At 57.5% G+C, this 57,470-nt stretch carries 52 protein-coding genes, 1 tRNA gene and 1 pseudogene (1 of these 54 cut by a window edge); 37 read left to right on the top strand and 17 right to left on the bottom strand.

The window, feature by feature from the left end; all coding sequences use genetic code 11:
• Both lptC and K5845_RS00740 read right to left on the bottom strand, forming a co-directional pair.
• Nucleotides 1-544: the 5' end (the start) of an LPS export ABC transporter periplasmic protein LptC gene (gene lptC / locus K5845_RS00745; protein WP_082101063.1), read on the bottom strand. 1,466 nt of this gene lie to the left of the window's left edge; 544 of the gene's 2,010 nt are visible here — the first part of the coding sequence; its start codon is at nt 542-544; its stop codon lies off the left edge, out of view.
• Between the two features lie 328 nt (nt 545-872).
• Nucleotides 873-1,493, bottom strand: a complete 621-nt coding sequence (locus K5845_RS00740) for a ribonuclease D (protein WP_287958020.1) — start codon at nt 1,491-1,493, stop codon at nt 873-875.
• Between the two features lie 431 nt (nt 1,494-1,924).
• Between K5845_RS00740 and K5845_RS00735 the strand changes: the two genes are divergently transcribed.
• Entirely contained in the window at nt 1,925-2,662 is a 738-nt protein-coding gene (locus tag K5845_RS00735) for a WD40 repeat domain-containing protein (protein WP_287958018.1), read from the top strand.
• On the opposite strand, the gene K5845_RS00730 is transcribed toward K5845_RS00735, so the two are convergent.
• The 3 genes from K5845_RS00730 to K5845_RS00720 are packed head-to-tail and all read right to left on the bottom strand — an operon-like array spanning nt 2,651 to nt 5,262.
• Nucleotides 2,651-3,385, bottom strand: a complete 735-nt coding sequence (locus tag K5845_RS00730; protein ID WP_090226459.1) for a DJ-1/PfpI family protein — start codon at nt 3,383-3,385, stop codon at nt 2,651-2,653. The two genes, K5845_RS00735 and K5845_RS00730, sit on opposite strands and share 12 nt — an antisense overlap.
• Nucleotides 3,386-3,404: 19 nt before the next feature.
• Nucleotides 3,405-4,439: a carbon-nitrogen hydrolase family protein gene (locus K5845_RS00725; protein ID WP_046477767.1), complete on the bottom strand. Its 1,035-nt coding sequence runs from the start codon at nt 4,437-4,439 to the stop codon at nt 3,405-3,407.
• Nucleotides 4,440-4,461: 22 nt separating this feature from the next.
• Nucleotides 4,462-5,262, bottom strand: coding sequence for a TrmB family transcriptional regulator (locus tag K5845_RS00720; protein ID WP_046477769.1), 801 nt, complete (start codon nt 5,260-5,262; stop codon nt 4,462-4,464).
• A gap of 160 nt (nt 5,263-5,422) precedes the next feature.
• On the opposite strand from K5845_RS00720, the gene K5845_RS00715 reads away from it, so the two are divergent.
• The 17 genes and pseudogenes from K5845_RS00715 (at nt 5,423) to K5845_RS00635 (ending at nt 24,156) form a co-directional block, all read left to right on the top strand.
• On the top strand, nt 5,423-6,373 hold the full coding sequence (locus K5845_RS00715; protein ID WP_244512348.1) for a branched-chain amino acid ABC transporter permease: 951 nt from the start codon (nt 5,423-5,425) through the stop codon (nt 6,371-6,373).
• The gene (locus K5845_RS00710; RefSeq protein ID WP_287958014.1) at nt 6,370-7,407 is read left to right on the top strand and encodes a branched-chain amino acid ABC transporter permease; all 1,038 of its coding nucleotides are present in this window, start codon (nt 6,370-6,372) and stop codon (nt 7,405-7,407) included. The genes K5845_RS00715 and K5845_RS00710 overlap by 4 nt, the downstream gene beginning before the upstream one ends.
• A 1-nt stretch (nt 7,408) precedes the next feature.
• Entirely contained in the window at nt 7,409-8,182 is a 774-nt protein-coding gene (locus K5845_RS00705) for an ABC transporter ATP-binding protein (protein ID WP_244465037.1), read from the top strand.
• Nucleotides 8,179-8,883: an ABC transporter ATP-binding protein gene (locus tag K5845_RS00700; RefSeq protein WP_090226451.1), complete on the top strand. Its 705-nt coding sequence runs from the start codon at nt 8,179-8,181 to the stop codon at nt 8,881-8,883. Before K5845_RS00705 ends, K5845_RS00700 begins: the two co-directional genes overlap by 4 nt.
• A gap of 25 nt (nt 8,884-8,908) precedes the next feature.
• Nucleotides 8,909-10,243 carry an ABC transporter substrate-binding protein gene (locus K5845_RS00695; RefSeq protein WP_287958013.1) on the top strand — a complete coding sequence of 445 codons (1,335 nt, stop codon included), beginning with the start codon at nt 8,909-8,911 and terminating at the stop codon, nt 10,241-10,243.
• 216 nt (nt 10,244-10,459) lie between these two features.
• Nucleotides 10,460-10,924, top strand: a complete 465-nt coding sequence (locus K5845_RS00690; protein ID WP_287958012.1) for a hypothetical protein — start codon at nt 10,460-10,462, stop codon at nt 10,922-10,924.
• A 102-nt stretch (nt 10,925-11,026) separates the two neighbouring features.
• Nucleotides 11,027-12,778 (top strand): efflux RND transporter periplasmic adaptor subunit, encoded by a 1,752-nt coding sequence (locus K5845_RS00685; protein WP_287958010.1) that lies wholly within the window; start codon nt 11,027-11,029, stop codon nt 12,776-12,778.
• 29 nt (nt 12,779-12,807) lie between these two features.
• Nucleotides 12,808-16,017, top strand: coding sequence for an efflux RND transporter permease subunit (locus K5845_RS00680; RefSeq protein ID WP_287958008.1), 3,210 nt, complete (start codon nt 12,808-12,810; stop codon nt 16,015-16,017).
• A gap of 46 nt (nt 16,018-16,063) precedes the next feature.
• Entirely contained in the window at nt 16,064-16,414 is a 351-nt protein-coding gene (locus K5845_RS00675) for a copper-binding protein (protein ID WP_052743777.1), read from the top strand.
• A 204-nt stretch (nt 16,415-16,618) separates the two neighbouring features.
• Nucleotides 16,619-17,338, top strand: a complete 720-nt coding sequence (locus K5845_RS00670; protein ID WP_046477780.1) for a Crp/Fnr family transcriptional regulator — start codon at nt 16,619-16,621, stop codon at nt 17,336-17,338.
• A 138-nt stretch (nt 17,339-17,476) separates the two neighbouring features.
• Nucleotides 17,477-19,422: pseudogene (locus K5845_RS00665) on the top strand (TRAP transporter permease).
• 9 nt (nt 19,423-19,431) lie between these two features.
• Nucleotides 19,432-20,127 (top strand): haloacid dehalogenase type II, encoded by a 696-nt coding sequence (locus K5845_RS00660; protein ID WP_090226439.1) that lies wholly within the window; start codon nt 19,432-19,434, stop codon nt 20,125-20,127.
• 83 nt (nt 20,128-20,210) lie between these two features.
• Nucleotides 20,211-21,236, top strand: a complete 1,026-nt coding sequence (locus K5845_RS00655) for a TAXI family TRAP transporter solute-binding subunit (protein WP_287958005.1) — start codon at nt 20,211-20,213, stop codon at nt 21,234-21,236.
• Nucleotides 21,237-21,265: 29 nt separating this feature from the next.
• Nucleotides 21,266-21,589, top strand: coding sequence for a hypothetical protein (locus K5845_RS00650; RefSeq protein WP_287958004.1), 324 nt, complete (start codon nt 21,266-21,268; stop codon nt 21,587-21,589).
• Between the two features lie 14 nt (nt 21,590-21,603).
• The gene (locus tag K5845_RS00645; RefSeq protein ID WP_046477788.1) at nt 21,604-21,873 is read left to right on the top strand and encodes a DUF2849 domain-containing protein; all 270 of its coding nucleotides are present in this window, start codon (nt 21,604-21,606) and stop codon (nt 21,871-21,873) included.
• A gap of 158 nt (nt 21,874-22,031) precedes the next feature.
• Nucleotides 22,032-23,567, top strand: a complete 1,536-nt coding sequence (locus tag K5845_RS00640; protein ID WP_287958003.1) for an amidase — start codon at nt 22,032-22,034, stop codon at nt 23,565-23,567.
• Nucleotides 23,568-23,664: 97 nt separating this feature from the next.
• Nucleotides 23,665-24,156 (top strand): methylated-DNA--[protein]-cysteine S-methyltransferase, encoded by a 492-nt coding sequence (locus K5845_RS00635; protein ID WP_046477793.1) that lies wholly within the window; start codon nt 23,665-23,667, stop codon nt 24,154-24,156.
• A gap of 625 nt (nt 24,157-24,781) precedes the next feature.
• Here K5845_RS00635 and K5845_RS00630 read toward each other — a convergent pair.
• Nucleotides 24,782-24,866: transfer RNA gene (locus K5845_RS00630), tRNA-Leu, on the bottom strand.
• Nucleotides 24,867-25,044: 178 nt separating this feature from the next.
• Here K5845_RS00630 and K5845_RS00625 point away from each other — a divergent pair.
• Complete coding sequence (locus K5845_RS00625; protein WP_090226399.1) at nt 25,045-26,022, top strand: complex I NDUFA9 subunit family protein; 978 nt, start codon at nt 25,045-25,047, stop codon at nt 26,020-26,022.
• Between the two features lie 74 nt (nt 26,023-26,096).
• On the opposite strand, the gene K5845_RS00620 is transcribed toward K5845_RS00625, so the two are convergent.
• The 10 genes from K5845_RS00620 to K5845_RS00575 all read right to left on the bottom strand — a co-directional run bounded on the left by K5845_RS00620 (nt 26,097) and on the right by K5845_RS00575 (nt 37,783).
• Nucleotides 26,097-26,360 carry a BQ00720 family protein gene (locus K5845_RS00620; RefSeq protein WP_046477846.1) on the bottom strand — a complete coding sequence of 88 codons (264 nt, stop codon included), beginning with the start codon at nt 26,358-26,360 and terminating at the stop codon, nt 26,097-26,099.
• A gap of 183 nt (nt 26,361-26,543) precedes the next feature.
• Complete coding sequence (locus tag K5845_RS00615) at nt 26,544-26,978, bottom strand: Hsp20 family protein (protein WP_287958000.1); 435 nt, start codon at nt 26,976-26,978, stop codon at nt 26,544-26,546.
• A 494-nt stretch (nt 26,979-27,472) separates the two neighbouring features.
• Nucleotides 27,473-29,299, bottom strand: a complete 1,827-nt coding sequence (locus K5845_RS00610) for an ABC-F family ATP-binding cassette domain-containing protein (RefSeq protein WP_287957998.1) — start codon at nt 29,297-29,299, stop codon at nt 27,473-27,475.
• An 8-nt stretch (nt 29,300-29,307) separates the two neighbouring features.
• On the bottom strand, nt 29,308-30,501 hold the full coding sequence (locus K5845_RS00605) for a glycosyltransferase family 4 protein (protein ID WP_052743781.1): 1,194 nt from the start codon (nt 30,499-30,501) through the stop codon (nt 29,308-29,310).
• A gap of 129 nt (nt 30,502-30,630) precedes the next feature.
• The gene (locus tag K5845_RS00600; protein WP_046477853.1) at nt 30,631-31,368 is read right to left on the bottom strand and encodes a sulfite exporter TauE/SafE family protein; all 738 of its coding nucleotides are present in this window, start codon (nt 31,366-31,368) and stop codon (nt 30,631-30,633) included.
• A 122-nt stretch (nt 31,369-31,490) separates the two neighbouring features.
• On the bottom strand, nt 31,491-33,812 hold the full coding sequence (locus K5845_RS00595; RefSeq protein ID WP_082101065.1) for a DUF3604 domain-containing protein: 2,322 nt from the start codon (nt 33,810-33,812) through the stop codon (nt 31,491-31,493).
• Nucleotides 33,813-33,902: 90 nt separating this feature from the next.
• On the bottom strand, nt 33,903-35,174 hold the full coding sequence (locus K5845_RS00590; RefSeq protein ID WP_046477856.1) for a TRAP transporter large permease: 1,272 nt from the start codon (nt 35,172-35,174) through the stop codon (nt 33,903-33,905).
• 59 nt (nt 35,175-35,233) lie between these two features.
• On the bottom strand, nt 35,234-35,734 hold the full coding sequence (locus tag K5845_RS00585) for a TRAP transporter small permease (RefSeq protein WP_046477858.1): 501 nt from the start codon (nt 35,732-35,734) through the stop codon (nt 35,234-35,236).
• Between the two features lie 41 nt (nt 35,735-35,775).
• Nucleotides 35,776-36,813, bottom strand: coding sequence for a TRAP transporter substrate-binding protein (locus K5845_RS00580; protein WP_046477859.1), 1,038 nt, complete (start codon nt 36,811-36,813; stop codon nt 35,776-35,778).
• Nucleotides 36,814-36,991: 178 nt separating this feature from the next.
• Nucleotides 36,992-37,783 (bottom strand): GntR family transcriptional regulator, encoded by a 792-nt coding sequence (locus tag K5845_RS00575; RefSeq protein WP_046477861.1) that lies wholly within the window; start codon nt 37,781-37,783, stop codon nt 36,992-36,994.
• 222 nt (nt 37,784-38,005) lie between these two features.
• Between K5845_RS00575 and K5845_RS00570 the strand changes: the two genes are divergently transcribed.
• From K5845_RS00570 to K5845_RS00555, 4 genes are all read left to right on the top strand, one after another.
• Nucleotides 38,006-38,365 carry an ArsR/SmtB family transcription factor gene (locus K5845_RS00570; RefSeq protein WP_287957994.1) on the top strand — a complete coding sequence of 120 codons (360 nt, stop codon included), beginning with the start codon at nt 38,006-38,008 and terminating at the stop codon, nt 38,363-38,365.
• Nucleotides 38,355-38,849 carry an arsenate reductase ArsC gene (locus K5845_RS00565; protein WP_287957993.1) on the top strand — a complete coding sequence of 165 codons (495 nt, stop codon included), beginning with the start codon at nt 38,355-38,357 and terminating at the stop codon, nt 38,847-38,849. Before K5845_RS00570 ends, K5845_RS00565 begins: the two co-directional genes overlap by 11 nt.
• A gap of 25 nt (nt 38,850-38,874) precedes the next feature.
• Entirely contained in the window at nt 38,875-39,939 is a 1,065-nt protein-coding gene (arsB, locus tag K5845_RS00560) for an ACR3 family arsenite efflux transporter (RefSeq protein ID WP_287957992.1), read from the top strand.
• A gap of 303 nt (nt 39,940-40,242) precedes the next feature.
• Nucleotides 40,243-41,169 (top strand): linear amide C-N hydrolase, encoded by a 927-nt coding sequence (locus K5845_RS00555; RefSeq protein WP_502814114.1) that lies wholly within the window; start codon nt 40,243-40,245, stop codon nt 41,167-41,169.
• Nucleotides 41,170-41,171: 2 nt separating this feature from the next.
• Here K5845_RS00555 and K5845_RS00550 read toward each other — a convergent pair whose 3' ends face one another.
• Nucleotides 41,172-42,098 (bottom strand): LysR substrate-binding domain-containing protein, encoded by a 927-nt coding sequence (locus tag K5845_RS00550; RefSeq protein WP_287957989.1) that lies wholly within the window; start codon nt 42,096-42,098, stop codon nt 41,172-41,174.
• 169 nt (nt 42,099-42,267) lie between these two features.
• Between K5845_RS00550 and K5845_RS00545 the strand changes: the two genes are divergently transcribed.
• From K5845_RS00545 to ureG, 14 genes are all read left to right on the top strand, one after another.
• Nucleotides 42,268-43,080: an aldo/keto reductase gene (locus tag K5845_RS00545; RefSeq protein ID WP_287957988.1), complete on the top strand. Its 813-nt coding sequence runs from the start codon at nt 42,268-42,270 to the stop codon at nt 43,078-43,080.
• A gap of 232 nt (nt 43,081-43,312) precedes the next feature.
• Complete coding sequence (locus K5845_RS00540; RefSeq protein WP_046477872.1) at nt 43,313-43,777, top strand: (2Fe-2S)-binding protein; 465 nt, start codon at nt 43,313-43,315, stop codon at nt 43,775-43,777.
• Nucleotides 43,774-46,092: a xanthine dehydrogenase family protein molybdopterin-binding subunit gene (locus K5845_RS00535; RefSeq protein ID WP_287957987.1), complete on the top strand. Its 2,319-nt coding sequence runs from the start codon at nt 43,774-43,776 to the stop codon at nt 46,090-46,092. The genes K5845_RS00540 and K5845_RS00535 overlap by 4 nt, the downstream gene beginning before the upstream one ends.
• 745 nt (nt 46,093-46,837) lie before the next feature.
• Entirely contained in the window at nt 46,838-48,097 is a 1,260-nt protein-coding gene (urtA, locus tag K5845_RS00530; protein WP_197540911.1) for an urea ABC transporter substrate-binding protein, read from the top strand.
• Between the two features lie 60 nt (nt 48,098-48,157).
• Nucleotides 48,158-49,762, top strand: a complete 1,605-nt coding sequence (gene urtB, locus K5845_RS00525; RefSeq protein ID WP_502814113.1) for an urea ABC transporter permease subunit UrtB — start codon at nt 48,158-48,160, stop codon at nt 49,760-49,762.
• Nucleotides 49,759-50,892 (top strand): urea ABC transporter permease subunit UrtC, encoded by a 1,134-nt coding sequence (urtC, locus tag K5845_RS00520; RefSeq protein ID WP_046477878.1) that lies wholly within the window; start codon nt 49,759-49,761, stop codon nt 50,890-50,892. The genes urtB and urtC overlap by 4 nt, the downstream gene beginning before the upstream one ends.
• 12 nt (nt 50,893-50,904) lie before the next feature.
• Nucleotides 50,905-51,672, top strand: coding sequence for an urea ABC transporter ATP-binding protein UrtD (gene urtD / locus K5845_RS00515; protein WP_287957986.1), 768 nt, complete (start codon nt 50,905-50,907; stop codon nt 51,670-51,672).
• A gap of 22 nt (nt 51,673-51,694) precedes the next feature.
• Entirely contained in the window at nt 51,695-52,390 is a 696-nt protein-coding gene (gene urtE / locus K5845_RS00510; protein ID WP_046477884.1) for an urea ABC transporter ATP-binding subunit UrtE, read from the top strand.
• Entirely contained in the window at nt 52,365-53,219 is an 855-nt protein-coding gene (locus K5845_RS00505; RefSeq protein ID WP_090226368.1) for an urease accessory protein UreD, read from the top strand. The genes urtE and K5845_RS00505 overlap by 26 nt, the downstream gene beginning before the upstream one ends.
• A gap of 29 nt (nt 53,220-53,248) precedes the next feature.
• Nucleotides 53,249-53,875, top strand: coding sequence for an urease subunit gamma (locus K5845_RS00500; RefSeq protein WP_090226367.1), 627 nt, complete (start codon nt 53,249-53,251; stop codon nt 53,873-53,875).
• Complete coding sequence (ureC, locus tag K5845_RS00495) at nt 53,875-55,584, top strand: urease subunit alpha (RefSeq protein ID WP_046477886.1); 1,710 nt, start codon at nt 53,875-53,877, stop codon at nt 55,582-55,584. The genes K5845_RS00500 and ureC overlap by 1 nt, the downstream gene beginning before the upstream one ends.
• Nucleotides 55,585-55,591: 7 nt before the next feature.
• The gene (gene ureE, locus K5845_RS00490; RefSeq protein WP_090226360.1) at nt 55,592-56,080 is read left to right on the top strand and encodes an urease accessory protein UreE; all 489 of its coding nucleotides are present in this window, start codon (nt 55,592-55,594) and stop codon (nt 56,078-56,080) included.
• Nucleotides 56,028-56,834 (top strand): urease accessory protein UreF, encoded by an 807-nt coding sequence (locus tag K5845_RS00485; protein ID WP_287957983.1) that lies wholly within the window; start codon nt 56,028-56,030, stop codon nt 56,832-56,834. The genes ureE and K5845_RS00485 overlap by 53 nt, the downstream gene beginning before the upstream one ends.
• Nucleotides 56,831-57,454 (top strand): urease accessory protein UreG, encoded by a 624-nt coding sequence (gene ureG, locus K5845_RS00480; protein WP_287957981.1) that lies wholly within the window; start codon nt 56,831-56,833, stop codon nt 57,452-57,454. The genes K5845_RS00485 and ureG overlap by 4 nt, the downstream gene beginning before the upstream one ends.
• Nucleotides 57,455-57,470: the final 16 nt, after the last annotated feature.

Genomic DNA, 57,470 nt, shown 5'->3' with positions numbered 1-57,470 from the left:
CGCCGCGTTTCGCGAAAATGCTGGCACTCTTCAATTGAGCTGCCATGCCATCGGTCGAGTTGATCTTGATGCCGTCAAGGAGGTTCAATTCGTTGGTCTTGGTGTGGAAGATGCCGCGAGCGGCGGTCAGCTCTGTTTTCACCTTCTTGGCGCTGAGCATTTCGCCGGAAATTTCGTTGAGGTGGATCAGCTCAGTCTGCTTGAAGTCTTGTCGAGCGGTGCGGGCTTGTACGACATAGGACCCGCCGTCTTTTGTGAAACCCTCGTAACGTGGATTATCCATCGTCACGTTTTCGGCGGTTATCGTTGGCACGGGCAGCTGTGCCAGTTTCTCGACGAGATCGAGAGACGTCATGGCTGAGGCTACGTACAACCCAACGACGGCAACGGTGACCACAGGCAACATCACACGCAGCGTGCGCACCATCCAAGTGTGACGACGTGCACGCGCAAACTGCCGGCTGCTATCCACCGGTCCCGTGACCGGACGTTCCGATCGGCGCCGGGGCTTGGTAGTCGCGTCGAAGGGGTGGTCGAGTGACATTCGCTAAGAGGCCGCTAGAGCTTAGGACGGGTCCGCGCGCTTACGTGGGGTACGGGCAAAGAAAATCAATCTTCGGCATCATCGATTTCCCCGACGCAACCTGGGCGCCACAGAAGAAACCCAAACACCGAGGGTGAAGAGCGCCCTGACATGCGCCAGGATCCAGCCGGCATTCCGCCAGCCAGCCGCGCGAAAGTGTCAATGAATTGGGGTGATATTGGGACTGATCGAAGGACGCAAGGTGCCTGATTGGGTAGTTTTACTCAAAATTGTGCTTAACGCGCTGCGTTGCCAGGAGGGTGTTGCAACTTTACGCCGCGCGCGAGCGTCAATGTGAGAAGATATCCATCTCCCCATAACCAGCGAGGTCGAGCTGCGCCCGGATAGGAAGGAAGCCGAAGGCGGCCGACGCGAAGTGCGTGCGCCCTTCCCGTGCGAGCATCTCGTCAAGTCGCGACTTTAACGCATGCAGGTGCAGCACGTCGGAGGCTGCATAGGCCATCTGTTGCTGCGTGAGGGTTGGAGCTCCCCAATCTGAACTCTGCTGCTGTTTAGACAATTCAACGCCGAGAAGTTCTGAGGTGATGTCCTTGAGCCCATGGCGATCCGTATATGTCCGCACGAGCTTGGATGCGATTTTGGTGCAGTAGATGGGCGTCACCACCACGCCGAGATATTTGGCAAGCACAGCGACATCGAAGCGCGCGAAATGAAAGATTTTGAGGACGTTCTGGTCCGCGAGCAGCGCCTTGAGGTGTGGTGCCGAATAATCCTTGCCGTCAAACTGGACAAGATGCGCGGTGCCGTCGCCCGCCGAGAGCTGTACCACGCAGAGGCGGTCGCGATGAGGGTTGAGGCCGAGAGTTTCGGTATCGATCGCAACGCTTGAGCCGAAAGTCACACCCGCAGGCAGATCGCCTTTATGCAGTTTGATTTTGCTGTCAGCCATACCGCCACCCCGCCATGCTTCGCACTGCACATCCCAGATCAAACGTCCTTCTAACGAAGGAACGAGGGGTATGGGGTGGCAAGCTCTTGATTATCGAAGAAAATTTCGCGCAACGGCCACGTATGTATCACCCATGATATACAGTTTCAATGGCTTAGGCAGTACTCCGCAGTTAAGCGTGAGCTCAACGCATCAAGAGCCATTCAATCCTGCTCCACCCAAACCGTTTCGTTAAAAACGGACGTCAGATGAAGCCTTGGAAGATTGGCACAAGCTACGCCGTCGCCATTTCGCCAGATGGACAACGACTTTCGACGGTCGGGCGAGATGTGTCCATGTGGGATTTGCGGACGAGATCAAAGATATGGCGAGCCTCCCCGCTCGCCGATCCTGCTTGCACAGTCTTCTCTCCGGACGGGAGCACCTTGGCTGTGAAAGGTTCATCAGGACACATCATCGTCGCCGACGTGAAGTCGGGAAGACGTCTTGTCGATTTTAATAATATGACAGATGGCGAGGGATCGAACCTTCGCTATTCGACTTGCGGTGAATACATCGTGGACGCCACTTGGAATGGACGTCTGATGGTAAGAACTGCGAAATCGGGGTGTACCGAGTTTGCGCAGGATTTTCCCGATGAGATGATCCAGAGCATCCACCGATCTGCGGACGGGAAGATGTGGGTTATCGTACACGCTTGCAAGGCGATATCAGACGATGCGCCGCCGGCGCCCGACTATTTCTCCCTTTGGTCATGGCCGTTCCGCTCTGGAGAATTTCGAGTGCTGCCCGAGCGCGTAGCTTTCTCGCGCACGTCGTCCCTTTCGCCTGACGGATCATTATTAGCAGTCGTTCACGGTGCGCCACCTGAAAATCTCTCTGTATTTCAGTTAAGCGACGGTGCGTGTGTGGGAACGGTTGCCATTCAGAGCGGTGGTACGGGACACGCAATTGGATGGTCGGCCGATGGTCAGCTTATCGGATCTGTTCAGGACAATGTAGTTGTGTTCTACGCGTGGCCAAGCCTTGCGAAATGCCATGAGATTGAGTTGGCCTGTCCGAGCGATCTGGCATATTCGCTTCGCGGCGATGTATTAGTTCTCGGCTCTTGGGAAGAAGGCTGGGTGATGTCTCAGAAAGCACCAGACGCCATGAACCTACCTCGGTAGAGGTTGCTTGAACGAAGCCTGCTCCGATGCAGTCTCCTTAAGGCGTTGCGCGGCCTGCGCGACCGCCTCGCCCCTTCGCTTCAGCATGCCCTCGGCGTAGCTACGGAACTCACTAACGACGGCAGGCGGGGCTGTGTCTGGGGAGCCTGCAGTGAAGGGCGGCTCAGGGTTGTACTCCATATAGAGTTGAATCTTTTCGGCGGTCATGCGGTCGGAAAGCGCTTCCGCCAGGAGCAATCCAAAATCAATGCCTGCGGTAACTCCACCGCCCGTTATGCGGTTGCGATCGATGCAGACGCGCGTGTTGACTGGCGTGGCACCGAACGACTCAAGAAAATGCATGGATGCCCAGTGCGTCGCTGCCTTGTAGCCCTGAAGAAGACCAGCGGCTCCCAGTACTAACGCACCGGTGCATACTGAGGTGACAAAGCGCGCATTGGCTCCTTGACGGCGCACGAACGCAAGTACTTCCTCATCATTAAGCAGGTCATTCATTCCTGGACCGCCAGGAATGCAGATCACATCGAGATCCGGACAGTCCGTGAATGTCGTGGTCGGTAAGATCCGCAAGCCGACATCGCTCAGGACCGGATCTAGGTCCTTCCAGATGAGATGCACCTGGGCGTCGGGAAGCCGCGCCAGCACTTCGAAGGGACCCGTTAGGTCGAGTTGCGTCAGTTGCGGAAAGAGAATGAGGCCAATCTGGTGCTTGGTGTCATCCATGACATTTCCCTTACCCTAACTACGCTCTTTCTGAGGTCGGTTCGTCACCCTCAGCGGCGAGCGAAGGGGACGCTACCTCAATGTATCTCGCGGGCTCGCGCGGAGAGCGATCAATCTCGAGATCGAAGATGTCGAAGCGATTGTAATAACCGACGACGTCGTGAAATTGCTTCGGCTCGACGGAGAGCGCCGTATCGATGTCGGCATAAACGATGCCTTCCTCGTCACTGAGCACGGAACTGATGACCGAGCCCGTGGGATCAAGGCACATGGACACGCTCTTCGGAGACCGTTCGATAATCTCGCGGATTCGCTTGTCCTCCTTAGAGACCGCTGCGATCAATGCCTCGTCGGCAAAGGCTGATGAGACGATATTGAAGACTTTCGCCTCAAAAGCGTGCGCGCCCGCCCGGATTTCGATAGCGCGGCGCAGATCATATGCGCCATTGTCGGTTGGTGGGCGTGTCGGCCACACCGGCGGGTAAGTCGAAATATGAACCTGCTCACCTTCAGCCATGAGCGCGTAGCGCGAGAGCGGATTTGTGTTCTCACCGCAAATCAGCATGCCGATGCGGCCAATGTCAGTCGGGATAACCCGCAGGCCTCGAGCATCGCCGTTCGCCCAGACCAGCTTCTCATAGAACGTGGGAACAAGCTTGCGATGGTGATTAAGGATGCTGCCATCAGGACCAATCAACAGGTTCGCGTTCCACAGGCAGCCGACGCTTGCATCCGTGCCCTCACTGATGCCGACGGAGACGTATACGCCGTGATCGCGCGCCGCCGCCGCGAGCCGCGCGATCTCAGGGCCGTCTCGCCGTATGGACTGAGTGGCGAGCGCACGAAAGAAGTCATGGTTCTCGATCGGCGGGCGCAGCGCAGCCCACACCGGAAATCCCGGGATAAAGCTCTCGGGAAACGCAACCAGTGACGCGCCGTTACGGGCCGCCTCGCTGATATAGGAAATCCCCTTCTCCACAGTGGCCGTACTGTCGAGGAAGACGGGCGCGATGTGGCAGGCAGCAGCCTTAAAGCGCGGGTAACTTAGTGGCATACGCGTGTCCCAGTTGGTTAAGTTATTTCTTTCGTTGAAGGTCGATGATCTTGCCGCGGCCGGATCGCTTTCCCGCCGCTGCCGTTGGGCGGCTCGCCGCCCAGAGCGTTTCGAAAAGGCCCGTCTGCATGGCAGCGAACTCGGCGCTCTCGATGGTCATGGCGAAGTTCTCCTTGCGTGAGGAGATGAGCGCCACTTTGTCGTCGTAGATGTACGTCGTCATCGAGAAAGTGAAATCATCTGGAGCGTAGCGCACAATACGCAGGTCGGCTGGATTGTCCGCCCAGAAGGGATGCAAGTCTTTCGTCGGCGAGCGCACAACCCGCAGGGTAACGCCGGCTTCGATGCGGCGACGGACGTTGTCGTCCATCCACTCGCGTCCCGGCACCTCATAGAGATCGCTCATAGAGAGTATGCCAAGAAGCACCTTGCTGCGGCACGTCAGTGTCTCGTCAAGCACGGCCTTTATGCCATCCGGCCCCTGGAAATAGCGCACCTTGGGTTTGGCTGGCGTGCGATTGTGTAATGAGAGTAATTCCGGCATCACCGCGTCGAGCTTTTTCCGGCGCTCATCGACAATCTCCAGCACGCGCTCCGGTGACTCCGCCATGATCAGCATCGAACGATCTGTCGACTGTGGAATCTCGTTGACGAGCCGCTGCGCCAGCAGGCGTGAGAAGACGTCATAGGCATTCGTACGACTGATCCCGGCCTTGCGCGCGATGTCGCGCATGGGCGCCTGCCCGAGTTCGAGCGCCGCCAGATAAAAGCGCACTTCCGTCTCGTGCAGACCTATGTCCATCAAAACGCGATCAATAGCCATCGTGAGATTTTTCCGTATCGCAAGGCCCGCTTTTTTGGGCCGGGAACACCATGCCACAACCTAGTATGAGCTGTCGAATAAGATTGACAGCAATTCGATAATTGCCTCAAAAATTCGCTCATAATGCCGTTATTATCAGCAAAAACTCGTGTTGCATTGAGTGTCAATTCGTGTTGAACTTTATCGGCATCTGGCTGCAAAGCCTCTGTTAATTGTTCGCGGCGCGCTGCGATCGGTCGGGGGAGTTTCTGTTATCGAACTCGTGCTGGCACTTGCCGTGAACGGCCTAGTTTGGGGGTTGATTATTGCGCTGATTGCGCTTGGCCTCTCCATCATCTTTGGGCTTCTCGACATCATCAACGTTGCGCATGGCGACTTCTTCATGCTGGGCACCGTGGCGGCGCTCACGCTGACGGTGGCGAGCGGCTCGTACTGGATTGCCCTCTTACTTGTGCCGATTATTGGCTTTGCTGTCGGCATCGTGCTTGAGCGCCTGGTTATCCGACCGACGATCCGCCAGGCCTCGCTCACTATCGTCACGACGTTCGGCCTCTCGATGATGCTTCAGGAGGGTGTGCGTGCGATCTACGGAGCGCAGCCGCGGCGGATGGAGGCGCCGATCGAAGGCACCCTTCCGCTGTTCGGCATCGATTACGATGTCTACCGTCTGTTTGCCGCGGCATTCGCCGCACTGTGCCTGATCGCATTCTTCGCTTTTCTTACGCGCACGAAGCTCGGCACTTGGATCCGCGCCGTGCGTCATGATCCGGAGACGGCGACGGCGCTCGGTGTGCCTGTTGCGCGCATCTGCGCCATAACGTTCGGTCTGGGCACGGCTATGGCGTTTCTGGGCGGGGTGATCGCAGCGCCCATCACGACCGTCGAATTCCGCACGGGTGTCGACATCCTACCGTTCTGCTTCATGGCGGTGATCATCGGCGGACTGGGCAACTTGCAGGGCACCGTCGCCGCTGCCGTATTGCTTGCGGTTCTGGAAGGACTGGTCACAAGCGTCACCGATCCGACGATCGCTAGAATTATTTCGCTCGCGTTCATGAGCGTGGTGCTGCTCGTTCGACCCAACGGGCTCTTTTCGGGGGCGACGCGATGACAGCAACAAATATCTCTCGTGTTGCGCTCGTGGTCTTCGCCGGCCTCTTGTTGGCTGTTCCCGTCGTTATGCCGATGTTCGTCAGCCCGTTTTGGATCGACATTATTGCCGAGATCCTGATCTGGTCGCTGCTCGCCGCGAGTGTAAATCTTCTGCTTGGGTACGTCGGCCTGCTCTCTTTCGGACAAGCGCTTTTCTTCGGCGTCGGCATGTATGGAGCTGCGTTGTCAGTTATTCATTGGGGTGCTGACTTCTGGGGCGGACTTGCCGTCGGCATCGTTGCTGCAATGCTCATGGCCGCCATAGCAGGTAGCGTCGCCGTGCGCCTGACCTGGCACTACTTTGCAATTATCACCGTGGTCTTTTCGCTCATCCTGTACTTTGCGGCCATGAGCGCGAAGCCGATCACGGGTGGCGATGATGGTATTTCGTTCAGCACGCCCAAAGTCTTTTCCTTCGGCGACCTGGAACTCTCCCTCGCCGACCAGTCCGTCCAGTACTACACGATCCTGCTCGTCGTCGCTGCTTGCTACGGGCTTTTTGGCTTCATTGTCCGCAGCCCGTTGGGGGTGCGCTTCATGGCTGTGCGTGAGAACGACCGGCGTGCCGCGCTCGTCGGAATCAATGTCTACCTGACGCGCTATCTCGCATTCGTTCTCGCCGGTGGACTCGCCGGCGCTTCGGGCGCGCTCTTCGCCTTCTTCGGGCGCTATGCGTCGGCATCGTACATGTTCTACCACGTCTCCGGTGAGGCCGTGGTCTGGGCGATCGTTGGCGGTGCTGGAAGCCTGCTCGGTCCCCTGTTCGGCACCGGTTTGCTGATCATATTCCGGGAGCTCATCTCCACCGTCTGGGAGCATTACCTGTTTGTCGTCGGGGCCATCACTGTTCTCGTTGTCATGTTTGCGCCGCGCGGTCTCGCTGGTGCTTGGAGCGACTTCATGAAGGTGATCGGGCGTAACAAACGCGCCGAGACGCCAACTTCCAATCCGGGCCTGTCAAAGCCGGCCGCGGACACCAAGTTGGGGGGCTGACGTGCGCAGTGGGGGAGAAGACATCGTCGCCTTGAGCGTAGCAGGATTGACCCGGCGGTTCGGCGGACTCGTTGCCGTCGATAACGTGAGCTTCGAGCTGCCAGCGGGGCGTTTGAACGCGATTATCGGGCCGAATGGTGCTGGCAAGACCACGCTCTTCAATCTCATAACCGGCGAGATCAGACCAGACGCTGGCCGCGTACGCGTGCACGGCCGGGAGATCACGGGGCTCAAACCGCATCAGATCGTGCGTCGCGGTGTCTCGCGCACGCTTCAAATCAAAAGCGTGTTTTCTGGCCTCACCGTCGCGGAAAACATACGCACGGCGGTCATGGTTCATGAGGGCCTCGCTTCACCGTTCCGGCCCGCCTCCTCCTACGTCGCCGTCAATCGCCGCGTCGAAGAGCTCGCTGCGCAGGTCGGTCTTTCGGCGCATTTGCAGACATGTGCCTCGACGCTCTCATATGGTGATATCGCGCTTCTTGAGATCGCCCTGGCCCTCGCCAACGAGCCGCGGCTCCTCCTACTCGACGAGCCGGTTTGCGGGATGGGCCCGCGAGAGACCGAAGAGACCGTCGCCACCATCCGCAACATCGCGCGAACTGTCGATATCGTGCTCATCGAGCACGACATGGAGGTCGTATTCGCCATCGCGGACGAAATCATCGTCATGGCGCAGGGCGGTCTACTCGCCCGTGGGACGCCCGATGAAATTTGCAATTCGCCCGATGTTCAGGAAGCCTACCTCGGCGCGCCGGAGGAGGAGGACCTATGACGGCGCTCGCGATTGATGATCTCAAAGCCAACATTGGCAAGGTTCCGGTACTGCGCGGCGTCAGTCTCAGAGTCGAACCCGGCGAGACCGTAGCGCTGCTCGGGCGCAATGGCGTCGGCAAGACCTCGACACTTCGCGCAATTCTTGGCCTTTTGAAACGCACCGGCGGTACCGCCAGCTACAACGGGGTCAATCTCGAAAGCGTCGCGCCCCATAAACTGGCCGCGCTTGGTCTCGGGTATGTTCCCCAAGGGCGCGGCATGTTCCCGCTGCTCACGGTGAAGGAAAATCTCACACTCGGCCTGACCGGTACTCCAGATCCGGAAATCATTGCTGACGTATTCCGCCGCTTTCCCCGCCTCGAAGAACGTCTTTCTCAGCCGGCTGGCACACTCTCCGGCGGGGAGCAACAGATGCTTGCGCTCGCGCGCTGCCTCGTCATGAAACCCTCTCTCATTATGCTTGATGAGCCGACGGAAGGCATCATGCCTAAGCTCGTCTCCCAGATCCGTCACGAGATCGATGAGATCGCAAAGCGCGGTATCTCCGTGCTGCTTGTTGAACAGAACCTGCGTACGGCGCTGCGCCTTGCCAACCGCGTCTATCTCATGGAGCGCGGCACCATCGTACACGAAGCGACGCCGGCCGCGTTGCGTGCCGATCCTTCGACTATCCACCGCTACCTTGGCGTTTCTCTCTAGGTTCATCAGGAAGGAGTCTTCAGTTATGACTAAGCACCCCCCGAAGGTCCGCCCCAAGAAGACTGCTTCCGACAAAGGCACCACAAGCGGCGTGACACGTCGCAGTTTTCTGCAAGTCGCGCTAGCCGGCGGGACGGCTGCCGGTGCCTATATCAGCCTCGGCCGCGACATGTCGGCGTTCGCCCAGGCGAGCGGGCCGATCGTGATCGGGCATCACTGCGAACTGACGGGCGGCTTTGCGTCATGGGGATACTGGCACAACAAGTGCGCGCTCGCCGCGACGAAGGTGATCAACGAGGCAGGCGGTATCGCCGGCCGCAAGCTTGAGCTTGTGACCGAGGATACGGAATCCAATCCTGCTGCCGGTGCACGCAAGCTGCGTTCGCTCATTCAGCGTAGCCGCGCGTCGTTCATCACCGGCTCTGTGCATTCCGGCGTGATGCTCGCGTCGATTCCCGTCGCAAGTGAAATGAAGACAGTCTACTTCTCAACGGGCGAGGCGACCGAGGCGACCGGCGAGAAGGGGACGCGCTACAGCTTCCGTACCGGGACGGACACGTATGGTCTAGCTGCGGCCGGTGCGCCGTGGGCTTATGAGAACCTCGGCAAGACATGGACGATCATCTCGCCGGATTATGCCTGGGGTCATAGCCACTACAAAGAGCACAAAGCCGTCATCGAGAAGCTCGGCGGCAAAGTCCATGAGCCGATCTACGTCCCGCTCGATGCCAAGGATCTGGTTCCTTATCTTGCGCGCATCCCCGAAGACACGGAAGTGCTCTTCTCGGTGTTCTTCGGTGCGCTCTCGGTCGCCTTCTACACGCAGGCTAAGTCCATGGGTCTTGAGAAGACGATGAAGATGTACTCCGTCTCGGGCACCATCGAGGCGATTGCGCCAGCGGATCTGAAGGGCGCCGCTGAGGGTGTTTATATTGTCGAGAACTTCCCGCGCATGCTGAAGTACAAGGACGATGAATTCCATAAGGAGTTCATCAAGCAGATTGGCATCGACGGCGTAAACGCGCGCGAAGAAGGTTCTGACAAAGTCAATGCCAAGAGCCACTCATGGCAGAGCTGGGAAAATCTCTTCGCGCTGAAGCAAGCGATTGAAGAGAGCGGCTGGAAGCAGAAGAGCGATGACCAGGGTGTTATCGAAGCCCTTGAAGGCCTCCAGATGGCGAACTCGCTCGGCTTTCCGCAGGGCGCCAAGACACTCCGTAAGGAGGACCATAGCGGCATGATCGACTGCTACATCAGCCGCATCGAAAACGACGAATTCCACGTCAAGAAGACAGTTGCTAAGGAAGACATGGCTTCCATGCTGACCCCGCGCTACGACTTCTCCAAGCAGGAACTCTGATTTCGCGCCGCAGACAGCAGGCGCGGACTGCCTTGGTCCGCGCTGTCCCTATATTCGGATGAGCTTGAAGTCGCTTGTCGAAACCGGAAAAAGGACTTCCTCATCCCAACGACGTCCCGATCACCATTTCGTAATGACGCATCATACTTTGAGGCTTGACCGCACGCCACAGTCTGGATCAACTAGCGCCCGGTGAAACGGACTAGTCTTGCAACGATGCGCGGACGCAAAAAAATCCTGGGATGCGTGTGCTGTGCCATCCTGATTTGGATGAATGCCATCGCTGGGCTGTTCCCGGCGGTGACCGCGCACGCCGACCACACAGCGCACAACGCGGCGACCACCGCTGAAACGATCCATCACGCCCACGCGGGATCGGCTGGCCTACACGAACATAGCTACGTGGTGCAGGAGGTTTCCCACCACCAATCCGATAATGAGGCAGACTGCGTAGCGACATGCCTCGACCGGATCTCGGACAAACTCGTCCCTAAAATATCTGACACCGAACCGCGACTGGACTGGAAAGTGGTCGCAGTCCATCCGTTACGCATCCAGGCAGTGTGCGCGGACGGATGCCAGATCAACGCTTACTGGCCTGCCGGTCCGCCAAACTTCGGCGGCCTCACAAGAACCGGCACCGAGCGGCTTGTCGCGTTCAACGCCCGCCTGCGAATTTAAGAGCCTTTGAAGAGTTCATTGCGCCGCCCTCGATGAAGCGATGGGGCGGTCGAGCCTTGGCGTTTGCACGCCTGGGGCAGGACCCTCTTCAAGGAATTTCTCATGAAATACCATCGGCTTGTGATCGCAGCCTTTCTGGTCATGTTGCTCCCGCTCTCCAGCGGCTTACCAACGTACGCGACGGAAACCCCGGGTAGCCAACCGTCGGACGCAAAGAAGGGTGACGTCAAATGGACGTGCCCGATGCACCCCCACTACATCGCGTCCGAATTCGGTGCTTGTCCTATCTGCGGCATGGATCTGGTCAAACTTGAAAGTGATGGTGCAGCCGAAGCGGCTTCCGAAGGTCAGCAGCGGACGGCGATCGTGGTGGCTCCAGAGACACTTCAAACCATGGGTGTCCGGATAGCGAAGGCCGAGCAAACGAGCTTCGGACGAATCGTCCGGAGCTTCGGCCGCATCTCCGAGAATGAACGGCTGCAAACAGAAATGTCTGCGCGTACCGAGGCCTGGATAGAGGATCTGCGCATCCGGGCCATCGGCGATGCCGTGAGGAAAGGCGACCTTCTGTTTACGCTGTACGCACCGGAGTTCATCGTATCTCAGCGAGACTATCTCGAAGCCCTGAGCGGCCAAAGCCGCACGCGGATCCAATCTGTAGAGACCCGCCTTAAAGCGTTCGGCATGCAGGAGCGCACCATCGCCGAACTCAGACACAGCCGCGAGGTGATGGAGTTTGTGCCCTTTTATGCCGACCGTGACGGCACGGTGACAATGATCGATTTGCGCCCAGGAAGTTACGTGAAGCGCGGCACGATACTCACCAGAATTCAGGATTATTCGCAGGTCTGGCTAATGGTCAGCGTGTCGGAGAAAGACCTCTCCTTTATCGAGCCTGGCATTCCAGCGCGTGTGACCTTTCCCAACATTCCGGGGCGCGAAGTTTTCGCCAAAGTCGAGTACGTCTACCCGACGATTGATCCAGCGACCCGGACAGGGCAGGTGCGCCTCGTTCTTGATAACAAGGACGGGCAGTTACGGCCGGGAGCCTATGCCGATGTCGCCTTTGAAGTTGGAACTGAGCAGCGGCTCGCGGTTCCGTCGGAGGCCATTCTGAAGAGTGGCGGTGCACGATATGTCGTAGCGTCCCTTGGCGGAGGACGATTTGAACCGCGCACCGTGACGACGGGGCTCATTTCGGGACGTTGGACGGAGATCGGCGGCGAGATCGAAGCCGGCGACGATATCGTCGTATCAGGGCAATTCCTCATCGATTCCGAAAGTGCCCTGCGTGAAAGTTTCCGGAAACTTGAGCGGCTGCAACTGCCACTGTCCCTACTCAAGCTCGATTCAGCGCAATTTGCGATGGTCGATCATTTTGTCGATGCCGCGCTCTATCTCCATGAGACGCTAACGGATGGCTACCAGGTTGAGCCGAAGTTTCTAGATCCAGCGATCGAAGTGAAGACGCTTCTGTGGCCAGCTTTCCAGCACACGAGGCTCGCCTTCGTTATGGAAGATGCCGTGAAGGCGATCCGCGATGCGCAGGCAGCCAAAACAGACAGCGAGGTGAAAGCGGCGCTCGCAACGCTTGTCGACGCTGTTGCGCCCTGGATACGCGAAGGGGCGCCGGACCATTATCGCGAAAAGAAGATCGCGCTCTGGAAAGACGACGGATCTGCCCGCATGTGGCTTCAACTCGAAGGGCGCGAGTTGAACCCTTACGGCAAAGGTTCATCGTCAATGATTTCCTACTCTCAGCCTGCACCTGAAGAGGGAGCGGCATCGGCGAATGCCGCTGCGGAAGAAATGCCGTCCACCAAACCCAAGACCATGCCGGGTCATCAGCATTGATCGCGTCGACGCGAAATGGAGGCGCAGCAATGACCACGCGACCTGACGATTTTACAGGCCATGATCCGACGAAGTCTGCGGTCGCGCGGGTCATTGATTGGTCCGTCAATAACCAACTCCTCGTTCTGGTGGGGGCATTGGCGCTCATAATCATGGGATGGCTTGCAATAGAGAAATCGCCGCTCGATGCAATCCCCGACCTCACCGATACGCAAGTCATTATTCGCACGGAGTTTGCCGGCCAGTCGCCTCAAATCGTTGAGGATCTCGTTACATACCCACTCTCAACAACACTGCTCGGACTGCCGCGCACCAAGGCCGTACGTGGCTTCTCGCTGTTCGGAACAAGTTTTGTCTACGTCATTTTTGAAGACGATGTGGACCAGTACTGGGCGCGCTCCCGCGTCATCGAAGCCTTATCGTCGGTTCAAGGATCGCTCCCGGAAAACGCCAATCCACAACTCGGGCCCGACGCGACTGGCGTCGGCTGGATCTTTCAATATGCGCTTGTTGACCACACCGGCACGCGCGACCTGGCGCAGTTGCGCACACTTCAGGATTGGTTCTTGAAGTACGAATTGGCGACGGTCCCTGGCGTATCGGAAGTGGCGTCCGTCGGCGGGTTTGTGAAGGAATACCAAGTCCTTGTCGACCCCAACCGGCTCCGTGCTTACGACGTGCCTCTTTCCCGCATTCGGGAGGCGGTTAAAGCTGCATCCAGTGAGGTTGGCGGCCGGGTGATCGAGCAGGCGGAAACTGAGCTGATCATTCGTTCGACGGGCTACATCCAGAACCTCGATCAGTTGAAGGACGTGGTCGTTTATTCGGCAAGGGGCACGCCGGTTCTTCTGTCTGATATCGCCAACGTGGTGGAAGGTCCGGAACTTCGACGTGGTGTTGTTGAGCTTGGCGGTGACGGAGAAGTCGTCAGCGGTATCATCGTCATGCGCTCAGGTGAAAACGCCCTCGACGTGATTGAGGGGGTAAAGAAGAAGTTGGCCACCCTTCAGGCCGGCCTTCCAAAAGGCGTGGAGATTGTCACGGTCTACGACCGCGCACCGCTCATCCAAGGTGCCGTGAAATACCTGACGACGAAGTTGGTCGAAGAGGGCATCGTCGTCGCAATCGTCTGCTTCCTGTTCCTGCTTCACGTCCGCTCGGCGTTCGTCGCGATCATCACGCTGCCGCTCGGTGTACTTGCTGCATTCATCGTCATGGCAGAGCAGGGCATCACAGCGAACATCATGTCACTTGGGGGTATCGCGATTGCCATAGGTGCGATGGTTGATGCGTCTATCGTCATGGTGGAAAACGCCCACCGGAAACTGTCGGCACTCCCTCAAGAGACATCTGCGCGAGAACGCAGAGACGCTCTCGTTCTGGCGGCAAAGGAAGTGGGGCCGGGGCTGTTCTTCTCACTTCTGATCATCACCGTATCCTTCCTGCCTGTCTTCGCACTCACGGGGCAAAGCTATCGTCTCTTTGCACCCCTCGCCTACACCAAGACTTATGCCATGGCTTTTGCCGCGTTCCTCTCCGTGACGCTGGTCCCAGTGTTGATGTTGTGGCTCGTGCGCGGGCGCCTCCTTCCCGAGATGCGTAATCCGTTGAACTGGGTGTTCGTTTCAGCCTATCGGCCGCTCTTGTCGATTGCACTCAAAGCACGCTGGCTTGTGATCCTGCTTACGTTGGCGGCCACGGTGTCGATTGCGTATCCGATCTGGAACACAGGCAGCGAGTTCATGCCCGCGCTCTATGAGGGTGAGTTGCTTTATATGCCGACGACGCTTCCTGGCGTTTCAATCACAAAGGCGAAGGAGGTGCTGGCTCAGACCAACCGATTGATCAAAACGGTTCCTGAAGTGGAGCGTGTTTTCGGAAAACTCGGCCGCGCCGACACGGCAACTGATCCAGCGCCGATCTCCATGATCGAGACCTGGATCAAGCTCAAACCGCAGGACGAATGGCGGCCGGGCCTGACGAAGAACGATCTTATCGCTGAGCTTGATCAACGGACGAAACTTCCCGGCCTCGTCAATTCCTGGGGATACCCGATCAAGATCCGGATGGACATGATCTCAACCGGGATTCGTACACCGATTGGCATCAAAATCTCAGGCGACAATCTGCAGACGATTGAGCGTCTCGCCTTGGCAATTGAGAGTGCCGTCAAGGATGTGCCGGGCACGCGCTCCGCATTTGCTGATCGCGTGCAGGGTGGAAAGTACCTTGAGATCCGGCCGGACCGACGAGAACTCGCCCGCCGTAATATTGATCTTGCCGTCTTCCAATCCGTTATCCAGACGGCGCTGGGCGGGATGAAGCTCGCCGAAAGTGTCCAAGGACGTGAACGCTACGACATTATCCTTCGCTACGATCGCCCGTTCCGCGAGACGACTGAGCAGATTGGCGACATTCTCGTGCCCACACCTGCTGGACATCACATTCCACTCGCGGAAATCGCTGAAATTGCGTACGTCGACGGCCCGCCGCTCATCCGCTCCGAGAATGCGCGACTGACTGGCTGGGTCTTTGTCGACATCGCGGATCGCGATATCGGCGGATACGTAGCGGAAGCTCAAAGCATCATTGCGGGTTCGATCGATCTGCCGCCCGGCTATGCGATATCCTGGTCCGGTCAGTTTGAGCAAATGCAGGAGGCGCGTGAACGGCTGACGATCGCGATCCCGGCTGTGGTGCTCATTATCTTCGTCCTGCTGATGCTGCACTTCGGTAAGCTCGACCGGACGCTCATCATCATGCTGTCGTTGCCGTTCGGGCTGATCGGCGGCCTCTGGGCCGTTTATCTCGCAGGCTATAATTTCTCGGTCGCCGTTGCCGTCGGGTTCATCGCGCTTGGCGGGATCGCGGTCGAAACAGCCGTTGTGATGTTGCTGTACATTGATCAGCAGATGCGCGAGCGCCCACCGAAAAGCTTCGCTGAACTTCAGGACGCGGTCATTGCCGGTGCCGCCATGCGTGTGCGCCCCAAACTAATGACGGTCCTCACAATCGTGGCAGGTCTCGCGCCGATCTTTTTCACTGAGGGACTGGGCGCCGACCTTATGCGGCGCATCGCGTTGCCCATGCTCGGCGGCATGGCCTCCACCACGCTCCTCACGATGTTCGTCATACCCGTCGTCTATCTCATTTGGGAGGGGCGGCGTTTCAACACGAAACCCAACGACGTTCAGCGCGATAGCGCTGAGGTCCGTCCTCTCGCACATCCCGCTGAATAACACGGCGGATTTCCAGCTCGTCTCAATCCAAAAGGAGGAAGTTTAAATGGTTAGAACGTTCGTTTCCGCTGCGGTACTGGGCCTCTTCATCAGTACGAGCCCTGTCGCATCGCAAGACATGAAAATGGATCATTCCGGCCATGGTCAAATGGAGGTGAAGCCGGGCACGGAAGCTTCTGGCGTTGGTGTTATCAATTCGGTTGATGCTGACAAAGGCATCATCAACTTGACTCACGAACCGATGCCGGACGTAGGCTGGCCGACCATGACGATGGACCTACCTGTAACCAAGCATGTGGAACTCGGCGGCATCAAAGCGGGAGACAAGGTCGATTTCAAAGTAAAGCTCGGCCGGGACAAGCAATACCGCGTAATCGAGATTCTGCCCGCGAAGTAGCGCCAACAAGCGTCTGGACGCGCCAGGTGTCTGGACGCTTTCTTTAGGCCGAACAGTCATCCTATGTTACGGGCGATCAAGAAGCCCGCTTGAGAAAACTACGGAGCTGGAGAAGCTCTTTACAAGGGGGCTCCCCTCAAAGGCGATTTCTCACTAGATTAGGAACGCCTAGGCTTTGTCAGCAACTGGAATTGCAAACCCCAAATGTTGGATCGTGACGAGAAAACCATTTCGATCGATCCCCAGGACATTGCGGTTCTGCCTGACCTGAGCGTTGAGGCTCGGGAAGCGCTATTCCGCGCCGGAGAACTGCGCATCCTCCCTGCAGGAAGTCAGCTATTCGAGCAGGAATCTACCCATACCCATACCTCCTTGATCCTAGATGGGCTCGTGCGGGTCTACTACGTCTCCCCATCTGGGAAAGAATCGACGCTGTCCTATTGGAGCGCAGGAGATCTTGTCGGTGGGCCGGACCTATTCGAGAGGGCGGGGCACGTCTGGTCAGGAAAAACCCTCAGCCGCACGCGACTATTGTCGATCAGCGGTGAAAGGGCAGGGAGTGTGGCGCGGGCCCATCCGGAAGTTCTCTGGTGGTTTCATCGCAGCCTGACAGCAAAGCTGCGTTGGGTATCGATCCTGTATCAGCTACTCGGCACTGAAAACGTCCGAGAGCGGCTCGCGCGGTTGCTATTGCTCCTGTGTGAATCCTACGGCGAGCAATGCGGTCAAGGCACTCTCATCCGTTACTGGGTGAACCAAGGCGATATCGCGACGCTCATTGGGTCGTCACGTCAATGGACAAACCGGGGACTCCAGGATTTCCGGCGCGTGGGACTGATCGATATTCAGGATCGGCACATCATCGTGATCGATATCGAAGGTCTGCAAGACCTCATCGAGGCCGACGACGGCCCCTGCCTCTAGCGCGTTTCTTTTTCGACGAATTCATGCAGCTGTCATCCAATTGACAGGAGCATACCGCGCCATCTGCTAGCTTTTCTTTGCCAAAACATAAGCGCCGAAATGAGCGCATAGAGGAAACGCAAAGAGGAGCGAGTAACCGTGCTCGGCTATACGTCTATTCGACTGCTTCGAGACGCGACCATAGCCCTGGCAATAGCATATCAACTTGCTATTATTATATATCCAATCCATGGCGCCCTCGAATTTTACTACTTCCATCTCGGACTGGTGCTCGCAGTCGTGGGGCTATCGCTCCTGACGGAGTGGTCAGCTTCCGACGCTTCCCCCAAAGCACGCTTGGGGCGATGGCCGCTCATCGCTGTCCTTATCATTGGCTTGGCGGCCACGGCCTATCTTCACCTGATCGTTGGCGAGTTAGAACTGCGCCAGCCCTTCATCACCCAGACGGACTTCATTGCCGGCTTTTGCGTACTCGCAGCCGTTATTGTGTTGGTCTATCTCGTCTGGGGCAGTGTCCTGGCAGGTTTGATATTCCTGTCCACGCTCTATTTCGCATTCGGGGATCTGCTACCTGGTGCGTTCAACTACGAATCCCCCAGTAGCGACGTCATCATGAGCTACCTCGCTGGCATGGGCGGCGCGCGTGGCGTGCTCTGGGGGATTCCCGTTTCCGCCGATACGTTGTTCCTGATCATCCTCTTCGGTGGACTGCTGAAGGGAACGCGTATTCTCGACATGTTCAACGAGGTCGGGAAGCTGCTCCTCAGCGTAAGCCGCGGCGGGATTTGCTATTCGAGTATCCTGGCCAGTTCGGCTATCGGCATGGTCACGGGACAAGCAGTCGCCAATGTCGCCTTGTCAGGCCCGGTCACGATCACCTCGATGAAGCAACGAGGGCTAAGCGGGGCGCGGCGGGTGCAGTTGAAGTTGTCTCGTCGCTCGGCAGTCAGCTCATTCCACCCATCATGGGCTTGGGCGGATTTCTAATCGCCGTCAATCTTGGTGTTCCTTACGTCGAAGTCGCTGCAGCTGCGATCATACCCGCGTTCTTGTTCGTTCTGACGGTCTTCATCGCGGCCTATTTCCTGGCGGAAGCCACGCCAGGCCTCGAGCGCTCCAACGAGCCGGTCGATGTCGCAGGGATCTTGTGGACGCTGCCGTCATTCCTGATTTCGTTCGGCGTGCTCGTTACCCTTCTCTACCTGCGCTATTCGGCTGGTTATGCAGCGTTCTGGGCGCTCGGGCTATTGCTTACGCTCTCTTTCCTGCGGCCGGCGCAGTATCGCCCCAGTTGGACAGAGCTTTGGGCTGGCGCGACTTACGGTACGATTTCCGCTCTCCAGCTTGGTCTGATCATGGCAGGCATCGGTATTCTGGTGCAGGTCCTGATCACGACCGGAGCGGGCTTCGAGTTGGGCCGCACGATCATGGTCGCGGCGGGCGATAACGTGGCGCTCGGACTGCTTCTTGGCATGGTCTTGTCCATGCTTATCGGCCTCGGCCTGCCGACGCCCGCAGCCTATGCGCTGATCGCCATCGTGATGATCCCGTTTTTGATTGATCTCGGCGTCCCGGCAATGGCCGCGCACTTCTTCGGGTTCTACTTCGCTATCTTCTCCGCTGTTACACCGCCGGTCGCCGTCGGCGTTCTGGCGGCGACCCGGATTTCGGGAGCCGGGTTCTACGCCACCGTACGTGAAGCAGCCCGTATGTCGCTTGTCGCGATCCTGATCCCCTACACGTTCGTCGTCTTCCCCTCGATCCTGGCATTCCCCGATGTCGGACTGAGAGCCACGTTTGCCTGCCTGTCACTGATGGCAGCAATCGTGATGTGGGGCGCCGCGATTTATGGGGTCATGGGGCGGCCGTTGCGTCGGATCGAGCGTCTGGCTCTGCTCCTCGGCCCCGCGTTGCACTGCGCCTACCTGGCGACTCAGTGGGTTCTCGTCGCAGCCATCGTCATCGCTGCCGCGATCGTTCTGATCCTCCGCACCTGGCAGGAACAGCGCCGCAAAGAGGTCGGTTCGTCGCCGGTCGCTCTCGGCCCCTACTCGATTTCCAAACCCAGTTCACTCAAACCATAGGAGACTAATATGACTAAGACACTTCTCTTCGATACCTGGGGTACCCTCGTCGATAACTACTCGATCGCCGATGTCATCGAACAGTACGTCCAAGAATCCCACTTGGCCCATCGGATCGCTGCCGATTGGCGCTTCCAACAGAAATGGGCGATGTTCTACACGACCCTGGCCGACAACTTCGTCCCCCACCCCGACCTTACGGAAGCTTGTCTCCGCTGGGCTCTGGAACATCAGGGCGTAAAGCTCAGCTGCGCGACGATCAAAGAGATCAACGGGGAGTATCACCGGCTGCGGGCCTACCCGGATGTCATTGGCGCCCTCAAGTCGTTCAAGGAGCAGGGCCTGACGGTCAAGATCGTCGCCAACCCGACCAAGAAGATGATCGAAGATCACAGTCGCTTCGCGGGAACGATCGACTACATCGATGAGATCATAAGCTCCGGCGAGGAGGCCCGCGCGTTCAAGCCTTCACCAAGGGTTTTCCAACTTGGAATTGAGCGTGCCGGATGCGCCAAGGAAGACATTCTGTGGGTCACGGGCCACTTCTGGGAAGTGGTTGGAGCCATGCGTCAGGGCCTGCGCTGCGCTTGGACCAATAGAGCGCGTCAGCCCATGCTGCAGATCGGCGTACAGCCGACCTACATCACCGCGAACCTCCAGGAACTGGCTGACACGCTCGCCCAGGAATCCAGAAAGGTAGCTTAACCCCAAATGCAGGTGCCCGGCTTTACCGGGCGCCTGCTTACGCACGACCAAACAATCAAAAATCAATTTGGGAGGAAGACGTTATGAAACAGGTGGCCCTGCGGACGCTACTCTCTGCGGCTGCGCTTTTGCTTGTCGCCGCTCCGGCGACCGCTCAACAAACAGTCCGAATTATGACGTCCCCCAGTGGCTCAGGCCCCTACAACGCCTTCGCCGCTATCCAGACCCACATGGAGCAATTTTCAAAGACCCTGCGTCTCAAAGTGGAAGAGACGTCCGGCTTCAATTTCAACGTCAAGGCAATGGCGACACAACCTAATCGTCACAAGGATACGCTGTTTGGGTCCGGTAGCGTTCTGGATTGGGCAGCGAAGACAGGGTTGGCGCCCTTCTACCTGAAGCCGCTTCCCAACGCTGAAGACTTCCGTATCGTTGCGGTGCTGGGCCTTTCCTACAATGTGTGGGTCACGCTCAATCCGGAGATTCGCACCCCTTCGGATTTCGTCGGACGTCGGGTCGGAATCGGACTTCTCACGCAAAACGAATGGGGCATGCACCAACGCATGCTACTCGACGGATGGAAGCTGACGCCCAAACTCACGAGCTTGGATACGCTCGGTACGAGCCCGAATATCGAAGCTCTACTCGATGGACGGACGGACGTCGGAACGCTGTTCGGTGTAACCAGCGCGGATGGCAAGCATACCGTGGTCAGCGGCCCGCACCGGCAGATCGAAGCGTCGAACCGAGACTGGCGCTATGTACAGGTGCCGGCTGAGATGATGGAAGAGTACAATAAGAAAACCGGCGCACCCTTCCGCATCGTTAAATACGAACCCAATGTTCTGCCAAATCAACCCGATCCCCTCGTTACTTTTGGGGACCTGCTATTGCTGGAAGCGCATGTTTCCTTTCCAGAGGAACTCGCAGCGGAACTGATCCGGGTGATGGTCAAGAACTACGACAAGATCGCCCAGTATAACGCGTTCACGAAGGCATGGACGCCCGCGACGCTCGCCTATGGCGCTTCCGAAAATCCAGACGCTTTTCATCCCGGGTCGCTTCGTGCGTTCCGTGAGCTCGGCCTCATGGAAACGGCAGTGCGATAGGCGGTGGAAGCGGGAGGGATTTGCTTCGCATGGCGTGGGATGTTGAAACGGAGAGAGGTAAACGTGGTGCTCCCAGTCGTCCGGCGGCTCACGGATCGGCACTTCGTTCGGCCTTCTCCTGGCATGTGGTGAAGCGGTCTCTTCTCATCGCTACAGCGGTTGGGACAGTTCTCAACCTCATCAATCAAGGGGACGCTATTGCCGGCGACGCAGAGGTGGAATGGGGCAAACTGATCCTCACGTTCTGCGTCCCATTTTTTTCCGCCACGTTAGGTGCTTACGCCGCGCAGGGTGACGTTCAGTGCGAGGGTCGCCTTCGTGACGTGACTATGTCGCACGAAGACCTGGGCTAGGTGGTTATCTGTTCATGACAAGCATCATTTTTTCCAGACCAACCGGTTCCCGATACGTCGTGTACTACGCAGGGACGGGCGATTGGGTGCGCGACATACGTGAAGCCGCGCTGGCCCGGAACCGAGCCGATCTCCTCAAAATAAAAGAAGCCGCGCAGAAGGACTGTGACGCGCAGATTGTCGACAATGTCTATGCGCTCAATGTCGACGTGGTCGACGGCCGCCCCATTGTGGCGCCGTTTATCCGCGAGCGCATACGGATACTCCTTGGCTCCGCACAATAAGCTCAGAGTGTGGCTATCCATAATGCTGGGTGGCGGAAAACGTTGATGCGAACGCATGTTCCGCCATCCACGGTTTTGCCATCAAAAAACTGGACACATTGTCTCAATAACTGCAAGAGTAATACTGCATAAAAAAATGGCAGGAGGAAACGTTCCTTATGGACGCTAATAAAAACAAGGGCCTAAATCGGAGAGACGTGCTTGCCGGGGCGACTGCTGCGGCTGGCATCCTTGCGGTTGCAGGAACGAGCACGCGAGCGCTTGCGGGTGCATCAGCCGGGAATGAAGGTCTTCCGAACTCGGTGGTTGAGGCTGGAAAACGCTTCCGTTCCGGCTCTCTGACATCGAAGCAGCTCACAGAATCCTACCTTAGCGGCATCGAAAAACTTGAGCCGCAGTTGAACGCGTTCATCTCGGTCCTGAAGGAGGAAGCGCTCCGCACTGCCGCGGAACGCGATGAAGAACTTAAGAATGGCAAAGACCGCGGGCCACTGCACGGCATTCCGATTGTCATCAAGGATCTCATGGATGTCGAGGGGACCAAGACAACGGTCGGGTCCGAGGCATTTAAGGATCGCCAGTCGACGTCTGACGCCACTGTCGTTCGCAAATTGAAGGAAGCCGGTTGCATCCTCCTTGGAAAGACGAACATGAACGCCTTCGCGGCAGGCGTTTCAGGAACGAACACAACATTCGGCGATGCTCACAACCCTTGGGATCTTGATCGTTCGCCGGGTGGTTCCTCCAGTGGAACCGGTGCCGCCATCGCCGCCAATCTCTGCCTTGGCGGACCTGGCACCGATACCGGCGGATCGATCCGCGTGCCGGCCTCTTGGGTTGGCATAGCGGGTATCCGGCCAACGTTCGGGCTGGTCAGCCTGAAGGGGCTCTATCCGCGCTCGCACAGCCTCGACACGACGGGGCCACTTGCGCGTAATGTGCGCGACCTCGCGATATTCATGGACGCAATGGTGGGCTTCGATCCTGAAGACAAGAACTCGGCGCTCGCGCAGCCTCGGGTCAGCTACACGGCGGCATTGAAGGATGGCGTGAAGGGCCTGCGTATCGGTATCGTTGACAACTATACCTATGCGGACATCGACGAACCGGTCGCTGCTGCAGTCAAGGAGGCAGAGAAGACGTTCAAGGACCTAGGCGCCGAAATCGTGCCTATCAAGGTCAAGCCTCTGGAGGGGCAACTCGATTACGCAAAACTCTTCAGCGAAATCCTTCTCTATGAGTTCAATCAGATCCTTGGCGATCAGTTTCGCTCCACACCGGACGCGGAACGGCTCTTCGGGCCGATCGTCACCGACAACATCGCGAAGGGATCAAAGGTTACGGCCGAGCAATACGAAAGCCGGATTCGCGAGCGTCCCTTCGTGATCGCGGAAGTCAAAGAAGCCTTCCGATCTGTCGATGCATTTCTGACGCCTTCCCTACCGACAACCGCACCGCTGCTCAAAGCCGCGGCTAAGGACTTTGGACGTGGACGCCAGTTCACGATCCCCTTCAGCTACACAGCTCTGCCGTCGGTCGCCATTCCTTGCGGTTTCTCGCCGGAGGGGCTTCCTATTGGCATGCAGCTCGTCGGCAATCACTTCCAGGAAGCGCTGTTGCTCCGGATGGCTGCAGCGTTCGAGGATGCCACTGCGTTTCACAAGCGTCGCCCGCCTATCTTCTTTGAAGCTTGAGTGGAATTTTTATCGACCCGTTGATGCTTAGCTAGCGGTATACTTTGGGGGAAGGCGACACCAAGCGCCTTCCCCACCTCCAACGCGTTTGTGAAACATGGGCTGCGCTTACAAGATTATGGGTTCGCCTGTCGGACAGCTCAAGCTGGTCGCACGCGATGATGGCTTGGCTGCGGTCCTTTGGGAGAACGACGATCCTAATCGGGTCAAGCTTGGAGAGCTGTCCCGGCGTGTTGATCATCCACTCCTGTTACAAGCAGAGACTGAGCTGACCGAATATTTTAACGGGAAACGGACAGCGTTTTCCGTTCCGCTCGATCTGGTTGGTACTGATTTTCAGAAAAAAGTTTGGGGTGCACTTCAAGGTATCCCATTCGGAGAAACACAAACATACGCGGACCTCGCGAAAATTATTGGCAGTCCCAAAGCGTCGCGCGCTGTCGGTGCAGCCATCGGCAAAAATCCTGTGTCGATCATTACGCCGTGCCATAGAGCCATCGGCTCCGACGGCTCATTGACCGGCTTTGCGGGCGGTCTCGATGCAAAGAGATTCCTTCTCGCTCTCGAGGGCTACCGGTTCTTAATTTGAACTCAGGGATGCTGGCTTGATTTGAACTCAGGGATGCTGGCTTGTGCTGCGGCGAGTTTGATCTCGTTGCGGCTCGTCGCCGAACGCCCGAAATCACGAGTCATCTGGCTGACCGAGGCTGTTAGGCGCGTCAGCCAAACGATCAAAAGACCTCAGGCGTCGATAGAATTTGGAGTTCGGCTTGCCGTTCAAGGCGAGATGGGCGCGAAGGGGCAGGGCTGAAATTTTGCCCGTAACGTGGTGATCGAGCCGAGCAGCTGGTCGAGCTTGTTGACCGAAGCCGCTGGAGGTCATTCCCTGTTGGGCGGACAGCGTGCTACGCCGAGCCCTCCGCAAGATCCCTACCGCGGTCTCTCCAGTGTACCTCATCGTTGAGCGTGACAGGCGCGAGTATAGGATCGTCGCTACTCTTTGAAGACGGAGGCAGTAGAGCAATGCGCGGGCTCCGATTGATCTTCAAACGGCAGCTGGAACACGCTTTCTGAACTGATAACTGGATGGGCCTGAACGCTCGTTGGCCGCGCCATAAGCAGCACCATTGTGTAGCACCCCTGTGTAGCAGTGGGGCGACCGATTTCTCAATGATGTCAATTTCTTATGGCGCTATAAGCACTTAGGAAAGTGATGGTGCCCAGGAGAGGACTCGAACCTCCACGGTGTTACCCGCTAGTACCTGAAACTAGTGCGTCTACCAATTCCGCCACCTGGGCATTGGGTGGGTCAGGGCGCATGAGTTAGTTGGCGCCGCGGCCGTTGTCAATTGGTACGTGACCTTTCGCAGGCTTTCCGGTTGTCGCGACGTCGTGTAAAGCCACGAGTTCGGAGTTCGCCACGACATCAAGTATAAGATAAACACAGCAATCAAACTATCACGAGCGGGATCAGACGATGCAGCTTCTCCACGGTGGCTTGGTCACGATCTTTGGCGGTTCTGGCTTTGTCGGCCGCTATGCAACGCGTCAATGCGCTGAGCGCGGATGGCGTATTCGGGCAGCCTGCCGCCGTCCGGACTTGGCTGGGCATCTACAACCGATGGGCGTTGTCGGGCAAATTCACGCAGTCCAATCGAACCTGCGTTATCCCCAATCGATCGCCCCGGCGATCGAAGGTGCTGAGGCAGTTGTCAACTGTGTCGGCATACTGTCGCCGACCGGCCGCCAGACGTTCTCCGCCGTGCATGTTGAGGGGGCGCGTGCCGTCGCCCGGGCGGCGCGTGAAGCGGGCGTGCGCCGTTTGATCCATGTCTCAGCGTTGGGGGCTAATGCCAAATCGCCCTCGCAGTATGCGCGAACGAAAGCCGCTGGCGAACAGGCAGTGTTGGAGGAGTTCCCGAGCGCAATCATCTTGCGGCCATCGGTTCTCTTTGGAGCCGAAGACGAGTTCTTCAATCGCTTCGCGGGCATGGCACGAATTTCGCCGTTTCTGCCGTTGATCGGCGGTGGGCGGACGCGCTTCCAGCCGATTTTCGTCGGTGATCTCGGTACGGCGATTGCGAACGCCGTTGAGGGCGCCGGAGCCCCAGGTGAGGTGCATGAGCTTGGCGGTCCTGACGTGTTTACGTTTCGCCAAATTCTCGATCACGCCCAGCATTGGTCAGGCCGCCGCCGCCGCTATCTGAACCTGCCTTTCTGGCTCGCCAAACTCATGGCAGTCGCAACTTGGCCGCTACCAAATCAGGTTCGGCCTTTGACGCTCGACCAGGTTCGGCTACTGCAAGTCGACAACGTTGTAAGCGAGGCGGCAGAAAACGAGCAGCGCACGATTGAAAGTCTGGGCGTGGAGAACATCCACGCGGCGGGCATCATCGTTCCCACCTATCTCGAGCGCTTCAATCCAAAGGGGCAGTTCGCTCACTATCGCGGTTGAGGCGGCCAAAAACCGAAAGGCCCCGACATAGGGTCGGGGCCTGGAAAGTTTCTCAATTGTTGCGAGATTGCACCTTAGTGAAGGCTGGCAATCTCCAGTTCGTCTCCAAGTGCATGGCCAAGCGCAGCCTGCATCGAATCGGTAAGGGCCAGCGGCGTGCCATCTGCCGCGTGCAGGGCATAGAGATTAATACCCTCAGGCAACCCCTCGATCGCGGGAAACATCTTGTGAGCTTGATCTGAGGTGAGCGTTTTAATGTACGCCACCTCGCCACCACCGAGTTCTGCGAACTCACTGGTAGTCATAGATTTCTTCAGTTGGTCCCGATGTTCAGTCATGACGCAACTCCCTTCATCCGCCTTTGCCAAATCACCATGGCTCCAAGGCCATCATGCCCGACTACCGCGGCGGGACTGGAGCGCGTATCCAACCGCTCGACGCCAATAGCCTACATGATTGCGCGATTCGCGTGATCAGGCCACGCTACTTGCTTGCTCTACTCTTGATCTTAACGGTCGGGCCTAAGGCTTTCCGTTGCCGATATTGATCTTTCGGATCGTTTTTTCCGGCTCTAGCCTGACCAGATCTATTGAGAGGAGACCGTTCACCAAGTTGGCATTCTTCACTTCGATCCCTTCGGCCAGGACGAAGGTGCGTTGAAACTGCCGGGCAGCAATGCCGCGATAAAGATAGTCGCGGGCTTGGTCGTCCTGTTGACGGCCGCGAATGGTAAGCTGGTTGTCCTCTAGAGTGATCTCAAGCTGGTCGCTCGTGAAACCCGCAACCGCGAGCGTGATGCGAAGCAGCTCAGCGCTGCCGTTATCTCTCACTGCCACGCGTTCGATGTTGTAAGGCGGGTAGCCGCCATCGGCACCCTTACCGGCTCTGTCGACCAGACGTTCGATCTCTTCAAACCCAAGCAAAAGCGGGTGGGAGAGCATACCCATGCGTGTCATCTTTGAATCAAGTCCTTGTATTAAGCGACTTTTTTTCCGGAAAAAAACCGGCCCTTCCGTGGAGCCCTGACAGTTGGGCCTCCATGCCTCTTGAGTGCTTCTCTAAAGCCACCCGAAAAGCATCTTTAAGCAAACATATGGGGGGCAGCAGGGTGAGTTCAAGCAGATCTACTGAACTCCGCATGCGCATAGCCGCCCTGCACTGAGCGGCGTCCTGAAGGGGAGTTAACTTGAATAATCAACCTGTGTTCCTTATATGTTCATGCAAGAGAAGGAACACAAGAGAAATGAGAAAGAAAAAGCAGCAGCAGACGACGACGTTGGCACCAGGTGAAAAGGTCAGGCATTGCCTCGTATGCCATGAGGAGTTTGTCAGTGCCTGGTCCGGAAACCGTGTATGCAATCGCTGCCGGTCTACGGCGGTTTGGAAGCAGGGTGCGTAAAAACGGAAAACCCGCGAGGCCGCTTGTCCACGCCTCAGGCGGCCTCGCGAGTCAGCCTTCCAGTTCCTCTCGCTTCATTTCCAGTTCCAGCCATTCTTCCTCAAGCTGGGCGAGTTGGCGTTCGGCTGCGGCCAGCCGCTCGCTTGCCTGCGTAAAGCCGCCGGGATCCTTCGCGTAAAAATTGGCATCAGCGATGCGCGCATGAAGGCCCTGGATCTCACCCTGTAGCGCATCGATTTGGCCGGGAAGCTTCTCCAGCGCGTGCTTTTCCTTGAAGGACAGCTTGCGTTGTGCCGCACCCCGTTCGTTACCACTCTTCTCAGAGACTGATGATTTTTCTCGCCGCTCGGGTGCAGGCATGCCTTTGTCAGGCGCAATATCCATTGCCCCACGGCATTGCGCGATCATATCCGAATAGCCGCCCGGATATTCCCGCCAACGGCCTTCTCCCTCTGGAACGATAACGCTGGTGACCACGCGATCCAAAAAATCGCGATCATGGCTGACGAGCAGGATTGTGCCCGGATAATCCGCGAGCAGTTCCTGCAACAGATCGAGAGTCTCAAGATCGAGATCGTTTGTCGGCTCGTCCAGCACGAGAAGGTTGGAGGGCTTCGCCAATGCACGTGCCAGCATCAATCGTCCACGTTCGCCACCCGAGAGCACATATAGGGGGGAGCGCGCCTGCTCCGGCAGGAAAAGGAAATCCTTCATATAGCTCGCAACATGCCGAGCTTTGCCGTTGATGATGACTTGGTCGCCACGTCCGCCGGTCAGAGCATGGGCGACGGTGGCGTTGGGGTCGAGGTCGTCGCGCTTCTGATCAAGCATGACCAGTTCCAAATTGGTGCCGAGGCGAAGATCGCCACTGTCTGGCGTGAGGTCGCCCGTAAGCATGCGAATCAAAGTCGTTTTGCCCGCGCCGTTCGGTCCTACGAAGCCGATCCGATCCCCTCTCAGCACACGCAATGAAAAGTCCTGGACGACCGGGTTGCCACCATATGACTTCGTCAGGTTCTTTGCCTCGATGACGAGCTTGCCCGACAGCTGACTCTCCGAGGCCTCCAGAACCACATTGCCTTGTGCGCGGCGGAATTCGCTGCGCTCATTTCGCATTGCGCGGAGTTCCGCGACGCGGCGGACGTTACGCTTGCGGCGCCCTGTAACACCCCCATGCATCCATTGCTCTTCTCGAACGATTTTGCGATCGAGCTTATGTCGCTCGGTCTCCTCCTGTTCGAGAAGTTGATCACGCCATGCTTCAAAACTTGCAAAACCTTGATCGAGCCGACGCGCAATTCCCCGATCGAGCCAGATAGTCGACCGGGATAGGTTCTCTAGAAACCGCCGGTCGTGGCTGATCAGGACGAGCGCCGCTTTCGTCGTCTTGAGTTCGGCTTCGAGCCACTCAATGGCAGGGAGATCGAGATGGTTTGTGGGCTCATCAAGCAGAAGAACGTCAGGTCTTGGCGCCAAGACGCGCGCAAGTGCCGTCCGTCGCGCTTCGCCACCGGAAAGTTGCGCGGGGTCTTCCTCACCCGAAAGCCCGAGTTCAGAAAGCATGACCTGACCACGATACGGATCATCCGTCGGGCTCAATCCCGCTGCGACGTAGTCACTGGTTGTTTTGAAGCCAGAGAAGTCAGCTTCCTGCGGTAGATAACGGATCACCGCTCCTGGATGTGCAAAACGGGTTCCGGAATCAGGTTCGATCTGGCCGGCAGCGATCTTCAGCAAGGTTGATTTACCCGATCCGTTGCGCCCAACGAGACAGAGCCGGTCCCCTGCGGCAACGCTGAGTTCTGCGCCTTCGATCAGTGGAGTTCCACCAAACGTCAGATGGATATCTTTGAGGGTGAGAAGAGGTGGATTTGCCATGTGTAAAATTATGCGTTGTGCTGAGCGAGGAGCGCGCTGTAGGCACTGCGAATGCCTTCCTGCACGTGTTCCAGTGTGAAGCCGGACAAGACGCGCTCCCGCGCTGCCTTGCCCATCTCCACGCGCAAATTAGGCTCGCGCACGAGCCGGGCCAAAGCCGTTGCCAAAGCCTGTGCATCGCCTGCGGGGACGACATAGCCTTCCACCGCGTTGCGAACGAAGTGCCGGCAGCCGGGAACGTCGGTGACGATCAAAGGCCGAGAGCACGCTGCGGCCTCTAGAACTGCCCGCGGCATACCTTCCCGCGTGATCGCCGGCAGAACGCATATATCAGTATCGGCCCAGACGTCGCGAACGTCCGAGACATGGCCGTGCCAAACAAGGAGCCCCTCGCGTTGCCACTGCGCGACCTGCGCCTCTGAGATGGCATCAGGATTGTCATGATCAATCTTGCCGTAAAGCTTCAACGTGATCTTTGTTCCGTCATGGCGCAAGATACGAGCCGCTTCGGCGAGTGTTTCCAGTCCTTTGGAACGGATAATCCGGCCCACAAAAGCCGTTGATGCAACTGTCGAAGTTGGAGGAGGAAGAGCGGGGTAAGCTTCAATATCTATGCCCGCTCCGCCCAACACGGTCGAGCGCGTTCCAATCTTTATGCCGTTGTTCGTGAGGTAGGCGCGGTCATCGGGGTTTTCCGCTAGGAGCCACGTGTCGGGCCGGCCGAGAATACCGCCGAGTGCGGCAAATGCCGCCGGTCGAATAACCCGAGCAGCCATGCCTTCGGAAATTCCGAGAAAGCCAAGCCCTGTAAGGTGCATAACGACGCGACACCGTGGAGCCATTCTCAGGGCAAGGGCGGATAGCACCATGGGCTGCATCGCGACCACATGGACGACGTCAGGCTGCTCTTGCGCAATGAGCTGCGCGAGGCTCCGCACCGTTCCGGCCTGACGAAGGGGAGACAGCGAGGAACGACGGAAGTCGAACGGCACAACACGGGCGCCAAGCGCCTCGAGTTCATCGAAGCGCCCGGAGGATCGGGTCGCAATCACGACCTCGTTGGCAAACTCTCTCAAGGTCGCAATCAGCGGCTTGAAATGAGAAAGCGCGAACCAATCCTCGCTGATAAGCAGGAGGATCTTGCCGCTGTGCTGGTCGTTACGATGCCGTTGCATCAAATTTAGGTCATCCCCGATTGCCATTCTCCGAGCGTTTCTCACACTCGGGGCGACCTATATCAGATATTTGGGCCTGTGCAGCGCCCGCGCTGCGATGCCGCCACCAGGTTCCAGGTGGACAAGAACAAGCGGATATCAAAGCGAAGGGGCGTCTTAGATATTTGTCCAAACCAGAATGATCCCGGACACGCCCAGCAATGCCAAAATGATCTCTTTGAAACGCTTATCGTTGACGCGGGCATACAAGGCAGACCCGAGGAACGCACCGGCGAATGTTCCCGGCAGAGCGGCAGCTACGGCGATGCCAAGTTCCTTTGTCACGAGCCCGGCAGCAAAATGCGACGCCAGAGCGGCGCTGCATATGGTGATATTGAAGACTTGGAACACACTTCGTCTTTGGTCCTTCGTCCAGCCTCGGACATCAGCCCATATCGTCGGCAGTGGACCTGACAGCCCAGCCAGCCCGCCCAAAATTCCACCTCCTAGACCAACAGCGCCATCAGCTAGGCGACCACCCCACGCGACGGGGCTCCGAGACCGGTGAAGAAGGGAGTGCGTGGCGTACAATAGCAGCAAGCATCCAATGCCAAGCTTGAATGTTCTGACATCGATCGACGCAAGGAGTGCGGTGCCAAGGGGCACGCCGATCAGGCCGGGCACGATAAAAGGGACAACACGCTTCAACTCGATGGCGTGACGAATTTTGGGAAGAGTTTGAAGTTGAGCAACCAGAGAGCACACGATGACCAGTGTCGCCGCGACGGTTGGTGAGACCGCATAGAGCCAAATGCCCATTGCAGTGATGCCGGTCCCGAAGCCGGCAAGCCCGTTGACGAACCCCCCGGCGAGGGCCCCTGCGACCAGAATGACAACAAAGGATTCTAATCCCAATAGGGCAACTCCTGGTAAGCGGCCCTTATTGGTCGCTCAGACGCCAAGTTTTTATTGGTGCTCACACGTGAATCCGCGCGCGACCTTCCGAGCCGCGCGCGGACGTGGGGGCACTTCGGCCCTTATCTATAAACATAGACCGGGCTGGTCCATGCACGCGTGCCATCCTCTTGTGTAACGCGGATGTAGATGGCGTTGTCGCCGTTCGCATGCAGTGGAACATCGCGATTAAAGCGGAAGCTGCGGTGTGGGTTGTCTTCCGGCAAGCGGAAGACCTTGACGAAGCGTGGCAATTGTCCCGACGCGTCGTAAACACGGTCTTCCATTCCGATGTCAGCCACCGGCAGTTCGAACGAGACAAGCGGTGTCTTCAACTCAAGAACGCCTGCCTTCGCATCATTCAGCGTCACATCGAAGCCGCCGAAGTTACCCGTCGTCAGCGCCTTCCACGTCAGCCCGTCTGTGCCGTCCTGCTCCAGTTTCTTGTCCCGGTTCAGGAAGTTCACGGGGCGCGCTTCCACGATCCCGTTGTCGTTAAATCGTGCGCTTCCATCCCAGATCACTTCCCGGAAACGCCCGCGATATTCGGCGCCTTCCCAAAGCACCCGGACACGGGCGCCGAGATCGGCTTCGCTATAGGGACGCAACGTCTCTACAAGTTCGCGGCCGTTGAAGATGTCGATTCTCTCGATAGGCGAGTTCGAAGCGACCGACACATCGAGGTTAAACGTGCCGTCCGGCAAGTGTACGATGTCGCCCATCAGGGCTTCGGTCGCAGAGTGGCCTTCCGCCGGTCCGAGCTTCGGATCGTCATGATAGAGCGTTCCCGCTGCGCTGAAGCGCGCTTTGAGGTCGATGATCATACGGCCGCCCGGACCACCGGTCGTGCCGTAGTGGTGGCGCTTTCTCAGGCAATCAAGCAGTGCAGACCGCGAGAGCTCTTCCATCAGATAGCAGGAAAGTCCACCGATAGCGCCGAACTTTCCAGCACCAGGATAGCTTGCGCCCGGGCGCCCCTTGTGTCCATCCGAGTTTGTCACAACACCGACTCGGTAGCCTAAGTCCAACGCATCATGCAGCAGCCACTCGAACGTGCCCCATGATGAGTGAACTTCGACCGACCGTTCGAAACGTCCGTCATGCGCGACCTTGATATCAGCGTAACGCCCGCCGCAGTGCGCAAAGCAAACGACGTCGAATTCACCAGCTTCAGCAAAAGCTTCAAACAGTTTGCCTGCGGTCGTGCAGTCGTATTTGGCCGTCGCTTGGTCTTCGATCAAAGCATGCGAGGATCGGCGGATGATACGGTCTTCGACAGGAAAATAGACGTTACGGTCGCCACCAAGCGAAGTGTTTCCCGACCATTCGTATCCGGGCAGGGCAATAAAGCGGCCGGGTTCGTCGAACTCGGCTGTGATACGATTGAGTTCTGCCCAAAATTCGTCGGTAATCTGGAAATCGTTGCCCTGGTGGCCGCAGGCATCGACGAACGCGCGGTCGCGGGCAAAGGCGAAGTATTCGCGCGCGCTGCCCGTGCCGATCGTTTCTTCCGACTGTCCGTGCAGATCAGCCCAGAAATGGACGAGCTTCGTATCCTCGATGATGAGCGGATTGGTCTCCGCAACGACTGCGCCGGAAACATCGCGAACGAGGACGGAAACTTCCCCCGGTTTAGCAACAGAAAGTCCGTCCAACTCGAAGGCAAAACGACCGGGTTTCATTTCGAGCGTCTTTGGAAGACCGTCGATGGCGCCGCGTGCCTCCAACGTAAGCGCGGCGTCGCACTGATCTGAGGGGTTACCCCACTTGTCTTCGCCCTTCACTTTCAAAGCGAAACGCTCGCCGGGGCGCCGCCGCGTCGGCAGTACGGCGACATAGCGTTCCGGCGCGCCCGGAACGATCGAGATCATTGGCTGATCTGGAAGCGTCTGAAAGTTGAAGGTTGCGATCGGGTCGACCAGTACGCGGAATTCGAACGTCTGCTCACAGAAGGTCTGAAGCCGCATGCCGGGGCCGCCATGATCCGTCACGCCAAAGCGGATCACAATGCGATCGCCCTCCTTGAGGTATCCCTTCACGACCTTGATCCATAACGTACGATCCCAGGGGCGCACGTTGGCCTTCGGATCCCACCGCACCTGGAGTACGGCGCCGTTGGAGGCTTCGACCGTGCAGTAGTTAGGGCCTTTAGGGTCGTCGAACTGCGGGTTACTTTGGTCCGAAGCGAAACGGAAGCAGACGCGTAGGCTTCCGGAATCATCGACGCCGAACACGCCGGCGGTGTAGGTCAGCGTGAACGATGCATAGGAACCGGCTTCGAAACGGCCTGACGGTGAGATCTCGGCGTGCCCGAGTTGATTGTCGGCGATCGCACGCCGGATAACACCGCTGTCCATTTCCTCCCACGGACGGTTCGAGGTCACGTCGGCGTTTGTACTTGTCATGGATCTTCCAGTCCTTCTTATCAGTAGATTTGGGCGCGCCGTTTTTTGCATCAGCGCGCCAGTTTCCTTGTGGATCGGTCTAGCGCGACCTCACTTGAAGACGTTCACCAGGAACGTGGAGAGCGGCGGGCAATAGGAGATCAAAAGGAGGTCGATGATCAGCACCAAGATGTAAGGCCAGATCGAAACGACGATCCGTTCCACCGAGACTTTCGTGATGGCGGAAGCAATGAACAGATCGACGCCAAGCGGCGGTGTGACAGTGCCGATGCTCAGATTCACCGCCATGATCACACCAAACACGATGGGGTCGATGCCGAAGCTCATCGCCGCCGGGTAGAGGATCGACGTGAATATAACGATGGCCGCGGCGGCGTTCATCATGCAGCCCACGAGCAGCAAGAAGACGTTGACGAATAGAATGTAGAAAATCTGATTGCCGGCAGTTGCCGCGAGATACGCAGAGATGCTTTGCGGAATCTGGTTGATAGTAATCAACCAGGCGAAGACGCCGGCCGCGTTCATGATGAACATCACGATGGCAGACGATATCACCGCCTTGAAGAACGCCTTATAAAGCGAGTTCAGCGAGAGCTCGCCGTAAGCCCAGCCAACGATCAGCCCGTAAAGTACGGCCACGACCGCAGCTTCGGTTGGCGTGAAGATACCGCCATAGATGCCCGAGAGAATGATGACCGGCATGAGGAGCGGCCAAAACGCCGCTTTGAACGTTCGGACGATCTCGCCAGCACCTTGAAACTCCGCTTTCTCAACTTTCTCCCGAGCAGAGAGGAACCAGTTAAGGAACAGCATGCTGACGCAGATCAGGACGCCCGGAAGAATTCCAGCGAGGAATAGATCCGCAATCGAAACGCCAGTAACGACTCCGTAAAGGATGAGCAGAATGCTCGGCGGAATAATCATGCCCGTGACGCCGGCGGCGGCGATTGTGGCCGCGGTGTACTGCGGGTCATATCCCTTCTCCGCCATTGGTCCGTTCATGACACTGCCAATGGCGGCTACGGTCGCAGCATTAGAGCCCGAGAGCGCAGCGAAGAAGCTGGAGCCGAGAATGGCGACTGCGCCCAAGCCTCCGCGGAAATGACCGACGAGAGATCCCGCGAAATCCACGAGGCGGCGCGACATACCGCCTGTCGACATGATCTCACCGGCAAGAATGAAGAACGGGATAGCGAGCAGTGGAAATGAATTGTTCGTCGAGAACATGCGCTGGGCAACAATCTCGAAGCTGATGCCGCTCAACGCGAGACCTGCGATGCTTGCCAGCCCGAGTGCAACAGCGATCGGCGTTCGGATCATCATCAAAGCGATGAGTGTGATAAAAATTGTAGCGGTCGTCATGTCGGAGGTCCCTCGTAGGCCGCTTTCGGCGCAGGTCTGAAAGAAGTGCGTCTAAGAGCTCAGCTTCCGCTCGAGACGAGTTCGGAAGCTGGGGCCGTGAGTTGCCGTACGAAAAGCTCCACGACATAGATCAGCATGAAGGCTGCACCGACCGGCACCGCCGCATACACCCAAGCCATCGAAACCTCGAGCGCAGGTGAGATTTGCGGCATCACCCGGAGGGTAAGTTCTCCGCCCTTTACGACAAGGATGGTGAAGAAGAGCGCGCTGGCCAATGATGCGAAGAGGAGCGCGACACGCTTGGCCCCATCGGGAAGTTGATCAATGAAGATTCCGATTGCAGCGTGGGAGTTGCGCCGAAGCGCAACAGCTGATCCTAAGAACATCACCCACACGAACAGATAGCGTATGAGTTCGTCGGGGAAAGCCAAAGAGCTCTCCACGACGAAGCGAAAGAACACCGTAGCGACGCCAAGCACAAACATCGCGGCGAAGCAGACGACACAAATGGCCGCCAGGATATGCTCGGAAAAGTCTAGGATTTTCTGGACGATTTTCATGATGATTTCTCCGGTAGTCGTTCCTGGCGGCCCATCCTTTCTCACTTGGTTTCGACAACGCTCGAGATCAGCTCACTGCCGAGCTTGCCACGGTACTCGTCCCAGACCTTTTTCATCGCGGCCTGGAAGGCTTTGGTCTGTTCGGGCGTCAGGCGGGTCACGGTCATGCCGCCAGCTTCCATTTCGGAAAGATATTTTGCCTCTTCTTCGTTGAGCGTTTCGCGTTCCCAAGCCTGCGTGTCTAGCGCGGCATCCTGGAAGAGCTTCTGAACGGCTTCAGGCTGCTTCTGCCACATCTTGTCGTCGGCGAGGAACATGATGCCGGCCCACTGGTGGTTGGACAGAGTGATGAACTTCTGCACCTTGTCGAAGCCGAAGGCCTTCACGTTGCCAACGGGGTTGTCTTGACCGTCGATGGTGCCCTGCTGAAGCCCGGTAAAGACTTCTGAGAGCGCCATAGGTGTCGGATTGGCGCCGAGTGCCTTGAAGGTCGCAACGTTCAGCGGGTTGTTCACCACGCGGAACTTGACGCCCTTCATGTCGTCCGGCTTCTCGACTTTTGTGTTGCGCGTCGTGATGGTACGGAAGCCGCTTTCATACATCGCGAGTGTACGAATGCCGGTCTTTTTCAACATGTCTTCATAGAGCTTCTTGCCGACAGGACCGTCAGCAACGGCATAGGCGTGCTCACGATCACGGAAAATGAATGGCAGATAGAAGATGTCGAGCGGAGCATAGAAGCTGGCGACATTGGTCGTGGGCACCAGTGCGAAATCAACAACGCCGCCAATCTGGAGACTTTCAACGAGATCGCGCGACGAACCAATGGTGCTGTTGGGGTAGACAGTGACAGTGATCTTGCCGCCGCTCTTTTCCTTCACGATATCGGCGAACTTCTGTGCACCGCGAGACAGAGGGTGAGCCTCGTTGTAGGGATGCCCGAATTTCAAGCTAAGCTCCGGCATGTCTTGTGCGGACGCAGGCAGGAAGGACATCGACGCCATACCGACGGCGCCCACCAAGGCAGCGCTATATCGGGCGAATTTGCGTGCGAGCCGCAGTGGATTGGGTGTCGTCATATCTTCTTCTCCTATGCTCAAACTTGAAAAGGGTTCCGGCTCAAACCGGCGAATGCTCTGGCAGACTTTGTCCGTCTGCGCTTGTTTTTGGCCCGTGCTCAATCCCCCGAGTTTCCGAGCTGTCTGCGACCGTCGAGACCTTCGGGAAGAAGAAATAAAAAACGCTATTTTGTAGAAGCTAGCCCCCACTCTTGCTGGCCCCCTCGTATGGTGCTCCGCTTGCGATCTCCAACATTCGATCGCTTGGAGGCAGGAAGATGCGTTGCCATGTGATGGGCACGTCGCGGTAAGTCATCCCGCAGATCGTCCAGACAATTCCGTATTGCCCAGCAGGCACTCCGATAATGCGCGTTACGCGCGGAGGAAGGGCCTGACAGAGCATTGTTTGACGCGAGTTGAGTGTAGGCGCGTTGAAGCGCTCGGCGAGCATGTCGCGGATAGAGACACCGTCGAGGTTTACCCGCTTCATACGCGCGAGCTGCCCGAAGCGGTCTGCCGGCAGGTAGACCTCGCTAAAAGCGTCGAATTCCTTGTTGATTGATGCGAGCCGCCGGATGCGGATGAACCGGTCCTCTTTGGCCTGGAGGAAATCCCGCCAAGGCCCGCTCTCCTGAGTCTCTTCAGCGTCAAGAATGGTGAAATAGACAGGCAGGAGTTGTTCCCCGCCGTCGGCCTTGAAACGGAAATGGCGCAGATGACGCTCCGGTGCGCGTGCGCCGGATACGAAAGTCCCCCGCCCTTGGTGGCGTTCAACAACACCCATGTCGACGAGATTGCGGAGAGCACGCTGAACGGTGCCAAGGCTCGCCTTGGCTTCCTTGGCAAGTTGCTCTTCGGACGGAAGCTGACCGCCGGGCTTCCAGCGCCCGGACTCGATCTCGCTGAGGAGTTGCTCCGCGATCAACCGATGCTTCGACTTCGCGGATTCCTTGGGTTCCGAAGGTCCCCTGTTGTCGTCCTGTGCGTTCATTCTCGGGACCCGCATCAACACGATGTCCTATGGTGGACTTGCTGCATATTGAGATTAATGCCCCAGAGAATGGCGTCAACTCCTATATAGGAGATGGGCATAATTTCTACACAACGCCAAAAAATCAGGCTTGCGCGCTAGAAAATCCGGCCACAGCTGGTTTCCGCGATCTGGTGACAGATTGGGATTGACGGATGGCTACATTTCTGGATATCTCGATATATGGATCAAAGTGATGCTCTGCTCGCCCTCGCCGCGCTTGCTCAACCGACACGGTTGGACGCCTTTCGCCTGCTCGTTCGGCATGAGCCTGAAGGGCTTCCTGCTGGAGAGATTTCACGTCTTCTGGATGTTCCGCAAAACACGATGTCCACGCACTTGGCGCATCTTTCACGTGCGGGACTTATCAAGTCCGAGCGGCATAGCCGGTCGATAGTCTATCGGGCCTCTCTCGAAGGCTTGCGGGCTTTGACGGTGTTTATGCTTAAGGATTGTTGTGGCGGCAGTCCGGAAATTTGCACGCCCATCATCAACGAAATCAAAAAAAGCTGTTCGCCGAAGGAGAGACGGCGTGCCTGGTAAGAACTACAATGTGCTGTTCTTGTGCACGCATAATTCCGCCCGTTCAATCCTCGCAGAAAGCGCAATGAACCGGTTGGGGCAGGGCAGATTATTTGGATACAGCGCCGGCAGCCAGCCAAGCGGACGCATCCATCCCTACGCGATAGATCTCCTCGGAGAACTTGGCCATGACGTAGACGCTTTGCGTTCCAAATCCTGGGATGAGTTTGCCCAGCCAGGGGCTCCGCAGTTCGATTTCATATTCACCGTTTGCGATGCCGCTGCCGACGAGGTTTGCCCAGTATGGCCGGGTCATCCGGTGAGTGCGCATTGGGGAATAGCCGATCCGTCGCGCGTCGAAGGCGCACCTGCGGCCCAACGCCGTGCGTTTTCTGAGACTTTGCAGATCATGAGCGATCGCATCCGGAAGTTCATCGCTTTGCCGTTTGAAGAGCTCGATAGCGAGACGCTCAAAGAGGAACTTCGGGAAATCGGTCGAAGCTAAAATCAAATTATAGACTGTAGGGCTCATGAACTCTTTCGAACGATACCTGTCTCTTTGGGTTGCGCTGTGCATGGTGGTCGGCATCGCTCTGGGCCATGTCATGCCCGAAGCGTTCCAGTCGATTGCTGCGGTTGAGGTGGCGCAGGTCAACCTGCCTATTGCCGTGCTCATTTGGCTGATGATCATTCCGATGCTCATCAAGATCGACTTTGCTGCGCTTGGACACGTGAAAGAGCACTGGCGCGGCATCGGTGTGACGCTCCTGGTCAATTGGGCGATCAAGCCGTTCTCGATGGCTGCGTTGGGATGGCTCTTTATAGGCTATCTCTTCCGGCCCTATCTGCCAGAAGATCAGATAACATCTTACCTCGCCGGGCTCATTCTACTGGCGGCCGCGCCGTGCACGGCCATGGTATTTGTGTGGAGCAATTTGACGAAAGGGGAACCGCACTTCACGTTGTCTCAGGTCGCACTCAACGACACCATCATGGTGTTCGCATTTGCGCCGATCGTTGGACTGCTGTTGGGCCTCTCAGCAATCACCATTCCGTGGAACACCTTGGTTTTGTCGGTGGTGCTCTACATTCTGGTCCCGGTACTGATTGCGCAAGTCTTACGAAGATTGGTCTTGGCGCATGGAGGCGAGCTGGCTCTCGCAGATTTACTTTCTGCGCTGCAGCCGACATCGCTGATTTCTCTCCTAGCGACGCTAGTGCTCTTGTTTGGCTTCCAGGGCAAACAGATTCTGGAGCAGCCGTTGGTCATTGCGCTGTTGGCGGTGCCTATTCTTTTCCAAGTCTACTTGAATTCCGGTTTGGCCTATTTGCTGAATCGCTTAGTGGGCGAGAAGCATTGCGTTGCCGGTCCCTCCGCTCTGATCGGAGCCAGCAACTTCTTTGAGTTGGCCGTAGCTGCAGCGATTAGTCTCTTCGGGGTCAACTCGGGCGCGGCACTTGCGACAGTCGTCGGCGTTTTGATCGAAGTGCCGGTGATGCTGTCCGTGGTCTACATCGTGAACGGAACGAAAAACTGGTACGAACGCGATCTGAATCCGGCGGCCGATGCGCGCCCGACGCGGCAAGAACTATGATACCTGCCGGAAAGAGAGATCTTAAACTAAACTGAAATTGTTAGCCATGCCGCCACGTTGAAGTGGTTGTCATTCAGCACCGATGAAATAGTCCCGCTCTGCGTCTCAACGACGGGGCTAAACAATTCATAGGTGGCAGGTATGAGGTTCCAACAATCCGTCTTGTGTCGCAGCGCCGACCGCAAATTATATCCCGCATTGGCACTCATTCTGGCGCCTCTGTTGATCACCTCCTCCACTGCGGAAGCTTGCACCCGCGCCGTATATTTGGGTGCAAACGGACAGGTCATTACAGCTCGGTCCATGGATTGGAAGAATGATGTTGGGACCAACCTCTGGATTTTTCCACGCGGTATGGAGCGTACGGGAAACGCTGGTCCTAACTCGATCAAGTGGACGTCAAAATACGGAAGCGTCATTGCCTCCGGCTATGATGTGTCCACTACGGATGGTTTCAACGAGGAAGGGCTGGCTGCCAACGTCCTTTGGCTCGTTGAGTCCGAATATCCGACGCGCGACAAATCAAAGCCTGGCTTGACAATCGCCGCGTGGGCTCAATACGTGCTCGACAATTTTGCGACGGTCCAAGAGGCGGTCGACGCATTGAGGAAAGAACCCTTCACGATCGTCACGGCGAACGTCCCCGGCGAAACCCGGCTGACGACCTTGCACCTGTCGTTGTCGGATGCGAGCGGTGATAGCGCAATTATCGAATACATTCAGGGAAAGCAGGTCATCCATCACGGAAGAGAATATCAGGTGATGACCAATTCACCGATATTCGAACAGCAGCTGGCCTTGAACGCATACTGGAAGCAGATCGGCGGTACGGTTATGCTCCCCGGGACCAACAGAGCGGCCGATCGCTTCGCGCGTGCTTCGTTTTACATCAAGGCCGTCCCGCAGGAGCAGGAGCCCAATCGCGCGGTTGCGAGCGTGTTCAGTGTCATTCGGAATGCGTCTGTGCCCTACGGCCTAAACACGCCCGAGGAGCCCAACATTTCCTCAACGCGCTGGCGCACTGTCGTAGATCACAAGCGTAAACTCTACTTTTTTGAATCCGCTTTAACGCCGAACACGTTCTGGGTTGAGCTGAACCAGATCGATTTTTCCGCCCCAAATTCGGTTCGCAAACTTGATCTCGGCGCGAACCAGGATCGCACGTATTCGGGAAATGCGACGAGCGAGTTCAAGGCGGCAAAACCGTTTGAGTTTCTTGGACTGCCGTAATGCTAGACGGTCGTCTCAGCCGCGTTTCGAGCTTCACTCATCAAGTCGAGAAAAGCCTGCGCCGCCGGATTTTTGGGCGCGAGGATGTGCAGATTGCCGGCAAAAGCGACGACCAGTTCCCAGCAGATTTCGGGCTCTTTCAGTTCCGCGTAGCCGATGCTGATGCCACTGGCTTCCGCAGCAGACGCGATCGCGATGGGTTCCGGCAGCAGGGCGACGCCGAGGCCGCGCGAAACAAGTTCCAGCATGACCTGAAGATCACTAACCTCGAACGCAGTCTGCCGTAAAACGCCGGCTTCTGCGAACGTACGGTCTATGAGGCGACGCGTTCCCCAGTCGGCCTGAAAGTCGACGAACGGTTCTCGTGCGAGCTCGTGAAGTGAAACGTCACGGCGTTCGGCCAGAGGATGCGACGGAGGACACGCGATAACGAGAGCTTCACAAGTGATCAACTCCGTCGTGATGCCTTTGGGAGGTTCGACGAGAGGCATAAATGCAAGGTCAACGCGGCCGTCCTGTAGTTTTTCCATCAGGGTGCCCATGCCGCTCTGACATAACTTGATCTCGATGGAAGGATGCTGCGCATGAAAGCGGCCCAACAGTTCCGGAAGATCAATGAAGGCGCTCAAGCTTTGCACCGTGCCGATCGCAAGAACGCCGCGCTGGAGACCGTTGATCGCCGCGACTGCCTCCCGTGCATCTTGCGCTGCAGCAAGAATGACCTTGGCCTTTTCATAAAGAACCTGGCCAGCAGCGGTCAGCTCTACTTGTCGGGTATTGCGAAAGAAGAGCTTCGTGCTGAGACCCTCTTCAAGCCCGCGAATAGAGGCGGAGAGGCCGGATTGCACGATGTTCATGCGGCGCGCAGCCCGCGTGAAGTGCTGTTCTTCGGCCGCGGCCACAAAATGTTTAAGCTGACGGAGATCCATGCTCACCATCTCTAATTCAGAATAATTTGATCTCAAAATTCTATTAGAAAGATCAGTATGGCGCTTCCATATACGCACTGCAACATGATGGAGGTTCCCCGTGGGTCAGAGCGCATCCCGTCCACACGCAACGACTGCGCTTCCGACGCGCAGACTCGGGCGGACGGATATGGAGATTACCCGCGTTGGCTTCGGAGCGTGGGCGATTGGCGGTCCTGATTGGGCCGTTGGGTGGGGCAAGCAAGACGACAAGGAATCGGTCGCCGCAATCCGTCATGCCGTCGATGTCGGGATCAACTGGGTTGATACGGCAGCCATCTATGGGCTTGGCCATTCCGAAGAAATCGTCCGCGAGGCGTTGGCCGAAATTCCTGAAAATCGGCGACCGTACGTTTTCACCAAATGCGGGCTTGTCTGGGATGAGGCTGATCGGCTTGCTCCGCCACGTCGTGTGGGAGCACCCGACAGTATTCGCCGCGAAGTCGAGTTCTCCCTGCGCCGGCTCAATGTCGAGCGCATTGATCTTTACCAGATGCACTGGCCGGCTAACGACGGCACGCCTTTGGAAGTTTATTGGGAAACGCTGCTGGATCTGAAAAAGGAAGGGAAGATCCGCGCGGCGGGATTATCCAACCATGGCACGGCACAATTGGAAGCCGCAGAACGTATTGGCCATGTCGATACGCTGCAGCCGCCGTTCTCCGCAATCCGGCGCGAGGCTGCCAAAGGGGAACTACCTTGGTGCGCGGCTCATGAAACAGGCGTCATTGTCTACAGCCCGATGCAGTCAGGCCTATTGACGGGTTCGTTCTCCGCGGAACGTGCGGCAGCACTGCCTGCGGACGACTGGCGTTCCCGAAACAGCGAGTTCTCTGGCGAGCAACTGCAACGCAACCTCAGGCTCGCCGATGCATTCGGGGCGATGGCGGCCGAGAAGGGCACAACCACTGCAGCTGTTGCCGTGGCTTGGACTCTGGGTTAACGTGGGGTCACTGGCGCTATCGTCGGCGCCCGGAACCCGGCACAAGTTGATGGCTGGTTGGACGCAGCCCGACTCGAATTGAGCCGCGACGACATGAAAACAATCGCGAAGGCGATCGGAAAGACAAAAGCAGGAAGCGGTCCGGCTGGGCCGATGTGATGGCGCTTGGTCGACATGCTGCCGCTTACCGGCGGCGACGAACAACATCGCACTTTATGAGCAGGAACCTCGGATGACGACAGTCACAGTAAACGGCAAAGAGATGCAGTTCGACGGTGATCCCGAAATGCCTCTCCTGTGGTTTCTGCGCGATATCGCAGGCATGACAGGTACGAAATTCGGATGCGGCGCAGCGCTTTGCGGGGCGTGCACGGTGCATCTGGATGGGACGGCTGTTCGCTCCTGTCAGACCACGTTGGCCGATGCGGCCGGAAAGCAAGTCACGACAATCGAAGGCCTGGATCCCGAGGGTATGCACCCCGTTCAGGTCGCATGGCGAGAGTTGAACGTCGCTCAGTGCGGCTATTGCCAGTGTGGTCAGATCATGCAGGCAGCATCGCTTCTGAAGGATACGCCACAGCCGACGGACGATGACATTGATGCCGCTATGAGCGGGAACATCTGCCGGTGTGGCACCTATCCACGCATTCGCGCCGCCATCAAACTTGCCGCTTCCAAGCTGGGAGATGCACGATGACTACAGTAGCCAATGACGTCCTATCAGACATCACGAACGTCAGTCGTCGCGCGTTCACGTTGGGCTTGGGTGCTGGCGTGTTTGTCCTTGCGGCCGGCTTGAAGCCGTCTTTTGGGGCTGACGGGCAAACGTACGGTGGCGATGCGATGCCACACGGTCTCAAGGAAGATCCGCTTGTCTTCCTCAGCGTTGCCGAAGATGGGACGGTGAGCATCATCTGCCATCGTTCGGAGATGGGTCAGGGCATCCGCACGAGTCTGCCCATGGTGATGGCCGACGAACTGGACGCGGATTGGTCCCGCGTGAAGATCGTGCAAGCCCCGGGCGATGAGCCAACGTATGGCAACCAGAATACCGATGGTTCGCGCAGTATGCGCCATCACTTCCAACCGGCGCGACGGATGGGAGCTGCCGCGCGTCGCATGTTGGAGGAAGCTGCGGCGAAAACCTGGAATGTCCCCGTCGACGAAGTCGAAGCGGTGAACCATGAAGTGATTCACAAAGCGACCGGCCGCAAGCTCGGCTACGGTGCGTTGGCTAAGTCCGCAGCAGAGATGTCCGTTCCTCCCCGCGAGAAGATCAGCCTCAAGAAGCCGTCTCAGTTCCGGTATATTGGGAAAGGTAAGATCGGGTTGGTCGACAACTTCGACATCACGACAGGCCGCGCGAAATACGGCATCGATACCCGGTTCGACGACATGCTCTATGCCGTGATTGTTCGGCCGCCCGTATACGGTGGCAAAGTCGCAAAATTCGATGCCACTGAGGCCCTTAAAGTGCCCGGAGTCGTCAAGGTTGTCGAACTTGAATCGCCGCCGCCACCTTCAGAATTCCAGCCGCTCGGCGGCATTGCCGTCATTGCCTCAAACACCTGGGCGGCAATACAGGGGCGAGACAAGCTGGACATAACATGGGACCACGGTCCCAACGCATCGTATTCCACCGATATCTATCACGCGGACATGCGAGCAACGGCACAAAAGCCGGGCAAAGTCATTCGCAGCTATGGCGACGTTGATGCCGCGATGAAGACGGCGGCTAAGCGCATTACTGCGGACTACTACATCCCTCACCACGCGCACGGCACGATAGAGCCGCCGGCAGCGGTCGCGCGCATCGTGGATGGGAAATGCGAAGTGTGGGGGCCCTTGCAGGACCCGCAAGCGGCACGCGATCGTCTCGTAAAGCTTCTGGGCATTGCCTATGAGGATGTTACCGTGAACGTCACCCTCCTGGGCGGTGGCTTCGGCCGCAAGTCCAAGCCGGATTTCGCTTTGGAAGCCGCACTTCTCTCGAAGGCGGTGGACGGGCGTCCCGTCAAAGTCACCTGGACGCGTGAGGACGACCTCATGCACGATTACCTCAATACGACGGCCGTAGAGCACCTGGAGGCTGGGCTAGACGCCGATGGGAAGCCGGTCGCCTGGCTTCATCGCAGCGTCGCTCCAAGTATTACGTCGATCTTCAAGCCGGGCGTAAAGTATGAAGCCCCATTTGAGCTCGGCATGGGCTTGGTCGATGTTCCTCTCGACGTACCAAACCTTCGCGTTGAGAATGGAGAGGCTGAGGCGCATACGAGGATCGGCTGGTTCCGTTCGGTGACCAATGTCCCTCATGCATTCGCGATCCAGTCCTTTGTGGCTGAATTGGCGACTGCCGCGGGACGTGATCCAAAGGATTACTTGCTCGAGCTCATCGGCCCGCCGCGACGGATCACGCTCAAGTTGCCCGAATTAAAGACGGATGATCCGTGGTGGAACTACGGTGAACACCCTGAAACATATGCAATTGATACTGGCAGATTACGTCGCGTAACGGAGGTCGTGGCCCAAGCGTCGAAGTGGGGGCGCGAGTTGCCGAAGGGGCGGGGACTGGGCATTGCGGCACACCGTAGCTTTGTGACCTACACGGCTGCGGTCGTAGAAGTAGAGGTCGACGGTGGTGGGCGGATAACGATCCCACGTGTCGACATTGCCGTCGATTGTGGACCTCAGATCAACCCGGAACGGATACGCTCTCAAATGGAAGGCGCCGTCATCCAAGGCGTCAGTCTCGCGACGGTCAGCAACATCACATTCCGTGACGGGCAGGTCGAGCAAACCAACTTTGACGGCTTTGAGCTGACACGGATCGATGCGGCGCCGCGCGAAATTCACGTGCATCTTGTTGCACCTGACGAGACATACGAAGAGCCATTAGGTGGTGTTGGCGAACCGGGTGTGCCTCCAATAGCTCCCGCCATGGTCAACGCGGTATTCGCAGCGACCGGAAAGCGCCTGCGTGAGCTGCCGATCCGGGATCAAATGGCAAGCTAAGGGGAAACAGCGCCGCTATAACGCGGCTGGCAGGAAGCTTTCCGATTGTACTCGTATAAAGAGGCCGCTGGTGCCGTCACCGGCGGCCTCTCACGTTTCGAAGCACACAAATGCGCCGTACCAGATCGCATCAGCAATCCATGATCGCGATGTGCGGGTGAGCCGACCGGCCTCGCTACCCTGACGATCGGGGGCCGAAGGTGCTGGATTAATTATTCAGCACAACGCCTAGCAGTTAAGCAGCAATGGGTTTTCAACGAGCGCTGAAGCAGCGCGAATAATATCTGGCAACCCGCTGATTTTTATCGTGAAAAAATTACCTCCGCGGTCCTGGCACGCATGTTGCTGAGAATTTATTGGTCCGCATCGTCGGCAGACGAAAAGTTCTGATTTATCCGTATGTTGCCGCATTTTCAGGGAAGGCCTCCAGACCCGTTGTGAGCGAAATTGTTCAATCGAGCTGGAGGCCATTCGAATGGCCTCGGGGTTCTGCTCAGGAAGACGGCAAATGAGGGAATTTCGGTCGGAACTAGATCGGAACGAGGGGCTAGAAGCGAATGAAAAATCCGAACTTGAGACGATCGATTTTCGGCGCCGTTGGAGGGTGGCGCTGAGGGTCGCGTAGCGACTCGAGAAAGAGTGGAAGCTCGTTCTGCAAACGGAACAATTCCGCCGAGAATGAAAGTCAGCCGTGTCTGGAGGAAGCTTTATGGTTTTCCATACGTTACGAAAGTTCGTGCGTCTTATGAGTATTGCGTTGCCGATCGTCGCGTCGGCAGCTCACCACGCAACAGCCGAAGAGACGATCAAGGTCGGCATTTTGCATTCGCTCTCGGGCACGATGGCCATCAGCGAAACGACCTTGAAAGACGTCATGCTGATGTTGATTGAAGAGCAGAATAAGAAGGGTGGTTTGCTCGGAAAGAAGCTCGAGCCGGTTGTCGTTGATCCCGCATCGAACTGGCCGCTCTTTGCTGAAAAGGCACGTGAACTCATTGCTGGAAACAAAGTCGCGGCCGTCTTCGGTTGCTGGACATCGGTATCCAGAAAGTCTGTCCTTCCGGTTTTCAAGGAACTCAACTCTATCCTCTTCTATCCCGTGCAGTACGAGGGTGAAGAGAGCGAACGTAACGTCTTCTATACGGGTGCAGCTCCGAACCAGCAGGCAATTCCCGCCGTTGATTATCTGATGAGCGAAGAGGGCGGCTCAGTGAAGCGCTGGGTGCTCGCCGGAACAGACTACGTCTATCCGCGCACGACCAACAAGATTCTGGAGGCATACCTCCTCGCCAAGGGTGTGGCGAAGGAAGACATCATGATCAACTACACGCCGTTCGGTCATTCCGATTGGCAGACGATCGTGTCGGACATCAAGAAGTTTGGCTCCGCTGGCAAGAAGACGGCTGTCGTCTCGACGATCAACGGCGATGCCAACGTTCCCTTCTATAAGGAACTCGCCAACCAGGGCATTTCCGCAACCGACATTCCCGTCGTCGCTTTCTCGGTCGGTGAAGAGGAGTTGGCTGGTGTCGATACGACGAACCTTGTCGGCCACCTTGCCGCCTGGAACTACTTCATGTCCGTCGACACGCCGGAAAACAAAGAGTTCATCGAGAAGTGGCAAGCCTTCACGAAAAATCCGAAGCGCGTCAGCAACGACCCGATGGAAGCTCACGTCATCGGCTTCAACATGTGGGTGAAGGCCGTCGAGAAAGCAGGCACGACCGATCCTGACAACGTAATCGACGCCATCGTAGGCGTTGAAACGCCCAACCTCACCGGTGGTGTGTCCAAGATGCTGCCGAACCATCACATCACCAAGCCGGTGATGATCGGAGAAGTTCGTTCTGACGGACAATTCGATGTCGTCTGGGAAACGGAAGATCTCGTGCCGGGTGATGCATGGTCAGACTTCCTCGACGGTTCCAAAAACCTGGAGTCGGACTGGGTTGAGCTGAAATGCGGCCAGTACGACACCGTGAAGAAGGCGTGTCTCACGCAATAAATTCGGAGCCACCGGGTGCGTTAAAACTCGCTCGGTGGCCTTCCAATAGAAAGCGGTGCGATGCGGGAAACCTTCTTCTTTCTTCTAATGCTTTGCTTGAGCTTGGCTGCCGGTCACGCGTTAGCGCAGGAAGCCGACAGTTTCGAAACAGGCTTACAGCGGCTGTCTGCGAATTCGTTTTCAGAAACCGAGAGAGCTATCGAGGAAATAGCGGCCTCCGGCCATCCTCAAGCGTACAAAATTCTTGATGCAGCTTCTTCACGTCGTTTGTTCTACAGCAAGTCGCAAAACGTCGTTGCCTGGAAAAAAGATTCCGGCGCCTATGTCGATGCACGAACGGGGGACGCGACCACTTCTCCGCCAGACGATCTGAAGGCGGTTCGGCTGAACAATAAACTGCGCGGCCTCGTTGACGCGGCCATGGGTGGCCTATCGTTACTTGCCGATGATCCGGGCAAACGCCGTGATGCGGCGGCGAGCGTTTTCAAAACGCGCGATGTAAAGAATTTGCAATCAGTCAACGCGGCGCTCGCGAAGGAGCAAAACGCTGAAATTGCGAAGATGCTCACCGAGGCAAAAGCCGCGATCATCGTAACAACGACGGGTCACCCCGACGCCGAAGTTATTGATGCAATAAAATCGCTGGAAGCACGTGGCGATCAAGAGTCCCTCGGGCTGATACGCGCAGTACCGGACACGGCATCAGAGGCTGTAAAGAAAGCAGCCGCCAGTGCTGAGGCATCGGTCGAGACGAAGCTCGCGCTCTGGGAAACAGCGCAAAATCTTTGGTACGGGCTTTCGCTGGGTTCTGTCTTGCTGCTCGCCGCGATTGGTCTGGCCATCACCTTCGGCGTCATGGGCGTCATCAATATGGCCCACGGCGAAATGGTGATGATCGGGGCCTACACGACCTTTGTCGTTCAAGAGTTCATCCGGTCCTCCGCGCCAGAGCTTTTTAATTATTCCCTGGCGATTGCTGTTCCTCTTGCATTCGTTGTTGCGGGCGTTGTCGGCGTCGCCATTGAGCGCGGTGTGATCCGCTTCCTCTACGGACGCCCCCTCGATACGCTCCTGGCCACATGGGGTATCAGCCTGATCCTCCAGCAGACCGTGCGTACGATCTTCGGGCCAACCAACCGAGAGGTAGGCGCTCCGGATTTCATGTCGGGCGCTTTTGAAATCGGACAGCTGTCCATCACATGGAACCGACTCTGGATCTTCATCTTTGCCGCGTTGATCTTTACGGGACTTCTTCTTGCCCTGCGCTACACCAGCATGGGACTTCAGATGCGCGCGGTCACGCAGAACAGACGCATGGCGGGCTCGATGGGAATTCGGACGGGACGCGTCGATGCGCTGACATTTGGTCTGGGTTCGGGCATCGCAGGCTTGGCAGGGGTTGCTCTCTCCCAAATTGACAACGTCTCGCCGAACCTCGGCCAGAGCTACATCATCGATAGCTTCCTCGTCGTGATCTTTGGCGGCGTCGGCAACCTCTGGGGCACTCTGATCGGCGCAATGTCTCTCGGCATCGCCAACAAGTTTCTCGAGCCGTTTGCCGGCGCAGTCTTGGGCAAGATTCTGCTGCTCGTCCTCATCATCCTATTCATTCAGAAGCGGCCGCGTGGGCTCTTCGCGCTAAAAGGGAGAGCGATAGAGCAATGATCTCACGGGCGATATTTGAAAACAACGTTGGCGGGACGATCTTCCTAGGCATCCTGGCAATCCTTGCCGTCATGGTCCCGGTCCTTCATTTGGCTGTTCCGGAGGATTCGTTTTTCCACGTCTCCACGTCGACGGTCGTCGTCTTCGGCAAATACTTAAGCTTCGCGCTCCTTGCCTTATCCCTCGATCTGATCTGGGGTTATTGCGGCATTCTCTCGCTCGGCCATGGTGCGTTCTTCGCGCTTGGCGGGTATGCGATGGGTATGTACCTGAAGCTGCAGACCAGTGGCGGTGCGCCGCCGGACTTCATGGTCTTCCTGAATTGGAAGGACCTCCCGTGGTACTGGTGGGGCTTTGACCATCTCTCGTTCGCCCTCCTTATGGTCCTCTTCGTCCCGGGCATCCTCGCGTTTGTCTTCGGCTACTTTGCGTTCCGCTCTCGCGTAACCGGTGTCTATCTCTCGATCATCACGCAGCTCCTGACCTACGCCTTGTGGCTCTCATTCTTCCGTAACGACATGGGATTTGGCGGCAACAACGGACTGACGGACTTCAGCACCATTGCCGGCTACTCGGTGCAGGCTCCGGAAACACGAGCGGCTCTCTTTTCCACAACAGCCATCGCGCTGATGGCCGGCTACCTGATTGCCAAAGCGGTCGTGGAGTCCAAGCTTGGAAAAGTGCTCGTCGCAATCCGCGACGCCGAAAGCCGCACACGCTTCATCGGCTATCGTGTCGAGGCCTATAAGACGTTCGTCTTCACGCTTGCTGCCATGATGGCCGGTGTCGCGGGTGCCCTTTATGTGCCGCAGGTCGGCATCATCAATCCCGGCGAGTTTCATCCGGCGAATTCGATCGAGATGGTCATCTGGGTTGGCGCCGGTGGGCGCGGCACGCTTACAGGCGCCGCGCTGGGGGCGGTCCTGATCAACTATTTCAAGACGATCTTCACGACAGGTTTTCTGGCGCCCTACTGGCTGTTTGCGCTGGGTGGGATCTTCATACTTGTCACCGTCTTCCTGCCGAAAGGTATCGTTGGGACGCTGGCTTCGGTTGATTGGCGTCGATGGATTCCCGCGAAACGCGCACCGGCGGACGAAGCCCAGTTGAAGCCGGAGCCGGCAGAATAGGAAGGGCGATCTGTGGATCAAGTTTCTGGAAACAAGATCACGCGCGCTTTGCTGTACCTAAGCGGTGTCAGCGTGAGCTTCGAGGGCTTTCGCGCCATCAACAACTTATCGCTCACGATTGATCACGGTGAGATGCGCGCGATCATAGGACCCAATGGTGCCGGTAAAACCACGATGATGGACATCATCACAGGCAAGACCAGACCGGACGAAGGCGACGTTTTATACAACGATGGGAACGTGGACCTCACCCAACTCGACGAGACCTCGATCGCGAATCTGGGCATCGGACGCAAATTCCAAAAGCCGACGGTTTTCGAGCAGCACACAGTCGAGGACAATCTGCTGCTATCGTTGAAGGCAGACCGTGGCGTTTGGCCAAACCTCTTCTGGCGTACGACGGAAGCCCATCGCGAGCGTACCGACGAAATTCTTGAGATCACGAAATTGACGGCGCATCGCTCGCGCATGGCAGGTGCCCTCTCGCATGGCCAGAAGCAATGGCTCGAAATCGGAATGCTTCTCGGGCAGGACCCGAAGCTGCTGCTGGTTGACGAGCCGGTTGCTGGCATGACCGATGCGGAGACGGCACAAACGGCCGATCTGTTGCGCGACATCGCGAAGGATCACTCCGTTGTCGTCGTTGAGCACGACATGGATTTCGTGCGCGCCCTCGATGTGAAGGTAACGGTGCTGCACGAAGGGTCTGTTCTCGCGGAAGGCCGCCTCGATCAGGTGACGTCGGACGAACGTGTCATCGAAGTCTATCTGGGTCGATGATCAACGAAGGAAGAGGCGCGCGATGCTGAGCGTTGAAGATATCGATCTGTCATACGGAGCAGCGAAAGCTCTTCGAAATGTCAGCATCACGGCAAATACGGGCGAGGTCATGTGCGTGCTTGGCCGCAACGGCGTCGGCAAGACGTCTCTCTTGCGCGCCATCGTAGGCCAGCATCCCATTCAATCCGGTAAGATCATGTGGGAAGATAAGGACATCTCCACGTTACCTTCCTACGAACGCTGCCGACGTGGCATCGCCGTCGTGCCCCAAGGCCGTGAGATCTTCCCGCTGCTGACGGTGCGCGAAAATCTCGAAACGGGTTTTGCTCCTTTGAGCCGCGGCGAACGTAAGATCTCAGATGAAATCTTCGAGTTGTTTCCAGTGCTCAAATCGATGCTCCACCGTCGCGGCGGTGATCTGTCGGGTGGCCAGCAGCAGCAGCTCGCCATAGGTCGCGCCCTCGTGACCAAACCACGTCTTCTGGTGCTTGATGAACCGACCGAAGGTATTCAGCCGTCGGTGATCAAGGACATCGGCCGCGCCATCGCCTATCTGCGCAACAAGGGAGAAATGGCGATCGTTCTCGTTGAGCAATATTTTGATTTCGCCTGCGAACTTGCGGATCGCTTTGCGGTAATGGAACGCGGAGCTATCGTCATGTCGGGCGGTAAAGAGGAGCTACAATCTCCCGATGTTCGGCAGCGCGTCTCAGTTTAGCGCGCCCGCGAAAGACGGAATTGATGTTCCGTCTTATGTGCGCGCCCACAGCGAAGTACAGGCTCAATTCACCCGTGTTGGTCACGCGACGCGGCTCGCGGATTGCTTTGAGACCGGTGGCCTGCGCCTCAAGCTTCCAAACGCCGAAGCGGTCTGCGAGGGCGTTCTAATCAACACCGCAGGTGGTATGACCGGCGGAGACACCGCGCGCATTACCGCCGCCGCGGGCGCCCATACACGCCTGAGAATTACGACGCAATCCGCTGAAAAGATTTATCGCGCCGAAGAGATCGCGGCGTCAGTAGATGTCGCTATCAGTTTGGGAACGAAGTCGCGTTTCACATGGATGCCACAGGAAACGATCCTGTTTGATGGCGCAGCATTGTCACGCACACTTACCGTGAACATGACGGAGTGTGCATCGGCCATGTTGTTTGAAATGACCGTGTTCGGGCGCGTCGCACGTCACGAGCAAATGGGGCTGGGTATTTTTCGCGATCGCTGGCGCGTACGGCGCGGAGGCAAGCTTGTCTTTGCCGAGGACACGCACCTCGATGGGAATATGTTTGAAACGCTGGCGCATAAGGCTGTCGGGGATGGCGCACGTGCCGTGGCGACGTTTCTCCTCGTAGCGCCCGACGCTGAGGCACGTTTGAACCATGCGCGGGAACTGCTACGCAACGCCGGATCCTATTGTGGGGCGAGCGCGTGGAACCGAATGTTGGTGGCCCGCTTTTCAGCGCGAGATCCGCACGACCTTCGCCAGGATGCGGCACAATTCATTTCAAGATTGATGCGTACAAAGCCGCCACGGGTGTGGGCGTGCTGACGGGTGGAAACAGGTAATCTGGAAGCGCAATGAATCTGACGCCGAGAGAAAAGGACAAGCTGCTGGTCGCAATGGCAGCGATGGTGGCGCGCCGTCGTTTGGAGCGAGGCGTGAAACTGAACCATCCTGAGGCTATCGCGCTCATCACCGACACGGTTGTCGAAGGCGCAAGGGATGGCCGCACAGTAGCTGAGTTGATGCAACTTGGCGCGCAGATTTTGTCAGCGGACCAGGTCATGGATGGCATCGCGGAGATGATCCATGACGTCCAGGTCGAAGCGACATTTCCCGATGGCACCAAGCTCGTCACGGTCCATGATCCAATACGTGGCATGAAGAAGGCCCCATCCGTCGTGCCTGGAGAGATCGTGACACCCGACGGCGAGATCGAGCTCAACAAGGATGCTCCAACAATTACGCTAACCGTCGCGAACACCGGCGATCGGCCGATCCAGGTCGGCAGCCACTACCATTTCTATGAAACAAACCCCGCGCTTGAATTTGATCGGGAACAGGCGCGAGGGATGCGGTTGAACATCGCCGCGGGCACTGCCGTGAGGTTCGAGCCGGGGCAATCGCGTGAAGTTTCGCTGGTGCCGTTTGCGGGCGGACGCGAAGTCTACGGATTCCGTCAATCGGTGATGGGGAAACTTTGATGGCAACCCGTATGTCCCGCAGCGCCTATGCCGACATGTTTGGCCCAACGACAGGCGACAAGGTGCGTCTGGCCGACACCGCACTTTTCGTAGAAGTCGAACAGGATTTCACCATCTACGGCGACGAGGTCAAATTCGGCGGCGGCAAAGTCATTCGCGATGGTATGGGCCAGTCGCAGCGAACGCGAAGCGACGGCGCCGTCGATACGGTCATCACCAACGCGCTCATCATCGATCACTGGGGCATCGTCAAAGCCGACGTCGGCTTGAAGGACGGTTTGATTGATGCGATTGGCAAAGCCGGAAACCCGGATATCCAACCCGGCGTTAAGATCGTCATCGGTCCCGGCACGGAGGTCATCGCCGGCGAAGGTAAGATCCTGACGGCTGGCGGTTTCGACGCGCACATCCACTTCATTTGCCCACAGCAGATCGAAGAAGCCTTGATGTCAGGCGTCACGTCGATGCTCGGGGGCGGCACGGGGCCTGCCACCGGCACGAATGCAACGACGTGTACGCCTGGACCTTGGCACATCAGCCGCATGATTCAGGCAGCCGACGCCTTCCCGATGAATCTCGGATTTGCCGGGAAGGGTAACGCGTCACTGCCCGGAGGTCTCGTAGAACAGGTTGAGGCTGGCGCTTGCGCTCTGAAACTGCACGAAGACTGGGGCACGACACCGGCAGCCATAGACTGCTGTTTGACCGTCGCGGATGACCACGACGTTCAAGTCATGATCCACTCCGATACGCTCAACGAGAGCGGCTTCGTCGAGGATACGATAGCGGCCTTCAAAGGCCGCACCATTCACGCGTTCCATACGGAAGGCGCCGGTGGAGGGCACGCACCGGACATCATGAAGGTAGCGGGACTGAAAAACGTTCTGCCATCCTCAACCAACCCAACCCGGCCGTTCACCGTCAATACACTCGACGAGCATCTCGATATGCTGATGGTGTGCCACCATCTCGACAGTGCGATTCCCGAAGATCTCGCTTTCGCCGAAAGCCGCATCCGCAAGGAGACGATCGCCGCCGAAGACATACTTCATGATCTCGGCGCGCTGTCGATGATGTCGTCTGATAGCCAGGCCATGGGTCGCGTCGGCGAGGTCGTCATGCGCACGTGGCAAACGGCCGACAAAATGAAACGACAGCGTGGCCAGTTGCCCGGAGAAAATGGCAACGACAACGTGCGTGCCAAACGCTACGTCGCCAAATACACGATCAATCCGGCAATCGCGCATGGCGTGTCGCGATATGTTGGTTCCATAGAGATTGGGAAGCTTGCCGATCTCGTCCTCTGGACGCCTGCGTTCTTCGGCGTGAAACCGGACATGGTGATTAAAGGAGGGTCGATAGCCGCTGCCGCGATGGGAGATCCCAATGCGTCGATCCCGACGCCGCAGCCTGTGCACTACCGGCCAATGTTCGCCTCCTATGGAAAATCCCTCGCCAAAAGCGCGTTGACGTTCGTCTCCAAAGCGGCACTCCATCGAGGCATGGCGGGAGAACTGGGCGTTGAGAAACAACTCGTGGCCGTCGAAAACGTCCGCGGTGGAATTTCCAAAGAATGCATGATCCACAACGGCGCGACTCCACACATAGAGATAGATGCCGAAACGTACCGCGTAACTGCAGATGGCGAATTGCTTGTGTGTGAACCCGCCAAGGAGCTGCCGATGGCGCAGCGTTACTTCTTATTCTGAGGGAACTATGATCCGGGCAATTCGACATGAAAGCCAAGGCGCGGACCACGAGCCGGTCGATGATGAGGTGACACTGGATTTCGACCAGCGCCATCGCCGGCGTATGACATTGATGGGAGCTGCTGGACTCGAGTTTCTGCTTGATCTTCCAAAGGCCGAGCGCCTTCGCGGAGGCGACGCACTGATCCTTGATGATGGCAGGCGCGTTCGCGTCAACGCGGCACCCGAGCCGTTGGCCGAGATCGCCGCACCATCTGCGGATGCGCTCGTGCGCATCGCATGGCACCTCGGCAACCGTCACTTGCCGGTGATGCTTGCACCAGGCCGTCTGATCATACGGCAGGATCACGTCATAGAGGACATGGTGCGCGGCCTCGGTGCGACCGTCACTCAAGTAGAGTCACCCTTCGATCCTGAGAGCGGTGCTTATGCGGGTGGTGCGCATGGTCACCACCATCATCATCACGATGAGGGCCACGGCGATCAGCAGGCGTGAGCGGACAGAGGCCGGTCCATGGCCCACCCGGTGGGAGGATGCTTCCATTAACGTGCCTGCGGCGGAGACGTCGCAAGGCCATTCGGCGTTGCCCCTCTTTGCATGGCTGTCTCCGTCCTTCCCGGTGGGCAGTTTCGCATTCAGTCACGGGATGGAATGGGCCGTACATCAAGGGACGGTACGCGATCCGGAAACCACGAGGGCGTGGATTGGCGCACTGTTGACCCATGGATCGCTTCGCAATGACGTCATTTTGGCGAGTTGCGCGTGGTCATCCGTTCGCGCGACGGATGCAGCAGGATTGCGAGAGGCTGCAGAACTGGCGGTGGCGCTTTCTGGGTGCCGAGAGCGCCATTTGGAAACGTCGGCACAAGGTACGGCGTTCGTCACAGCTTTGAAAACAGCATGGATGACGCCGAAGATCGCTTGGGCTCTTGAGGCATTGAGAACGGAAGAGATTGCTTATCCCGTTGCACTCGCGATAGGTGGCGCGGGACATGCGATTGAGCGTCATCCGCTTTTGGAAGCCTTTGCTCTAGCCCTTGTGCAGAATCTCGTGTCTGCTGCGATACGATTGAGTGTCATCGGGCAAAGCGACGGTCAACGCGCAATAGCTTCATTGATGCCGTCCGTGCGCAGGCTTGCTGCTGAAGCGGAAGTCGCAACTCTCGACGATCTGGGCGGTGCCGCGTTTCACTCCGATATCGCCGCTATCAAGCACGAAACACAATACACGAGGCTTTTCCGCTCATGACACAAACGACAAACGGTCCTTTGCGCGTCGGCATAGGCGGCCCTGTCGGATCGGGCAAAACGGCGCTCATGGAAGCGCTCTGCAAAAAATTCCGTGACCGTCTCGATATCATCGCGATCACCAATGACATTTACACCAAGGAAGACGCCCTCATCCTGACACGCGCAGCAGCGCTCCCGGCGGAACGTATCATGGGGGTCGAGACCGGCGGCTGTCCGCATACCGCCATCCGTGAGGACTGCTCGTTGAACCTTTCGGCGATTGCCGAGATGTACGCGAAGTTCCCGAACGCGGATATCGTGTTGATCGAATCCGGTGGCGACAATCTCGCGGCGACGTTTTCACCCGAATTGGCTGACCTCACGATTTACGTCATCGACGTTGCCCAAGGTGAGAAGATCCCCCGCAAGGGCGGTCCAGGCATTACGAGGTCCGACTTGCTCGTCATCAACAAAATCGATCTGGCACCACACGTTGGCGCCGATCTCGAAGTGATGGATCGCGACGCCAAAAAGCAGCGCGGCGAACGTCCGTTTGTGTTCACCAACATACGCGACGGCAAAGGCGTCAATGACGTCGCGGCATTTATTGCGCGCGCGGGCGGTCTGCCTGACGCGTGAAGACTTCAGGTGGGAA

The sequence above is a fragment of the Filomicrobium sp. genome (assembly GCF_025698805.1).
Classification (GTDB): Bacteria; Pseudomonadota; Alphaproteobacteria; order Rhizobiales; family Hyphomicrobiaceae; genus Filomicrobium; species Filomicrobium insigne.
This window is presented reverse-complemented; position numbering and strand designations above follow the sequence as displayed.

What these genes read in the sequence shown, in the direction of transcription:
- K5845_RS00675 (WP_052743777.1), top strand. Translation starts at nt 16,064, where the DNA reads ATGGTTAGAACGTTCGTTTCCGCTGCGGTACTGGGCCTCTTCATCAGT.
- arsB (WP_287957992.1), top strand. Translation starts at nt 38,875, where the DNA reads ATGAACTCTTTCGAACGATACCTGTCTCTTTGGGTTGCGCTGTGCATG.
- K5845_RS00625 (WP_090226399.1), top strand. Translation starts at nt 25,045, where the DNA reads ATGCAGCTTCTCCACGGTGGCTTGGTCACGATCTTTGGCGGTTCTGGC.
- K5845_RS00610 (WP_287957998.1), bottom strand. Translation starts at nt 29,299, where the DNA reads ATGGCAAATCCACCTCTTCTCACCCTCAAAGATATCCATCTGACGTTT.
- K5845_RS00590 (WP_046477856.1), bottom strand. Translation starts at nt 35,174, where the DNA reads ATGACGACCGCTACAATTTTTATCACACTCATCGCTTTGATGATGATC.
- urtE (WP_046477884.1), top strand. Translation starts at nt 51,695, where the DNA reads ATGCTGAGCGTTGAAGATATCGATCTGTCATACGGAGCAGCGAAAGCT.
- K5845_RS00660 (WP_090226439.1), top strand. Translation starts at nt 19,432, where the DNA reads ATGACTAAGACACTTCTCTTCGATACCTGGGGTACCCTCGTCGATAAC.
- K5845_RS00650 (WP_287958004.1), top strand. Translation starts at nt 21,266, where the DNA reads ATGGCGTGGGATGTTGAAACGGAGAGAGGTAAACGTGGTGCTCCCAGT.
- K5845_RS00700 (WP_090226451.1), top strand. Translation starts at nt 8,179, where the DNA reads ATGACGGCGCTCGCGATTGATGATCTCAAAGCCAACATTGGCAAGGTT.
- K5845_RS00720 (WP_046477769.1), bottom strand. Translation starts at nt 5,262, where the DNA reads ATGGCTATTGATCGCGTTTTGATGGACATAGGTCTGCACGAGACGGAA.
- K5845_RS00740 (WP_287958020.1), bottom strand. Translation starts at nt 1,493, where the DNA reads ATGGCTGACAGCAAAATCAAACTGCATAAAGGCGATCTGCCTGCGGGT.
- K5845_RS00500 (WP_090226367.1), top strand. Translation starts at nt 53,249, where the DNA reads ATGAATCTGACGCCGAGAGAAAAGGACAAGCTGCTGGTCGCAATGGCA.
- urtB (WP_502814113.1), top strand. Translation starts at nt 48,158, where the DNA reads ATGCGGGAAACCTTCTTCTTTCTTCTAATGCTTTGCTTGAGCTTGGCT.
- K5845_RS00605 (WP_052743781.1), bottom strand. Translation starts at nt 30,501, where the DNA reads ATGGCAATCGGGGATGACCTAAATTTGATGCAACGGCATCGTAACGAC.
- ureC (WP_046477886.1), top strand. Translation starts at nt 53,875, where the DNA reads ATGGCAACCCGTATGTCCCGCAGCGCCTATGCCGACATGTTTGGCCCA.
- K5845_RS00580 (WP_046477859.1), bottom strand. Translation starts at nt 36,813, where the DNA reads ATGACGACACCCAATCCACTGCGGCTCGCACGCAAATTCGCCCGATAT.
- urtC (WP_046477878.1), top strand. Translation starts at nt 49,759, where the DNA reads ATGATCTCACGGGCGATATTTGAAAACAACGTTGGCGGGACGATCTTC.
- K5845_RS00645 (WP_046477788.1), top strand. Translation starts at nt 21,604, where the DNA reads ATGACAAGCATCATTTTTTCCAGACCAACCGGTTCCCGATACGTCGTG.
- K5845_RS00555 (WP_502814114.1), top strand. Translation starts at nt 40,243, where the DNA reads ATGGATTGGAAGAATGATGTTGGGACCAACCTCTGGATTTTTCCACGC.
- K5845_RS00550 (WP_287957989.1), bottom strand. Translation starts at nt 42,098, where the DNA reads ATGGATCTCCGTCAGCTTAAACATTTTGTGGCCGCGGCCGAAGAACAG.
- K5845_RS00685 (WP_287958010.1), top strand. Translation starts at nt 11,027, where the DNA reads ATGAAATACCATCGGCTTGTGATCGCAGCCTTTCTGGTCATGTTGCTC.
- K5845_RS00615 (WP_287958000.1), bottom strand. Translation starts at nt 26,978, where the DNA reads ATGACACGCATGGGTATGCTCTCCCACCCGCTTTTGCTTGGGTTTGAA.
- K5845_RS00620 (WP_046477846.1), bottom strand. Translation starts at nt 26,360, where the DNA reads ATGACTGAACATCGGGACCAACTGAAGAAATCTATGACTACCAGTGAG.
- K5845_RS00680 (WP_287958008.1), top strand. Translation starts at nt 12,808, where the DNA reads ATGACCACGCGACCTGACGATTTTACAGGCCATGATCCGACGAAGTCT.
- K5845_RS00535 (WP_287957987.1), top strand. Translation starts at nt 43,774, where the DNA reads ATGACTACAGTAGCCAATGACGTCCTATCAGACATCACGAACGTCAGT.
- K5845_RS00690 (WP_287958012.1), top strand. Translation starts at nt 10,460, where the DNA reads ATGCGCGGACGCAAAAAAATCCTGGGATGCGTGTGCTGTGCCATCCTG.
- K5845_RS00485 (WP_287957983.1), top strand. Translation starts at nt 56,028, where the DNA reads ATGGTCACCACCATCATCATCACGATGAGGGCCACGGCGATCAGCAGG.
- K5845_RS00655 (WP_287958005.1), top strand. Translation starts at nt 20,211, where the DNA reads ATGAAACAGGTGGCCCTGCGGACGCTACTCTCTGCGGCTGCGCTTTTG.
- K5845_RS00545 (WP_287957988.1), top strand. Translation starts at nt 42,268, where the DNA reads ATGGAGATTACCCGCGTTGGCTTCGGAGCGTGGGCGATTGGCGGTCCT.
- K5845_RS00695 (WP_287958013.1), top strand. Translation starts at nt 8,909, where the DNA reads ATGACTAAGCACCCCCCGAAGGTCCGCCCCAAGAAGACTGCTTCCGAC.
- K5845_RS00670 (WP_046477780.1), top strand. Translation starts at nt 16,619, where the DNA reads ATGTTGGATCGTGACGAGAAAACCATTTCGATCGATCCCCAGGACATT.
- K5845_RS00635 (WP_046477793.1), top strand. Translation starts at nt 23,665, where the DNA reads ATGGGCTGCGCTTACAAGATTATGGGTTCGCCTGTCGGACAGCTCAAG.
- K5845_RS00585 (WP_046477858.1), bottom strand. Translation starts at nt 35,734, where the DNA reads ATGAAAATCGTCCAGAAAATCCTAGACTTTTCCGAGCATATCCTGGCG.
- K5845_RS00540 (WP_046477872.1), top strand. Translation starts at nt 43,313, where the DNA reads ATGACGACAGTCACAGTAAACGGCAAAGAGATGCAGTTCGACGGTGAT.
- urtA (WP_197540911.1), top strand. Translation starts at nt 46,838, where the DNA reads ATGAGTATTGCGTTGCCGATCGTCGCGTCGGCAGCTCACCACGCAACA.
- ureG (WP_287957981.1), top strand. Translation starts at nt 56,831, where the DNA reads ATGACACAAACGACAAACGGTCCTTTGCGCGTCGGCATAGGCGGCCCT.
- K5845_RS00710 (WP_287958014.1), top strand. Translation starts at nt 6,370, where the DNA reads ATGACAGCAACAAATATCTCTCGTGTTGCGCTCGTGGTCTTCGCCGGC.
- ureE (WP_090226360.1), top strand. Translation starts at nt 55,592, where the DNA reads ATGATCCGGGCAATTCGACATGAAAGCCAAGGCGCGGACCACGAGCCG.
- K5845_RS00730 (WP_090226459.1), bottom strand. Translation starts at nt 3,385, where the DNA reads ATGGATGACACCAAGCACCAGATTGGCCTCATTCTCTTTCCGCAACTG.
- K5845_RS00575 (WP_046477861.1), bottom strand. Translation starts at nt 37,783, where the DNA reads ATGAACGCACAGGACGACAACAGGGGACCTTCGGAACCCAAGGAATCC.
- K5845_RS00640 (WP_287958003.1), top strand. Translation starts at nt 22,032, where the DNA reads ATGGACGCTAATAAAAACAAGGGCCTAAATCGGAGAGACGTGCTTGCC.
- K5845_RS00505 (WP_090226368.1), top strand. Translation starts at nt 52,365, where the DNA reads ATGTTCGGCAGCGCGTCTCAGTTTAGCGCGCCCGCGAAAGACGGAATT.
- K5845_RS00570 (WP_287957994.1), top strand. Translation starts at nt 38,006, where the DNA reads ATGGATCAAAGTGATGCTCTGCTCGCCCTCGCCGCGCTTGCTCAACCG.
- K5845_RS00725 (WP_046477767.1), bottom strand. Translation starts at nt 4,439, where the DNA reads ATGCCACTAAGTTACCCGCGCTTTAAGGCTGCTGCCTGCCACATCGCG.
- K5845_RS00595 (WP_082101065.1), bottom strand. Translation starts at nt 33,812, where the DNA reads ATGACAAGTACAAACGCCGACGTGACCTCGAACCGTCCGTGGGAGGAA.